The sequence below is a fragment of the Erwinia sp. AC075 genome (genome assembly GCF_979253995.1).
In genome coordinates, this window is the sequence record NZ_CEEDEU010000001.1 from 2,507,973 (window position 1) to 2,563,592 (window position 55,620).

Consider the following 55,620-nt stretch of genomic DNA (forward strand, 5'->3'; position numbering starts at 1 on the left):
CGCGGCTGAATTCGTACTGGTTGAATTCGGGGATCGCACCAGGCAGCAAAGGATGCTGGGTGACGCGTTTGCCCTCTTCTTCGGTATATCCCGCCATAAACAGGCCGTTTGGTCCGGCGGTACACAACACCAAATCCACCCAGTCCAGCGCCATATTCGACGCCATCAGCGGATCGCTGAGCCCGGTCAGCGCTTCCGCTTCCTCTTCATTCATCGCCAGAATCGAAACGTGTTCACGCAGGAACGCCTGCCAGAACTCGGGCTTATCGCCAATGACATATTTGGTGCCCAGCGTTAACACCACCGGCACGTTATGCTTTTTGGCAAAGCCGATCGCTTCCATCGTGGCTTCCGGCATCGGCTCGCCCGGCGCGCAGCGCACCAGATACGAGGTTAAAACCAGCGCGGAGGCACCGGCAATCACCTCTTCCGGGATGCTTTCTTTTTTCAGCTGATTCATCAGGCCGGGGCTGATGGCGAAGGTACGTTCGCCGTTTTCCCCAATCAGGGTAAAGCAGCGACCGATGGCCCCGTCGACGCCCTGCAGGTAGTTCAGGTCAGTGCGGCTGGAGGTGTTGCACAGATAGCGATAGGCATAGCTGCCAATCTGCACGTTGCGGCACATCACGCCCAGCAGCACCGAACGGTCATCCGCCAGCACCGAATAGTTGTGCAGCGTATTGCCGATGGTGCCACCCGCAAACTGATGGGTGATCAGGTTTTCCCGGGTTAACTCTGCATAGAGCGCTTCCGCCACGTCATCGGCGATGACCAGCGAGTGACCGCTGCTCAGGCCATAACGCGCCACAAAGTCATCATCGACGTTGGCTTCAATGTCCACCAGCGTCTGATCGATGCCGACGATCCAGCTGCCGGAGACCTCCTGTTCAGGCTGCGCGATTTGCAGCAGAGGATCGCGCGCGCTGACCGGGAAGTAGTGTTTAGATTTACGCTTGCCGGGAAATTTCATTCGGCTATCTCCGCCCGTTGACCAACTCAACCATCATATCGATATGCAATTCATCATCGTTCAGGGCTGGAATGTATTCAAATTTAGTGCCGCCCGCGTGGATAAAGAACTCCTTGTTCTCCTCACTGATCTCTTCCAGCGTCTCAAGGCAGTCTGAAGAGAAGCCCGGGCTCATGATCTGTACATGCTTAATGCCTTTTGCCGGCAGCGACTTCATCGTCTCATCGGTGTAAGGCATCAGCCAGGGTTCACGACCAAAGCGGGACTGGAAGGTGAGCATCGCATTCTGATCGGTCAGACCCAGCGAGGCGGTCAGCGCATCATAGGTGTCATGGCAACGTTTAGGGTAGTCATCGCCTTCATCGGCAAAGCGCTGCGGAATACCATGGAAAGACATCACCAGCAGATCGGGTTTGCCGTGGGTGGCAAAAGAGCGCTCAACGGAGGCTTTCAGCGCCGCAATATAGGCCGGATGTTCGGCATAATCGCGAATAAAGTCCACGGATGGCAAGCTGCGATAACCAGCGAAGACGCTGGTAATGCCATCCCAAACCGCGGCAACGGTTGAACAGGAGAACTGTGGATAGAGCGGCAGGACGATCAGGCGGTTAATGCCCTGCGCCATCAGGCTGTCCAGCGCGCTTTTCAGGCTGGGGTTGCCGTAACTCATGCCCAGTTCAACCGGCATATCCAGTCGGGCTGCCAGCGCAGCACGCTGCCGCTTGCTGTAAACCATCAGTGGGGAGCCTTCGTCCATCCATACCGAGGCATACAGTTTGGAGACGCGCGGAGAGCGGATCGGCAGGATCGCACCGTTAAGGATCGGCCACCACAACCAACGCGGCGTATCGACCACGCGCGGATCGCTGAGGAATTGTTTCAGGTAGCGCTTTACAGCAGGCGTGGTGGGTGCATCAGGTGTGCCTAAGTTCACCAACAGCACGCCGGGTTTATCTTGCCGCATTATTATTCCTTATCTGGGCATCTTGGGTGATGTAAACGAGACTTATTCTAGCGGAAAATGGCGGGGGGAAAACCAATTGCTGTAGTAGGAGCCAGACAAGGCCTGGCCCCTGAGAAATTAACCGAGGATTTTAGCCAGCTCTGCGCTGACTTCAGACACTTTACGGGTGCCGTCGATTTTGTGATACGCGGTGTGGCCTTCTGCGGCTTCTTTGCTGTAATAAGCAATCAGCGGAGCGGTCATCTGATGGTATTCAACCAGACGCTTACGCACGGTCTCTTCCTGATCGTCTTTACGCGTGGTCAGCTCTTCGCCGGTCACGTCATCTTTGCCTTCCACTTTTGGTGGATTGAAGTTGACGTGATAGACGCGGCCAGAAGGCGCATGAACGCGACGCCCCACAATGCGTTCAACAATCAGTTCGTCTGGTACAGCAAATTCCAGCACGTTGTCGACTTTGATACCCGCGTCCTTCATGGCATCAGCCTGAGGAATGGTGCGAGGGAAGCCGTCTAACAGGAAACCGTTGCGGCAGTCTTCCTGAGCGATACGCTCTTTGACCAGCGCAATAACCAGTTCGTCGGTGACCAGTTTACCGGCGTCCATGATCTCTTTGGCTTGTTTACCCAGTTCGCTGCCTGCTTTCACTGCTGCACGCAACATGTCACCCGTGGAGATTTGCGGAATACCGTATTTCTCCATAATGAACTGAGCCTGAGTCCCCTTACCTGCACCCGGTGCACCGAGCAGAATAATACGCATTGCGTAAATCCCCTTGCGAATCGCTTAAATGATCTATTTATCCAAGCCTAGAACCATACCATTATGGCCCTTTATCCACAAGGAACGCAGCGTCTAACCTGCGTCCGCGTAACGGGCATCCGCAACATGACGACGCGCCCAGATAGTTTGCGAAATCACCGCCGTCACGATCACGGCGCCACCAACAACTGCCTGAATTGTCGGCATTTCCCCGAGGAATACCGCCATCCATAACGGCGCCAGCGCCGTTTCCAGCAGCAGGAACAGTCCGGCATTTGCCGGGGAAACATATCGGGTGGATAAGGTGATCAAACCCATAGCCAACGGCATGATCAGCGCGCCTTCGGCCAGCGACCAGCCATATTGCGCAAAAGTCAGCGTTTTCAGACTAGCACTCAGTTCCGGGCCCATCCAAAGTGCAATCAGCAATGACGCCAGTAAGCCACCGAGAGACGGCAGTCCCACCGTGCCGCCTTTCACCCGCGACGTGAAGATAAAGGCCAGCGCCATCGACACCGCCGTAGCCAGCGCGTAGACGTTGGCGATCGCGTGATCGCCTGCCGCACGGCCAGACATCACGATGATCACCCCGACAATGCCCGCCAGCGCGGCGATCATTACGCTGCGATCGCTTTTGATCTTAAAGAACAGCCGACAGATCAACGCGGAAATAAACGGCGTCGAGGAAATAATCACCAGCACCGTCGCCACATTTCCCCGGTTCAGCGCATTAACGAAGCAGGCTGACGAGATACAGAAAAACAGCGTTGATAAGACGTTATCTTTGGTTAACCAGGGCTGGCCAAGCGTGCTGCGACTTTTCCCCCACAGCGACCACACCAGCAGACAGATCCCCCACATAAAAACGCCACGCAGCGCGACAATCGTCCATGAGTCTTCGATATTCATCAGGCGGATAAACACCGAGTCGGTGCTGAGGATAATCCCGCCCAGGATGCCGATCATATTGCCGTTCAGCGGCAGAGTCTGTTTCATTCAGGGTTGCTCCCAAAGCTGAGTCAGATCCCGTTCGACCTGGCGGCTCATATCGACGGCCTTTTTGCCGTCTCCCCTTTCCCAGCAAGAAAGCCGCAGGGTTTTCGAGTGGGCAAAGTAACTGGCACCGGCGGCTTTCACCTGCTTTTGCAGCGCGTCGCTTAACGGTGGCACGTTAAAGCAGGCAAACGGCAACGCCGGATGGCTAATCGAGGTGAAATCCATCCCGGCGATGTCTTTCAGCGCTATCTTCATCACTTTCGCCACGTTATACGGCTGCCAGCTGGCGCTGCGAATATTGCCGATCGCTTCTTCCAGCGGTTTTGCTGAGGCGGTAGATTCTTCAAACAGACGCAGTTCGCTGCGCATCAGCGTACTGAAATGCTCCGGGCGCAGGGCAATGATCGCCAAACCAACGGTCAGCGAAGCATGCTTGTGCATCGGCGCGACAAAAATCGAACTCTTTTCAATCAGCTCGCTGTGCAGGTTAGTGGCGAAACTGTGGGAGGCATCCACCACGCCTTTGCCTTTACTGTCGTCGAGGCTGTTTACCGCGCCGGTGTAAGGATTGACGTGCGTGATAATCGGCACGTTGCCCGGCCCGGTAAATTGCGACGCCGGATGATGGAACAGTTCGCTCACCGGCTGGTAATGCGCATGCTTTGCCAGGCACAGCGTGGTCTCCTGCTTATGGAACAGGTGCGACAGGATCACCAGCCCAACCCGCACGGACTGGACGAAGAAAATATCGTACTCCTGCAGCTTATACAGGCGGGAAAGCTCTTCTCTTAATTCATCTCGTTGCATACGCGCTCGCTTAAAAAATTGCTCGCCGTGAACCGTCTGTAAATGGGGTGATAAGGAGGATGCATCCATTAGTTAATCAACTCTTGCTGATAAAGCAGTGGCATAACGTTATCGCGGAAGATCGAACCCACCGCGATTTCACAAGGTGGCCTGCGGTAGTTAACCCAGGCAATTTCTTCAATTTCCGATCCGGCGCGCGGCTGGCCGGCGATCTCCACGTGATAAACGTGGTTCTCAATGGCCGTGGCCTCAAACTCCGCCAGGCCGTGAAACAGGCCAAAAGGCCGGAACGCTTTCACCTGCACACCCAGCTCTTCCTGCAGTTCGCGCTTCAGGCAGGCCAGATGATCTTCCCCGGCCAGCGGCTTGCCGCCAGGCGAGATAAAGGTGCTGGTCCCCCGCTTGCGGGTCAGCAACAAGGAACGCTGCCAGATGATAATGGCCGCACATTTCACGATAATTTTCATATCAGGCTCCGAAAAAGGACGTAACCCGAAGGTTACGTCGCATAAAGAGACCGTATCAGGCAGCGGCACTGGTCGTTTTACCCAGCAGCTGGGTGGTCAGGGTTTCGCCTGACAGGAAACGCACAATGTTGAGGGCCAGCGGGGTTTTGTCTTTCAGATATGCGAGGATCACTTCATCGCTTGGGGTGGAGAAGCTGTCAGCAAAGATGCTGATGCCTTCCAGCGATTTGGTGGAAATCCCGAGCTGCAGCAGGCGATATTTCACGTCATCCGCTGACTGTGCGAATTCATAGATCGGCGACTGATAGTTGATATCAAACTGCGCCATCATCTCCATCAGGAACGATTTCGCCACCTGCCGCTGCTCCGGGAACTCCATCTGATAATGGGTGATGCCATCGTTAATGGTGTTGATGTCGTTACGTCGACAGAAATCCACCAGATGGGCATGGATTGCCAGTTTCTCGCCCAATAACACCAGGTTTTTCCGGTATTTGAGGATATCGTCTTCCAGGTGTTCAATGGCGATGGAGCGGAATGCCCCGCTGATATCCGCCACCGTATGGTCAACCACCAAATCGCCAAAGCGGTTTTTCAGCTCATCAACCCGGTGCGATAAAATGCCACGATGCAGTGAACATCCACTGTTTCCTGACCAAAGATGCACAGGGATACCCTGTAACATCAGATAACACGCTGCCAGTGTGCTATCACGTCCACCGGTAAACATTACAAGCTGTGTTTTTACGGAATGCTGTGTTGTCATTTTCCTTTCCTTCACGTCGCTGTTGTATGTAATCGTGGGTTAATCCGGGGAGAGATGGCCGCCTCATGCGCTGCAGTTAAGAGCCTGCAGCTTTGTTTTCGGGCAGACCTCCCTGTCTGCGAAATCAGATTAGGTAAAACCGACTGGACTTTAAAATGATATAAACAGACACTTGCTGTTAGTTTTTCTCACAGAGCACTCTTATGTCAGGACTCCCCTCACTGCGCGCCCTGCGCTATTTTCATCAGGCCGCACTGCATCAGAATTTCAGTCTGGCGGCGCAGTCGCTGAGCGTGACCCACAGTGCGGTCAGCCATCAGATAAAACTGCTGGAAGAGTGGTTAGGGAAGCCGTTGTTTTTGCGGGCGAATGGTCGGGTACAGCTGACCTCTGACGGCGAGCGGCTGAAAGTTTGCTGTATGCACACCTTCCGTGAGATCGAAACCACCTGTGAGAAGATCCGCGCCAGAAACCTGAACAGCCTTACCGTCTCCTGCGCACCCAGCTTCCTCGCGCAGTGGCTGATCCCGAGGATTAGCCGGTTTACCGAGCGTCACAAAGATATTGCGCTGACGTTCCAGACCCATGTGGATATTGAGCGGGTGCGCAACGAGCAGTCCGACCTGCTGATCCTCAGCCATGAACAGCTGGTGCAGGACGATATTGCCGCCACGCTTATCACCGTCGATTATATCGGCCCGGTCTGCGCGCCCTCGTTCAGCAACCGCTTTACCTATGAAACGGACTTCTCTACCCTGCCGCTGCTGCACGCGGATACCAAGCTGCACGCCTGGGCTGAATGGGCGAAGAAAACCGGCGCACGGGGCGATTTCTGGGCAGGAAAGCACTTTGATAATCTGACGCTGGCGATCCAGGCAGCCCGCAACGGGTTGGGGATTATTATGACGCCGCAGATCTTGGTGAAAAAAGAGATCCGTGAGGGATCGCTGATCGCGCCGCTGGGCTTTGCCGAGGTCGACAGGGCAACCTGGATGATGGTTAAGGCGTCACGCAAGGAAGAGCGGGAGATCGAACTGTTTCGCCGCTGGCTGTTAGAAGAAGCGGCCATGGTGGGATAGAACGGCAGAAAAGAAAAAGGGGCGAATCGCTTCGCCCCCTGGTGATGACAGTGCCAGTAGGATGCCTTACGCCAGCAGCAGCTGGTTCATGCGGCGGATAAACTGGTTGGGATCTTCCAGCGTGCCGCGTTCAGCCAGCATCGCCTGATCGAGCAGCAGCTCAACCCACTCCGCAAAGTGCGTATCGTCCTGCGTCTCCGCCGTGCGTTTCACCAGCGCATGGTCCGGGTTCAGCTCAAACAGATACTTCACTTCCGGCACGGCCTGGCCCGCAGCGGCAAACAGCTTCGCCATCTGGGTGCTCATGTCGTTGGCTTCAGTGGTAACGATAGCCGGCGTGTCGGTCAGACGGTGCGTCAGACGCACTTCCTTCACGCGATCGCCCAGCAGCGTTTTCACGCGCTCAACAAACGGCTCTAGCGCCTTTTCGGCTTCTTTCTGCTCTTCGCTCTCTTCGTCGGCCAGCTTGCTCAGATCCTGATCGTCTTTGCTGACGGACTGGAACTGTTTGCCATCGAACTCGGTGAGGTAGCTCATCATCCACTCATCGATACGATCGGAGAGCAACAGCACTTCGATACCTTTTTTGCGGAACAGCTCCAGGTGCGGGCTGCTCTTCGCGGCGGCATAGCTGTCGGCCGTGATGTAGTAAATCTTGTCCTGACCTTCGACCATGCGGCTGACGTAATCTTCCAGCGACACCTTCTGCGCAGAACCTTCGCTGCTGGTGCTGGCGAAACGCAGCAGTTTAGCGATGGTTTCGCCATTGGCGCTGTCTTCAGCCGGGCCTTCTTTCAACACCAGACCGAATTGCTGCCAGAACTGCTGATATTTCTCTTCGTCGTCCTTCGCCACTTTCTCCAGCATCTGCAGCGCACGCTTGCTCAGCGCGTTGCGCAGGTTTTGGGTAATGCGGCTGTCCTGCAGGATCTCACGGGAGACGTTCAGCGGCAGATCGCTGGAATCTATCAGGCCGCGCACAAAGCGCAGATAGTTCGGCATAAACTGCTCGGCGTCATCCATGATGAATACGCGCTGCACGTACAGTTTCAGGCCGTGCTTGTGGTCGCGATTCCACATATCAAACGGCGCCTGGGTTGGGATATACAGCAGGCTGGTATATTCCTGCTTCCCTTCCACGCGGTTGTGGCTCCAGGTCAGGGGATCGGCGTAGTCATGAGAAACGTGCTTGTAAAACTCTTTGTATTCGTCTTCGCTGACTTCCGACTTGTTACGCGTCCACAGCGCCTGGGCTTTGTTGATCTTTTCCCAGCTGGTGGTGTCGTCTTCTTCGTTGTGGCTTTCGATTTCTACCGGCAACGCGATGTGGTCAGAATATTTGCTGATGATGCTGCGCACACGCCAGGCATCAAGGAACTCGTCTTCACCTTCACGCAGATGCAGGGTGATTTCCGTGCCACGGTCTTCTTTAGTGATATCGGCCAGGGTGTATTCGCCCTCACCGGCCGATTCCCAGAACACGCCCTCGTCAGCGGTTGCACCAGCCGCACGCGTGCGCACGGTGACCTTGTCCGCCACGATAAATGCCGAGTAGAAACCAACACCGAACTGACCGATCAGCTGGCTGTCTTTCGCCTGGTCGGAACCCATCGATTCAAGGAAAGATTTGGTGCCTGATTTGGCAATGGTGCCCAGGTTTTCAATGACTTCGTCACGCGTCATACCGATGCCGTTATCGCTCAGCGTCAGCGTGCGGTTGTCCTTATCAACGGAAACCCGTACGCGCAAGTCGCCATCGCCCTGATAGAGATCCGGCGTGGATAGCGCGCGGAAACGCAGCTTGTCAGCGGCATCAGATGCGTTGGAGATCAGCTCGCGCAGGAAGATTTCTTTGTTTGAATAGAGGGAATGGATCATCAGGTGCAGAAGCTGTTTTACCTCTGACTGGAAGCCACGCGTCTCTTGTCCTTTCATGGTCATTGCTACCTCAACTAATACGGATGGATATACGTTGAGAAGTAGAGTGGGGGCAAACAACAGGATTTCAAGCAGGCACGACGGATCGTGCCGTTGAATGGTTAGAATCTAATCTTGTGGCGTCCGGCCAGAGAGTGCGACAGCGTGGTGCCATCGACCATTTCCAGCTCACCACCGACCGGCACGCCGTGGGCGATGCGGCTGGCGTCAACGCCATACTGCCCGCACATTTCAGCGATGTAGTTGGCGGTTGCCTCCCCTTCCACAGTGGGGTTGGTGGCGAGGATAACTTCCTGAATAGACTCTTTTTCCAGCCGTTGCTCCAGCCGATCCAGACCAATGTCATTGGGACCAATGCCATCGAGCGGTGAAAGGTGGCCCATCAGCACAAAGTAGCGGCCGGCAAATTGCCCGGTCTGCTCAATGGCATGAATATCGGCCGGGCTTTCCACGATGCAAATCAGACCATTTTGCTGACGACGTGGATTAGCGCAGATGGTGCAGATTTCCTGCTCGGTAAAGGTCCGGCAGTCGGAACAATGACCAATTTCAGACATCGCACGCGTCAACGCCTGAGCCAGACGCATACCGCCACTGCGATCGCGCTGCAAAAGCTGAAAAGCCATACGCTGGGCCGATTTCGGCCCAACGCCTGGCAGGCAGCGCAGCGACTCCATCAAACTTTCAAGGAGCGGGCTGGTCTGCATCAGAACGGCATCTTGAAGCCAGGTGGCAACTGCATACCGTTAGACACACCGGCCATTTTCTCTTTCTGCACTTCCGCAATGCGACGTGCCGCATCGTTGAAGGCTGCAGCAACCAGATCTTCCAGCATGTCTTTGTCATCGTCGAACAGGCTTGGATCGACTTCAACACGACGGCAGTTATGTGCACCGTTGATGGTGACTTTCACCAGGCCTGCGCCTGATTCACCGGTGACTTCCATTGCCGCGATCTCTTCCTGAACCTGGCCCATCTTGTCTTGCATTTGCTGGGCCTGTTTCATCAGGTTACCCAGTCCGCCTTTTCCAAACATAGTTTTTCTCTCTCAGATCGGGCCGCATACCGCCAAAGCGATAATGCAGCGTTTCAAAGGGGGCGAATGCTCTCTTCATCCACGTCTGCATCGAAGAACCGACGCAGCGTCTGAATATGATTATCCGCAATAATCGACTGACGCGCCTGCGCCAGTTTCTCTTCGTAAATCGCCTGACGCCATTCCAGCGGCGTTAACACCGCGGGATTATCATCTTCTACCAGTGTCAGTTCAACCGGCTGACCGGAGACGGCACTTAATGCTTCCGTCAGCACCTTCTGCGCTGAGGGGGAATTCAGGTGGCGCTGGCTGGAGCGAAGGTGCAGGCAAATGCCGCTCTCCGTCTGCTCTTTCCAGGCGTTCAGCGCCATTTGCTGCACCAGCTTCGGTAACGTCAACTGCGCAATCTCTGCCGCCCAGGCGTCCCGCAACAGCGATTCTGCGGCCAGTTTGGCCATCAGCTCCGGGGTTTTCTCATGCTCCAGTGCGGTGCGCAACGCTTTTGGCGTGGCAACCGGCTCGGGGATCGCGTCTTCCTGCGTCTGCGCCTTCCAGCGATACGCCTCTTCTTTTACCGGCGCGGCGGGTTCAGCGGCAAGCTGCCGCTTCTGGCCGCGCTCGGTAACTGAAGCCAACCGCTCCAGTGCCGAACTTGCCGGCCGCGCACGTTGCGCTGCCGGCTCATCCTTTTTTGGTTTGGTCGCTCCCTGTTGGCGCATCAACTGTGTTCGCGCCAGCAGCAGCTGGTTGGTCGTATCGGGCATGTTCCCCGGCGCTTCCGCGTCCTGCACGGTATGGGCAGGCGTGGTGGCCGCCGGTGGCGTTGGCGTTGCCGCCTGTGGTGCCACAGGTTGGGCCTGCGGCATCATGGACGGACGCGCGACCGGCTCCGCAATCACCTGTTTAGGGTGAAAAGCCAGCGCACGCAGCAGCGTCATTTCCACGCCCATGCGGCGATCCGGGGCCAGCGGCAGCTCTTTGCGGCCCACCAGCAGCGTCTGATAATAGAGCTGCACATCGGGCGGTGGCAGCACGCGGGCCAGTTCACGCAGGCGCTGTTCAACGGCGGCGTAATCATCACCCAGCGCCGAAGGCAGCAGCTGGATCATCGCCACGCGGTGCAGCAAGGTCAGCATTTCAACCAGCAGCGCTTCCCACTCCACGCCACGGGAAGCCGCCTGATTCAGCAGCGACATCACCTGCTCGCCTTCCGCATTGACCAGCGCTTCGATCAGCGCCAGCGGCTGTTCATCATCCAGCGTGCCGAGCATGGCGTTGACCGTCACGGTGGTGACCTGTCCCTGCCCCATGGCAATCGCCTGATCGGCCAGGCTCAGCGCATCACGCATGCTGCCATCAGCCGCACGGGCTAATAGCTGGAGCGAACGCGGCTCAGCCTCAATTTTTTCTTCCTGCAGCACATGCTGAAGCTGACCGCGGATCTGTTCGACATCCAGTGCTTTCAGATGGAACTGCAGGCAGCGCGACAGAATCGTCACCGGCAGCTTTTGCGGATCGGTGGTCGCCAGCAGGAATTTGACGTGCTCAGGCGGCTCTTCCAGCGTCTTTAACAGCGCATTGAAGCTGTGACGGGAAAGCATGTGCACTTCATCAATCAGGTAAACTTTGAAGCGGCCACGCGCAGGGGCGTACTGGACGTTATCCAGCAGGTCTCGCGTGTCTTCAACTTTGGTACGTGAGGCGGCATCAATCTCAATCAGATCAACGAAACGCCCCTGTTCGATTTCACGACAGTTATCACACTGACCACACGGGGTCGCCGTAATGCCGGTTTCGCAATTCAGTCCTTTCGCCAACAGGCGGGCAATAGTGGTCTTTCCCACACCTCGGGTGCCGGAAAACAGATAAGCGTGATGGATGCGGCCGAGCGACAGGCCATTAGCCAGCGCTGTCAGGACATGCTCCTGACCGACGACATCAGTAAACGCTTGTGGACGCCACTTGCGGGCCAGTACCTGATAGCTCATTAATTCGCGGGATGTGTTGAGTGAACCGGAGGGTAATGCTAACACAGCCCCACCTTTACGGCGAGGCTGAAGGTTGCGGGATCAGTGCCCGGGGAAGTTAACGAGGCTGAAGGAGTCGATCCCCATCGCCTTCAGGCGGGCTTCACCGCTCAGGTCGAACAGATTGATAATGAAAGCGGCATCTTTCACTTCGCCACCGGCACGGCGGATCAGTTTCACCGTTGCTTCGATGGTGCCACCGGTCGCCAGCAAATCGTCGACCATCAGCACGGTATCGCCAGGGCCGATGGCATCGCAATGCAGTTCCAGCTGGTCGGTGCCGTATTCCAGCTCATAGCTTTCGGCGAAAGTTTTACGGGGCAGTTTGCCCGGCTTACGCACGGGAACAAAGCCCACACCCAGACCTAACGCCACCGGCGCGCCGAACAGGAAGCCACGGGCTTCAGTGCCGACCACTTTGGTGATCCCCTTGTCACGATAGCGTTCAACCAACAGTTCAATACTGAGTGCAAACGCGGTGGGATCTTCCAGCAGGCTGGTCACGTCACGAAACAGAATGCCCGGCTTAGGGTAATCCGGGATGCTTTTGATACTGTTTTTAAGGAATTCAAGCTGCTGAGCAGTCGCGGTCATAGTGTTATGCCTGGTAAATACAAATCTGACTCGCGCAGCTTCATCTGCACTGACACTCTGTCACAGGGCAAAAAGAGAACGTCAGGGGAAGCTACGCACGAAAACGACCAAATCTATGCAAACCGTCGGGCAATTGCAACCATACACCGCAAAATCACGGCTTTTCTTGCGGATCCTCAACAACCGGGAGCCTGAGCATAAAGAGGATCAGGATGCAGAGCAGACAGACTAACAATAGCCGCACCCAGAGAATGTTGACCAGCCACAGAGAAACCGCAAAGGTGATGACGGTAAACACCACCATGCGCCCTTTCGCTTTGGGCGGCAGCGCCCGGTGCTTCTGCCAGTGGCGTAAGTAAGGGCCAAACAGCGAACGGTGCAGCAACCAGTGGTGGAAGCGTGGAGAGGATCGGGCAAAGCACCAGGCCGCCAGTAACAGAAAGGGCGTAGTCGGTAATAACGGTAAAATTACGCCAAGTGTCGCCAGCGCCATCGCTAACCAGCCAATAATCAGTAGAATGATCCGCTTCATTGCTCTACATCCCTCCCTCACACGAGGTGAGACTAGCATAATCAGGGCAATGCCTGGAGATCGAAGATGAAAAGTGCCCTTATGCTGGAGCAGTTAGCCTCCCGGCTGGAGCAGCTGGCTGAAGCCGTCGAGCCTCACCGCAATAAACGGACGCCCAAAGCGCGTTTTGATGCCCAGTTATTTCATTCTCACAGCACCCGGTTGGGAGATTATTTGCTGGAGATCAGGGAGAGCCTGAAAATGCTCAACCAGAGCGTTGCCGACCAGCGCACCGAGCGTGTGGCCTGGCTGGCCGAGCGCGTGGTGCTGCAAATCAGCGCCTTGCAACGGGAGCTGGCCACGCAGACCTTGCGTAAAGGCGAAGCCGTTGCTGAACCGGTCAGTGAGAACCTCTACGAAAAGTTGGCGAAACATCAGGATTACGAACGGCGGCTGCGGGATATGATTACCGATCGCGAAAGTCAGCTGGCGAAATGCGAAACGCTGGTCCAACAGCAAAACCTGCAGCGGGAAATTGCGGCGCAGGAAGGACGTCTGCAACGTTGCCTGCAAGCCACTAAGCGTATCGAGCGCGCCATTGAAAAGCGTGAACACTAGCTATACTTGGATAAAATTTCATTCTGGGTAGAAAAGATGGGACTTCTTTCGTGGATTATCATCGGCTTGCTGGTCGGTTTTTTAACCCGGCGCTTTTTCCCCGGCCGGCCAGGCGGGCTGATCCCAACGCTGGTGCTGGCGGTGGTTGGTGCGCTGATCGGCGGCTACGTCGGGGTGTTCTTTAACTACGGCACGCTGTCAGAAATCGAGCCACGCGCGCTGCTGATCGCCATCGCTGGCGCGCTGTTGATGGTTCTGTTGGTAAAAAAACTGCGTATTTAATGCCTTATTCGGCTATCAGAGGAAATTGCTATGTCACTGGAAAATGCGCCTGCAGAAGTTAAGCTGGCGGTGGATCTGATCATGCTGCTGGAAGAGAATGCTATCGCGCCGCAAACGGTATTGGCCGCGCTGGCGATGGTGCAGAAAGATTTTGAAGCCAAATTAGCGACTGAACAGCCGGCTGAAAAAGGTTAATGCGCCCGGGTCCGCAGCGCTGGACTGTGCAGAAGCATGTCGATCAATACCTCCACCAGCTGTGGCGCATCGGCTGCTAAATCAAAGCTTTCCGGCATAAATAGCCAGTTTTCCATAATCCCGGTGATGTAAGCTCGCATCACGACCGCGGTGCGTCGGGTGTCGAGTTCAACAGGAAGTTGCCCAGCTTCAATGCACTGACGGAGGACCTCTTCAATCTTCTCGTAACACTCAAGATACAGAGTTTGTTGCATCATCTGTAAAGTGGTCATTTCACCCACAAACTCACATTTATGAAAAATAATTTCCAGAAGTGAGCGTCTGCGCTGGTCCCTTGCCGTGGCTTCAAGGACATAGGTAATCATTGCACGCATAACGGAGAGTGGATCGGAAGGGTATTTTAATTGATACTCAAGCTCTAAGTCTTCCAGTCCTGATTCGGACTGTGCCCAGATTTCATTTAGCAAGTCAGCTTTGTTTTTGAAATGCCAGTAAATTGCACCACGCGTCACGCCAGCCGCAGTCGCGATATCGGCCAGTGATGTTTTGGATACGCCATGCTCGGAAAATCTGCCAATTGCCGCATCAATGATGTGATTTCGCGTTTCTAACGCCTGTTGTTTGGTTTTTCGTGCCATAGGGTGACTTTTACAAAAGGGTGCACTTACATACATTTGCGAATGTATGTAACATACCACGACCATAATTTAAACGCAGCAATGGGTTTATGGGTTTGTGATCCATTGAACAATCGAAATCGGATACTCGAGGTTTATTTATGAACAAAAACAGAGGGTTAACGCCTCTGGCGGCCGTTCTGATGCTTTCAGGCAGCATTATGCTGACAGGATGTGATAACAAAGAAGCGCAGCAGGCCGGACAGCAAAAACCACCCGAAGTGGGTGTTGTAACGCTTAAAAACGCGCCATTGCAGATCACCACCGACCTTCCAGGTCGCACCTCATCATTCCGTATTGCAGAAGTTCGCCCACAGGTTTCGGGCATTATTTTGAAACGTAATTTCGTGGAAGGGAGCGACATTAAGGCAGGACAATCTCTTTACCAGATCGATCCCGCAACCTATCAGGCGGCGTATGACAGTGCCAAAGGCGATTTAGCGCAGGCTGTGGCCAACGCGCAAATTGCTGCGGTGACCGTTAAACGTTATCAGCCGCTGCTGGGTACCAAGTACATCAGTCAGCAGGATTACGACACGGCGAAAGCCACCGAAAGTCAGACGGCAGCTGCCGTTCAGGCTGCGAAAGCCAACGTTGAAACCGCGCGTATTAATCTGGCCTACACCAAAGTGACCTCCCCTATCAGTGGTCGCATTGGGAAATCTTCCGTCACGGAAGGTGCACTGGTTCAGAGCGCGCAAACCACCGCACTGGCTACCGTGCAACAGCTTGATCCTATCTATGTAGACGTCACACAGTCGAGTGAAGACTTTATGCGCCTGCGTGATGAACTGAACTCCGGCAAGCTGCAGCAGGCTAACGGCAAGGCTCAGGTCAAACTTCTTCTGCAAAATGGTAGCGAATACGCTCAGGGCGGAACATTAGAATTCTCTGATGTCACCGTTGATGAGACAACGGGCTCCATCACGCTGCGTGCCGTGTTCCCTAACCCGGACCACTCACTGCTGCCAGGAATGTTTGTTCGTGCCCGTCTGGAAGAGGGAACCAACCCAAGCGCGCTGTTAGTGCCTCAGCAGGCGGTTACTCGTACGCCAACGGGCCAGGCATCGGCGATGGTGATTGGTGCAGATAATAAAGTAGAAGTCCGCACTCTGACGGCTGAGCAGGCTATCGGCGATAAATGGCTGGTGACCAGTGGTCTGAAAGAAGGCGATAAGGTGATTACCGTTGGATTGCAGAGAGCCAAACCTGGCGCTCAGGTTACTCCACAGGAAGTCACTGCAGATGAAGCCAAACAGGCTGGATCTGAACAACCTAAGTCTTAAACAGGAGCCGCTGATACATGGCTAAGTTCTTTATCGATCGCCCCATTTTTGCGTGGGTAATCGCCATCATCATCATGCTGATGGGCGTGCTGTCGATTCTAAAACTGCCGATTGAGCAATATCCTAATGTTGCTCCGCCGGCCGTTCAGATTCGCGCTGTTTACCCTGGTGCCGATGCGAAAACACTGCAGGACTCCGTCACGCAGGTTATTGAACAAAACATGAATGGTATCGATGGCCTGATGTACATGTCATCGAACAGTGATTCTTCCGGTACGTTGCAGTTAACTCTGACCTTCCAGTCAGGGACCGACCCGGATATCGCGCAGGTTCAGGTGCAGAACAAACTGCAGCTGGCGACACCATTACTGCCACAAGAAGTGCAGCAGCAGGGGATCCAGGTTCAGAAATCCTCCAGCAGCTTCCTGATGGTGGCCGGTTTTGTGAGTAAAGATGGCAGCATGAATCAGAATGATATTTCTGACTATGTGGCCTCTAACATCAAGGATCCAATCAGTCGTACGCTGGGTGTCGGCGATACGCAGATCTTCGGTGCGCAGTATGCGATGCGTATCTGGATGGATCCGCACAAGCTGAATAACTATCAGCTGACCCCGGTAGATGTGATTAGCGCCATTGACTCACAGAACTCCCAGGTCGCTGCAGGTCAGCTCGGCGGCTCTCCACCGGTGCCAGGCCAGCAGCTGAACGCCTCGATCATTGCTCAGACCCGTCTGACCTCGACCGATGAGTTCGGCAAGATCCTGCTGAAAGTGAATGCGGATGGTTCGCGTGTTCTGCTGAAAGATGTGGCACGCATTGAGCTCGGCGGTGAAAACTACGAGATCATTGCGCGCTATAACGGCAAGCCTGCGTCCGGTATCGGTATCAAACTGGCGACCGGCGCTAACGCCCTGGACACCGCGGCAGCCGTTAAGGATGAGCTGAAAAAGCTGGAACCGTTCTTCCCGTCAGGGATGGAAACCGTCTATCCGTACGACACCACGCCGTTTGTTAAAATCTCCATCATTGAAGTGGTGAAAACCCTGATTGAGGCGATTGTGCTGGTGTTTATCGTGATGTATCTGTTCCTGCAGAACTTCCGTGCCACGCTGATCCCGACTATCGCCGTTCCGGTGGTTCTGTTGGGAACTTTCGCCATTATTAGTGCTTTCGGTTATTCGATAAACACCCTAACGATGTTCGGGATGGTGTTGGCGATAGGCCTGTTGGTAGATGATGCCATCGTCGTGGTCGAGAACGTCGAACGCGTGATGGTTGAAGAGGGCCTACCGCCGAAAGAAGCGACCAAGAAGTCAATGGAGCAGATCCAGGGTGCCCTGGTGGGTATCGCGCTGGTGCTGTCTGCGGTATTTATCCCGATGGCCTTCTTTGGCGGCTCGACCGGGGTTATCTACCGTCAGTTCTCGATCACTATCGTCTCGGCAATGGTGCTGTCGGTAATTGTTGCCCTGGTGCTGACGCCAGCACTGTGCGCAACGATGCTGAAGCCGGTTAAGAAAGGCGACCACGGTAAAACCACCGGATTCTTCGGCTGGTTCAACCGTATGTTCGATAAGAGCACCAACCACTATACCAACAGCGTGGGTCATATCATCCGTAGCACAGGTCGCTATCTGGTGATTTACCTGCTGATCGTGGTGGGCATGGCGTACCTGTTCATTCAGCTTCCGACCTCCTTCCTGCCGGAAGAAGACCAGGGCCTGCTGTTGGCACAGGCACAGTTACCTGCGGGCGCGACTCAGGAACGTACTGAGAAAGTTCTCGACCAGGTGACTGACTACTTCCTGACCAAGGAAAAAGACAACGTTAAATCCGTCTTTACCGTTAACGGCTTTGGTTTTGCGGGACGTGGTCAGAACACCGGTATCGCCTTCGTCAGCCTTAAACCGTGGGACGAGCGTTCAGGTGCAGCGAACAAAGTTGACGGGATTGCCGGACGTGCCATGAAGGCGTTCAGCGAAATCAAAGATGCCATGGTTATTCCGTTTAACCTGCCGGCGATTATCGAATTGGGTAACGCCACCGGCTTCGACTTTGAACTGATTGACCAGGGTAACCTGGGGCACGATGCGCTGACTCAGGCCCGTAATCAGCTGTTGGGCATGGTTGCCAAGCATCCTGATGTGTTGGTTGGCGTGCGCCCGAACGGACTGGAAGATACACCACAGTACAAGCTGATGATTGATCAGGAGAAAGCAGAAGCCCTCGGCGTCTCAATCTCTGACATCAACACCACGCTGGGTGCATCGTGGGGCGGATCTTACGTCAACGACTTCATCGACCGCGGTCGTGTGAAGAAAGTGTACGTAATGGGTGAAGCGGATTCCCGTATGTTACCGGACGACATCAACAAATGGTTCGTCCGTAACTCTAGTGGAACCATGGTGCCGTTCTCCGCCTTCGCATCTGCCAAATGGCAGTATGGTTCGCCACGACTGGAACGCTACAACGGTCTGCCTTCAATGGAGATCCTGGGGCAACCGGCACCGGGCAAGAGCTCGGGTGAAGCGATGGGCCTGATGGAGCAAATCGCTTCTCAGCTCCCTTCAGGGATCGGCTATGACTGGACGGGAATGTCGTATCAGGAACGTTTGTCTGGTAACCAGGCACCGGCTCTGTACGCCATCTCGTTAATTGTGGTCTTCCTCTGTCTGGCGGCCTTGTACGAGAGCTGGTCGATTCCATTCTCGGTGATGCTGGTGGTCCCGCTTGGGGTTATTGGGGCACTGATCTTTACCACCGTTCGCGGACTCAGTAATGACGTCTACTTCGTGGTAGGCCTGCTGACAACCATTGGGCTGTCGGCGAAGAATGCGATATTAATCGTAGAATTCGCCAAGGACCTTATGGAGAAGGAAGGCAAAGGTCTGGTCGAATCGACGCTTGAAGCCGTTCGTATGCGTCTGCGTCCAGATCCTGATGACCTCGCTGGCCTTTATCCTCGGCGTATTGCCACTGACGATCAGTACCGGTGCAGGTTCCGGTGCGCAGAATGCGGTGGGTACCGGGGTAATGGGCGGCATGGTGACCGCAACGCTGTTCGCTATCTTCTTCGTGCCGGTCTTCTTTGTGGTGGTTCGCCGCCGCTTCGGCAAGAACAAAGAAGAGCTGGAACAGGGTCATCCTGTAGAGCACAACCCGCACTAATCAGCATTTGATTGCTGTACTGAGAGGCCGCTAATGCGGCCTCTTTTTTTTGCCCTTCTCCCCTGCCTCTCTTTTCCAGTTGCAATTCGCTCAGCGCACGCGCATAATTATTGTTATGTTATAACATTACTTATTTGAGTGAGGATTTATGAAACAAGGTATTCATCCGGCTTACCGCACCGTGGCGTTCCACGATACCAGCGCAGACACCTACTTCGTGGTCGGTTCAACCATCAAAACCGATCGCACTATCGAGCTGGAGGGCAAAGTGCTGCCTTACGTCCCGCTGGACGTCTCTTCAGCGTCTCATGCTTATTACACCGGTAAGCAGAAAGACTTTGCCAAAGAAGGCAGCGCGCATCGCTTTAATCAGCGCTTTGGTCGCTTCTTTACTTCATCTTTAGATAAATAAGGCGTCATCATGCAGGTATTAAGCTCGCTGGCGTCGGCCAAGAAACGCCATAAAGACTGCAAAGTTGTCCGCCGTCATGGTCGTGTCTACGTTATCTGTAAAAGTAACCCGCGCTTTAAAGCGGTTCAGGGTGGCAAGAAAAAGCGCTGATCTGTTCAGCACTGAAAAAGCGGGCCGCAATCATTGTGGCCCGCTTTTTTTATCGCTGAAACGGACGGCCAGCATGCTGACCGTCAGCATCACTATTTCATACTGGCAACCATCGCGTTGACGTTATGCTTAAAGGCAGCGACATAGGTATCTGCCGCGCCACCTTTTTTAGTCAACGCTTCCGGGTAAAGTTCACCACCCGACTGCGCACCGGAGGCAGAAGCAATCTGCTTCACCAGGCGGGGATCGGTCTGGTTCTCGATAAAGTAGCTGCGAATATGCTCGGTTTTAAGCTGGGTGATCAGTTTTGCCACGTCTGATGCACTGGCTTCAGACTCGGTAGAGAAGCCCACCGGTGACAGGAAACTGACGCCATAACGCTGACCAAAATAGCCAAATGCATCATGGCTGGTCAGCACTTTGCGTTTAGCCTGCGGGATTGCCGCAAAGCTTTTCGCCGCCCAACTGTCCAGTTTGGTTAACTGGGCAATATAGGCCGATCCCTGCTGACGGAAATAGGCCGCATCCTCTGGATCGGCGGCTATCAACGCGTTCATCACATTGTTGGCGTACACCACGCCATTCTTCATGCTGTTCCAGGCATGCGGATCGGTAATGGTTTTACCGTCTTCTTCCATTGAGCGGGTCTCAATCCCCTCAGAGGAGACGATCACCTTACCTTTATATTCCGACGCGCTAATCAGGCGATCCATCCACCCTTCCAGCCCGAGGCCACTGACGAAAACCACATCTGCTTTTGCCAGCGCCTGGCTGTCCTGAGGCGTCGGTTCAAAGCTGTGCGGGTCGCCATCCGGCCCGACCAGACTTTTCACCTTAACGTGTTCGCCGCCCACTTCTTTCACGATGTCTGCCAGAACCGAGAAACTGGCAACGGTGTTGACCGTTTTAGCCATCACCATTGGGGTGAGTAAAATCCCCGCCACTGCCAGCGCTACAGGTAACTTCTTCATACTTTCTCCTTACCAACTGAAAACGGGCGCTGACGGAAAATTCCGCCGCACGGCCCCACTAAAATCGAGATAAAAAACAGGATCGCGGCACTTAACACCACCGCCGGACCGGCAGGCAGTGACAGGTAGAAGGAGGCAATGAGCCCGCTGAAGCTGGCTATCAGCGCGAGGATCATCGCTGACACCATCATGCCCGGCAGTCCTTTGCCCCAGAAACGGGCCGCGGCTGCCGGTAGCATCATCAGGCCGACGCACATCAGGGTGCCCAACACCTGGAAACCCGCCACCAGATTGGTGACGACCAGCATCAGAAACAGACTGTGGACCAGCGGCGCCGTCCAGCGGTTCTGCGCGCGCAGAAAACCAGGGTCAAAGGCGTCGATTACCAGCGGGCGGTAAATCAGCGCCAGCACTAATAAAGAAACAGCCGAAATGACGCAGACCAGCAGGATTGAGGGGTTATCTACCGCTAACAGCGATCCGAACAGCACATGCAACAGATCCACGCTGGAGCCGCGCAAGGAGACCAACGTCACCCCCAGCGCCAGCGAGCCAAGGTAAAAGCCGGCAAAGCTGGCATCTTCTTTTAGCGGCGTATAGCGGCTGACCGCGCCAGACAACAACGCAACAGAAAGCCCGGCAATCACGCCTCCGGTTCCCATCGCCACCAGAGACAAGCCCGATATCAGATAGCCAATCGCCGCGCCCGGTAAGACGGCGTGTGACAGTGCGTCACCCACCAGGCTCATTCTGCGCAGCAGCAAAAAGACGCCTAAGGGCGTGGCGCTGAGGGAAAGCGCAATGCAGGCCACCAGAGCACGGCGCATAAAGCCGAATTCAATAAAAGGATGGAACATCGCCAGCATCATGATGCTCCCAGGCTGCGGTTAAAATTCAGCTGGGTAACGGCTGAGCCGGAACCGGACCATTCAGCGTGGCTGCTTTTAAGCCGCAGCGTTTGCGGGAAGTATTTTTCAACGGTGGCCATATCGTGCAGCACGACAATCAGCGTACAGCCAGCCTGATGCCGTTCCTGAAGCAGCTGCAATAATAGCGCGGTAGTCTGGCTGTCGACGCCAGCGAAAGGCTCATCCAGCATCAGCAGGTCCGCATCCTGCACCAGCAGACGGGCAAACAGCACGCGCTGCAACTGCCCACCCGATAAGGTACCGGGTTGGGCGGTGGCAAACTGCAGCATTCCTACCCGGTCCAGCGCGGTCATCACCTGATTGCGCATCGTGCGATTAATCGCGCCGAACCAGCCACACTTTTGCCAGCAGCCCATCGCCACCAAATCAAATACGTGGAGTGGAAAGGTCTTCTCAATTTCTGATTGCTGTGGCATCCAGGCGAGACTTGTCCGCGGCGCTGGCAAGCTCAACGATCCGCTTACCGGACGCAACAGACCGGCCAGGGTTTTCAGCAGCGTGGATTTGCCAGAGCCATTGGCCCCCACCAGCGCGGTCATCGAACCGCGAGCAAACTCCCCTTGCAGAGCCGGCGTCACCGCGCGCCCCTGATAACCTACCGTCAGTTGATTAAGGGTAATCATCAGGCAACAGCCCAATAAGTTAACGCAGCCAGTAACACGACCACCGCAGCAGACAACAGCAGGCGCACCAGCGCTGAGTGGGTAAGTAAGGTGCCGTAGCGAAGAAAGACAGGAAGAGAGGACATCGATTGCGACCTTCATTATGTTATAACATAACAATATCATACAATCTCTGGCTCTGGCGGGTTCAGACAAAGTGTATCTAATTATTACTTAAATAATGCCTTCCATTACCCAGGGTTATATAAACTTTTTTCAACTTCTTTAGTTTTACTGTCGCGGGACATGACATTATCTACTAAGATAATTAATAGCCAAATCATTAAGATAGTTTAGAAGACACTAAAGGCACTTGCTTATTTTCACAGGCAGACCAATTATCTCTATAAGCGCTAATTAACACTGTGGGGGAAAAATGCGCAAAACTATTCCCTTTTCTTACTCAGGCAATGAAGACGATCTGTTAACGTTATCAGATAACCTTCAACGGATTATTCCCAAAATAGAAGTAGAGTTAACGGGTTCGCTGTTATGGTATTCACAGAATGCGCAATATGTTCCCGAAAGTATGAAAATTATTTCTATAGAATATTCAGGTGAATCGCGTTATAAGATGACTTACAGCTTCCGCTGGAACGTATTCAACGCCTGTCTCGATATAGATGCAGACCAGACCACAACTGAAACAGTCAATTTTGAATGGCAATCAGGCCTGCTGACCTTTGATTTCATCGATAATCAACAGACCAGTACCGCTGACGAATTGTAATATTGCGTAATAGCATTACAAATACAGCTTTATTACGTTATATTTATTAATAGATTTAGGTTAACGTTAATTATCGCTCCTGGCATACCAATCGCTGAAAGCCCGCGCTGACGGCATCTTTCACTCGCTATGGAGGGGAAAAAGATGGACGAATACTCACCAAAAAGGCATGATATCGCCCAGCTGAAATTTGTGTGTGAAAATTTGTACGATGAAAGCCTGGCGACGTTAGGCGATAGTCATCACGGCTGGGTTAACGATCCTACTGCTGCAGTCAATTTACAGCTCAATGATCTGATTGAGCATATTGCTGCCTTCACCATGAATTACAAAATTAAACATCTCGAAGATAGTGACCTGATTAGTCAGATTGATGAATATCTCGATGATACGTTTATGCTCTTTAGTAATTACGGCATTAATGTTCAGGATTTGCAGCGCTGGCAAAAATCAGCAAAACGCTTGTTTAACATTTTCGCCGAGGAATGCGCTCTCGTGCCCGTACAGACGAGCCATTCATTTTAGCAACCCATTATTTTTTCTACGGTTTAACAATGACAGATAAACTTCTTACTAAAACTGATTATCTGATGCGTTTAAGACGGTGTCGGTCAATCGACACCCTCGAGCGCGTAATCGAAAAAAACAAATACGAATTATCCGATAATGAACTGGCTGTGTTTTATTCTGCGGCTGATCATCGTCTGGCCGAACTGACGATGAATAAACTCTACGATAAAATCCCGGTAGCAGTTTGGAAGTTCGTTCGATAAGTTTGAGTTTGATTGCAGGATGGACTGGCTGGCATACGAGGGCAGAATTGGGTGGGGGCCCTGCCAGCTACATCCCGGCACACGCGTCATCTGCTACGGCTGCTTCCTTCCGGATCTGACCGAGTTCACAAATTAGCATTGCGGGAGAACCAACCGGGCCCCCATTGAGTGCTCCATCAGATGGAGCGAGGGCATTATCAATGAAGCCCCAGGCAATTGCAAGCCTGCTCCTGATGACCGTTGCTTTCTTGTTCAACTCCGTTAAAAAATTCCTATCTGATTGTTTTCAAAGCCGATACGGGTTAAGCCGTAGGCTCTCTTATAACATCATGAAATCGCTTCAGATGTTCCGCACTTTCGATTACTGTTGACGTCGACAGAGGGAGAACAGATGGAACACTTTGACAGCTTTCAACAACGCATCTACCAAATCCTTGCCGCTATTCCCTATGGCAAAGTCACCACCTACGGTGATATTGCACGGCTGGCAGGCTCGCCGCGTGCCGCGCGTCAGGTCGGCGGCGTATTAAAGCGCCTTCCCGAGGGCAGCAAACTTCCCTGGCATCGGGTGATTAACCGGTTGGGTGAAATCTCGCTGACTGGGGATGATCTGGATCGACAGCGTTATGCATTACTGGAAGAAGGGATTGAGGTCAGTGCGGAAGGAAAAATCGCGTTGAAGCAGTACCGTTGGGAAGGATAACCGCCCCAGAAGGGGCGGCTGTAACTACATTGAACTTGGGGCGGGAACGGACGACGAAGGATTGACCTGCGTCGGCGACGTTGATGGCACGGTAGTGGCAGCACCCGGTAGCGTTGGCATCGCCATTGATGGCACCGGCACTAATAACAACTCCTGCTTGTTGCCACCATTGTTGATCACCGGTTTGACACTGTCGGTGATGAACATCATTTTGCCGTCAACCGTAATGGCCGCACTCAACAGAATGCGCGCATTAGGCTGAATCTCTGAAGGGTTGTACGGCAGAATAAAGTTGAACGGTGCCTGTTTGCCATCGGTTCTCACCACGCGCTGGGAGATGACCTTAGAAGGTGCATCTGCCATGGAGGCATCCGATAACGTCACGGTCAGCACGGCGTCAGGCGGCAGCGCCACTTTCTGACGAATGTAGATAGAACCACTGACATTAGGCTGACGCAGCGTCGCCTGCTCGCCGGCGACCTGTGAAGCCAGCGTTGCCGTCGGCACATCTTTTCCTTTATCGGCACATCCTGAGAGTGCCACCGCCAGTGCGGCGCCAGTTAACATTGGCCAGACTTTCATTGATGTAATCTCCTTAAGATCAATGGTGAAATTGAGGTCTCAGTTAGCCTGTAAACAGTGAATCACTGTTCCGTTAGCTTTAATTCTGGCACAACTTACTGATTTCTGCCTGGAAGCGCACCCTTCTCTCTTCTTCTTAAAAGATAATTGCCCTGCCCCGTTGACGGTAACTGGTCGGATCTCGCAAACTATCCTCCAGTCGTTTACTGAGGATCCACGCTATGAGCCAGGCCCTGCAAAATCTGTTAAACCTGTTGGATTTGGAAAAGCTTGAAGAGGGCCTTTTTCGTGGCCAGAGTGAGGATCTGGGATTACGCCAGGTCTTTGGTGGCCAGGTTGTCGGCCAGGCGCTGTATGCCGCCAAACAGACCGTTCCGGCAGACCGCATCATTCACTCTTTCCACAGCTATTTTTTACGCCCGGGCGATAGCCAGAAGGCGATTATTTATGATGTGGAAACGCTGCGTGACGGGCAGAGTTTCAGCGCCAGAAGGGTGAAAGCCGTTCAGAACGGACAGCCTATTTTCTATATGACCGCCTCATTCCAGGGGCCAGAAAGCGGCTTTGAGCATCAAAAATCGATGCCTGAGGTGCCGGGTCCTGATAACCTGCCCAGCGAAGCCGACTATGCAAAGCAGCTTGCCAACTATATCCCCGAGAAAGCGCGTGACAAGTTTCTCTCCGAGAAGCCTTTTGAAATCCGGCCGGTTAAGTTTCATAACCCGCTTAAAGGCCACGTGGATGAACCGACCCGTCACGTCTGGCTGCGGGCAAACGGCGTGATGCCTGAAGACCGGCGCATCCATCAGTATCTGTTGGGGTATGCTTCCGACTTCAACTTCCTGCCGGTAGCACTGCAACCGCACGGTAAAGGATTCCTCGAACCGGGTATGCAGGTCGCTACCATCGATCACTCAATGTGGTTCCACCGTCCGTTCGATCTCAATCAATGGCTGCTGTACAGCGTGGAGAGCACCTCTGCGTCGAGTGCGCGTGGTTTTGTTCGTGGTGAGTTTTACACTCAGGACGGTACGCTGGTCGCGTCTACGGTTCAGGAAGGCGTGATGCGGGTGCGCGAAGTGAAATAACGTCACCTGAAGAGCGGAAAAACGAACGGCTCCCGAAGGAGCCGTTTTTTTATTCTACTTTTAGCGCACTGCTTTTCTTGATACGGGCTTACTGGTTGTAAGCATTCTCGCCATGGCTGTTGACGTCCAGACCTTCGCGTTCCTGATCTTCCGGAACACGCAGACCCACAATCATGTCAGCAATTTTGAAGGCCACGAAGGCGACCACACCGGTCCAGACGATGGTCACACCGACGCTGAAGATCTGGATCCAGACCTGATGGCCCATGGTCACGCCAGGTGCATAGCCTACGCCACCCAGTGAAGAAGAGGCGAAGACGCCGGTCAGGATACAGCCTACGATGCCGCAGACGCCGTGAACGCCGAACACGTCACATGGGTCATCCACACGCAGCCATTTCTTCAGGATGGTAACACCCCACAGACCTGCCAGACCGCCGACGATGCCGATAATCAGCGCACCACCCACACCAACATAACCACAGGCAGGAGTAATCGCGACCAGACCGGCAATCACACCAGAGCAGACGCCCAGCAGTGAAGGTTTGCCACGCAGAGCCCACTCACCGAAGGTCCAGCTCAGCATCGCGCCAGCTGTTGCCATAACGGTGTTCAGGAACGCCAGACCGGCAATTTCGTTAGCTGCACTGGCTGAGCCAGCGTTGAAGCCAAACCAGCCCACATACAGAATCGCCGAACCCATAAAGACCATTGGCAGATTGTGAGGCTTAAAGGCTTCTTTGCCGAAACCAGCACGTTTACCCACCAGGTAAGCACCCACCAGACCAGCAACTGCGGCGTTAATGTGCACAACGGTACCGCCTGCGAAGTCCAGCGCACCGTCCTGGGCCAGCAAACCGCCTGACCAGACCATGTGTGCAATAGGCAGATACGAGAAGGTCAGCCAGATAGCAACGAAGATCAGTACCGCTGAGAAGCGAACGCGCTCAGCAATCGATCCAACAATCAGGCCCACGGTGATACAGGCGAACGAAGCCTGGAAGGAGACGTGGATATATTGGTAGAAGGTGCCTACCAGTGAGGTCAGCTGGATGTTTTTCAACATCGCCATGCTGAAGCCACCGAAGAAGGCGTTACCTTCACTGAAGGCCAGTGAATAACCGTAAAGCATCCACAATACGCACACCATCGCGAAGGTCACAGAGACCTGAGTCATCATGGAAAGCACGTTTTTAGCGCGGAGCAGACCGCCGTAAAACAGGGCAATACCCGGCAACGTCATGAACAGCACCAGCGCGGTGCAGATCATCATAAAGGCGTTGTCAGCTTTATCAGCCACTGCCGGTGCTGCAGCCATCGCAAGCGACGGTAACAGAGCCAGACTGGCGAGGCCGAACAGAGCAATTTTTTTATTCATTTTATCCCATCCCATCAACATTCTTAGCCCCGAGATTACAGTGCTGCTTCGTCAGTTTCGCCAGTGCGAATACGGATAACTCGCTGCAGTTCCGCAACAAAAATCTTACCGTCACCGATTTTGCCGGTGTAGGCAGCCTTGCTGATCACATCAACCACTTCATCCAGCTGGTCGTCTGCAATCGCAATGTCTATTTTTACTTTTGGCAGGAAGTTCACGCTGTATTCTGCACCGCGATAAAGTTCTGCATGCCCTTTCTGGCGACCAAAGCCTTTCACTTCGGTCACGGTCAGCCCTTGAATACCGATAGAGGAAAGTGCTTCACGCACGTCTTCCAACTTAAACGGTTTAATTACCACGGTAACCAGCTTCATATGATCCCCCTCCAGATATTGAATACGGTTGTTTCGCCCAACACGGATTGATTAAAGCAAAGGCTGTGCCATAAATTAAAAATTGGCATTTTTCAGACGATTAGTCAGTCTGGCTCAGTGTTGCTGAGCAAAGCAGAGAAAAACAGAAGGAGGTGAAGCAGAATGTAGCCAACAAAAAACGCACCATTACGGTGCGTCGCGCGTTAATTATGTGCAAAAGCGGGAATTCGGCCGGTTATGCGCCTGTTCCTGGTGCAGCGAAGCGGCAGTCTTTACACCGCCTCGCCCGCTTCCAGTTCATCGCCGACCTGCTGCAATTGGTACATTTGCCAGTAACGGCCCTGTTTTTCCAGCAGCGTCTGATGATTCCCCTGTTCGACAGCACGACCACGGTGCAGAACCAGGATGGTATCGGCGTCGATAATCGTTGAAAGCCGGTGTGCAATGACCACCAGCGTGGTTTTTTCGCGCACGGCTTTCAGCGCCTTCTGGATGTCTTGTTCAGTGCCAGAATCGATATTGGCCGTTGCTTCATCGAGGATCAAAATCTGCGGCGAAGCCACCAGCACCCGAGCCATCGCCAGCAACTGCTTTTGCCCGACGGAAAGGTTATTCCCCTGCTCGCCAAGACGAGTATGGATGCCCTCAGACAGGCCGCGCGCCAGTTCAGCCAGCTGCACCGTCTCCAGCGCTTGCCACACCGCCTCTTCAGAGATATCGCGCCCAAGGGTCACGTTAGCAAAGAAGGTATCCGCCAGGACCACCGGATCCTGTTGAACCATCGCCACCGACTGACGTAAAACGCTGTGGCTGAGCGTACTTAACGGTCGACCATCCAGACAAATTTCACCGTGCTGAATCGGGTAGTAACCCATCATCAGATTGGCCAGCGTGCTTTTACCGCTGCCGGTATGGCCGACCAGCGCCACGAAGTTACGCGACGGGACGTCAAGGCAGATATCGCTCAGCACATTGCGATCGTCGCGGTAAGCGAAAGTCAGATCCCTGACCGAGATGGACCCCGAGGTCAGTGGCCGGGTATCCGTGCCGTAATCCTGGCGCGGGGCATCGATCAGTTCAAAGATGCGCTCTCCTGCCACCACCGCCTGCTGCAGCATAGACTGCTGCGTAGTGAGTTCGATCAGCGGTTCATTGAGCCTGCCGAGGTAGTTGATAAAGGCATACAGAACGCCGACCTCAATGCTGCCCGCAGACGAGAAGCCAAACAGCAGCATCAGTCCACAAAGGATCAGGGCAGAGAACAGGCTGAGCAGCGGACGCAGAAGGAAACCATCAAGCTTCAGCGTTTCCATACGCGCCAGATAATGCGAGCGGCTGGCTTCACCCATACGCTCACCAAAGCGCGCCTGCTGGCGGAACTGCTGGATCACGCTCATGCCGTTAATCACTTCATTGAAGCCATTATTGATATCAGCCAGATAGCTGCGCATGCGACGGACAATCGGCGTGCTGTAACGCTGATAAATCAGCATCACCGTCAGCACGGCCGGGAAGATGGTGATCGCCACCAGCGCCATGCGCCAGTCAAGACTGAACATCGCCACCAGCATCGCCCCAATCAGCGCGGCACTGCGTAAGACGGTGGCAACCACCGTGACGTACAGATCGCGCACCACTTCGGTGTCATTGGTAACGCGGGAAATGATTTGCCCTACCGGTTGGGTATCAAACGCACTCAGCGGCTGTCTTAAGGCCGCATCCATCACGTCCATACGCAGTTGCTGAACCACGCCCACTGCGGCCTGGTTAAACAGCAGCGCCTGCCAGTAATGCAGCGAGGCCGCGAGAATTTGCAGCAGGATAAAACTGGTCGCCAGCCCGGAGACTAACGCCAACGGCATATTATGTTTGGCGACCATATTATCAATAAAGTAGCTGATAAGGATGGGCCCCATCACCTCGGCGGCGGCGGCAATCCACAGCAGTAATACCGCCAGGCCGAGCGATTTACGCCACGGCGATCCGTATTTCAATAACCGCTTAAGGGTCGGCCAGAGGTGGGCAAGATTAGCCATGTGGCACTCCCTTTTCGGTCTCTTCTTCGTCCAGTGCCGCTTCCAGCTGCTGATAACGGTACATATCCTGATACCAGCCGGGTTCAGCGGCGAGTTGTTCGTGCTCTCCACGCTGGGTCACCGCGCCTTTCTGCATCACCAGAATTTCGCTGGCTTCGGTCAGGGCAGATAAGCGGTGCGCGCTGATAATCACCGTTCTTCCCTGCCCCCAGCGCCGGAGGTTGTGAAGGATCTGATGTTCAGTACGACCATCGACCGCCGAGAGTGCATCATCGAGGATCAGGATCTCAGCATCCAGCAACAGTGCCCGCGCGATTGAAATACGCTGTTTCTGTCCGCCGGACAGCATCACGCCACGCTCGCCCACTTCAGTGTCATAGCCTTTCGGCAGACGCAAAATGTCGTCGTGAACGTTCGCCAGCCTGGCCGCCTGCTCAATATCCGCCGGCTTGGCGGTTGGCCGTCCCAGCGCGATATTGTTGGCGATGGTATCGGAAAACAGGAAAGGAGTCTGACTGACCACGGCCAGACGCCCCCGCCAGCTATCAAGCCGCAGCTGCGGTAAGGGAATGCCGTGGAAACGAATGTCGCCCTGGGAAATATCAAAATGGCGCTGGATAAGGCTGAGCAAGGTGCTTTTCCCGGACCCCGTTGGCCCACACAGCCCGAGCATTTGTCCCGGTTTCAGGTGGACATTGACGTGCCGGAGCGAGGGATTTTGCGCGCCAGGGTAGCAGAATTCGCGAATGGCGATCTGCAGCGATCCGCGCTCTTCTGGCAGGGTTTTGCTGCCGTCTTCCACCGCAGGCGCTTCAGACAGCAACGAGCGGATGCGGCTCCAGGCAGCGCTGCCGCGCTCAACAATGTTAAACATCCAGGCCAGCGCCAGCATCGGCCAGATCATTAAGCCCAGGTACATGACAAAACTGGTCAGTTGCCCCAAGGTCATCTGATCGTGCCAGACCAGCCAGCTGCCACCGCCAATGGCCAGCAGGTTAGACATGCCAATCGCGATATAAATGGTCGGATCAAAGCGGGCATCGACGCGCGCTACCCGCAAATTCTTGCGGCCGGTGTCTTTGGCAATATCCGCGAACTGACCGGACTGATGATCTTCCAGACCAAATGCCTTGATCATGCGGATGCTGGTTAAGCTTTCCTGCGTCTGATCATTCAGCGAAGAGAACGCGGCCTGAGCCAGCTTAAAGCGGTTGTGCAACTGGTCGCCGTAGCGCTTGATCACTATCGCCATGATCGGCATCGGCAACAGCGCCAGCAGGGTCAACTGCCAGCTGATTTGGGTACTCATCACAAACAGTACCACCAGCCCCATCACCAGTGAGTCCACCAGCGTCAGCACCCCTTCGCCAGCGGCAAACACCACGCGATCGACATCATTAGTGGCCCGCGCGATCAGGTCGCCCGTGCGATGGCGCAGATAAAATTCGGGATGCTGGCGGCTCAGCTGGCGGTAGAAGTCCTGACGCAGTTCGACCGCCAGTTGGTAAGAGGCCCCGAACAACAATACGCGCCAGACATAGCGCAGCAGATAAACCACCACGGCGGTGATCAGCATCACGCCGATCCACATCATCAACTGAGAGGTGCTCATCTGCTGATGAGAAACGCCGTCGACAACCATGCCGACCACTTTTGGCGGCAACAATTGCAGAATGGCAATCACAATCAGTAACGCAACGGCCCCAAGGTAGCGGCGCCACTCACGAATAAAATACCAGCTTAATTGGCTAAACAGTCGCACAGAAAACGTCCTGGTTAAGATTGAGCAGGGTTAACGCCGGCGCCTGCTCATTTTAATGGCAGCGCGGTAGTGTATTTTATCTCTTCCATCGCAAAGCTCGAAGTCACATCCAGCAATCCTGGAACCCCGTTCACTAAACGTTTATAGAAGGCATCATAGGTTTTCATATCGGCCACCTGAATGCGCAGCAGATAATCGTATTCTCCGGCCATACGATAACAGCCCATCACCTCGGGCATCGCCTGCACCACCTCAACAAATTGCTGATACCAGCTGCTGCTGTGCTGCTGGGTTTTGATCAGCATAAAGGCGGTCAATGACAGATCGAGTTTATCGGCATCAAGCAACGCGACCCGGCCGCGAATATAGCCTTCATCTTCCAGCCTTTTCAACCGTTTCCAGCAGGGCGTGGTGGTCAAATGCACCGCATCAGCCAGCGCCTGCAGCGATAACGTGCAGTCCTGCTGCAGCAGCGCCAGCAGCTTAAGGTCAGTTTTATCTGTCATTGCCGATTTCCGGAGAATAATTTTCTCTTAAGGGGCCATTTTACAGGAAAGAGAGTAAACCTTTTTTCCGATTAATGCCGTACTCTTTAACAAATTTTGCCGGGGAAAGAACATGTCAGATTTATGGGTATCGCACGCTATTAAAGAGATCAATGCCGACATTCAACGTTCAGCCGATACGCATTTGATCCGCCTGCCGCTGGCAGCCTATCCAGGCATCTGGCTGTATCTGAAAGACGAGAGCACGCATCCCAGCGGCAGCCTTAAGCACCGCCTGGCGCGTTCGCTGTTTTTGTATGGCTTGTGCAACGGCTGGATAAAAGAAGGTACGCCAATTATCGAGGCTTCTTCGGGCAGCACTGCGGTTTCTGAAGCCTACTTCGCGCGGTTGTTGGGCCTGCCTTTTATTGCCGTTATGCCCGCCACCACGGCAAAACGTAAGGTTGAGCAGATTACCTTCTACGGCGGCCGTTGCCATTTCGTCAGCGATCCCTGCCAGATGTATGCTGAATCCGAGCAGCTGGCCCGTGAGCTGAACGGCCACTTTATGGATCAGTTTACCTATGCCGAACGGGCCACTGACTGGCGCGGTAATAACAATATTGCAGACAGCATTTTCCAGCAGATGCAGAACGAACCCTTCCCGGTGCCGGAAAGCATCGTGATGAGCGCTGGCACCGGCGGCACCTCGGCAACCATTGGCCGCTATTTGCGCTATCAGGGACACGCTACCCGGCTGACGGTGGTCGATCCTGAAAATTCGGTGTTTTACGATTACTGGCATCAGCGGGATAAAACCCTGCGCAACACCACCGGCGGGAAGATTGAGGGGATCGGTCGCCCGCGCGTCGAACCTTCATTTATTGCTGACGTGGTGGATGAGATGATCCGCGTGCCGGATGCCGCGAGTATTGCCACTATGCTCTGGCTGGAAAAACAGCTCGGCCGTAAGCCTGGCGCGTCAACCGGCACCAACGTGTGGGGAGCGTTGCAGATAGCCAGCAGAATGGCGGAAGAGCAGCGTACAGGCGCCATCGTCACGCTGTTGTGTGACAGCGGTGAACGCTATCTGGACAGCTATTACAATGCGGAGTGGGTCGCGGAAAACATCGGCGATATTACGCCATGGCAGAACATGCTTAACTAAAACGCCGGGCTTTCCCGCCCGGCAAACATCAGCGTTAAGCGCCGGACCACCCTGTCCGGCATAATGACCTCAATATTCGGGGGAATAAGCGAGGTTTGGGGTGGAAAGCCAGTGATTGAGGTAATGCGACACGCCCTGCGTTTCACAATGTCCGATAACCGGTAAATGCGGCAGTAAGGTTTTCAGCTGACTCATCGCGTTACCCATAATGAATCCGCGACCGACCGTTTCCAGCATCTCACGATCGTTCATGGCATCGCCAAACGCCATACAATCTGCCAGCGTAAAACCCAGCGAAGACGAGAGAGAATCCAACGCAGTACCTTTGTTGCAGCCTGGCGGCAGGACTTCAAGACAATCCCGCGCAGAGAAACAGATGTGAGCACGATCGCCCAGCGCATCTTCCAACTGTCCCTTGAGCTGACAAAGCTCGTCGTGATTGCCGATGAAACAGGTTTTCGTGATCATATGTGCCGGCAGGCGTTTCAGATCGGCAAGCTGATAGCGGAAACCGCTCATCTGATGCGCGTGGAGAATGTGCGGCACGTCGAACTCGGTTAACCAGCCATCATCATTAAAAACATGCAGGCTGGCGCTGGTGTCCCAGTGCGTATGAATGACCTCTTCCGCCACATCAGGCGACAGATCGCAGGCGGAAAGTAAGTTGCCGTTCTGATCGTGTACTCGCGTGCCATTGCCGGTGATCAGGTAGGCCTTCAATTTGAAATCCGCGATTAGCGGCTGCATTTCCAGCCAGTGGCGACCGGTAGCAAAGGTCAGTAATACGCCCTTTTTATCCAGCGCACGCAGCGCCGTCAGAGTTCGTTCTCCCAGCTGATGGTCAGGCATCAGCAAGGTACCATCCATATCAAACGCCGCCAGACGAGCCATTATTTCTCCAGTGCCTGTTTTTTCATCGAGTGCTGAGTATCACCTGGTATTTACGGAACTAATAGTGAATACTTCGGAAAAAGTGTTCCGGGTTTATTTCGATGCGCCAGTTAAACCGACTCAATCAATATCAACGCCTGTGGCAGGCCAGCCTGGGCGAGCCTCAGTTAACCAGCGTGGCGGAGATCGCCGGGCGCTGTATTTGCAGCGAGCGCCATGTGCGCACGCTCTTGGGCCAGTGGCAGTCGGCCGGCTGGTTGCGCTGGCAGGCTCAGTCCGGGCGCGGTAAACGCGGTCAGCTAGAATTTTTTCAGTCTCCGACTCAGCTCAGAACAATCCTTTTTCAGCAGCAGCTCGATCAGGGCTTGTCACATCAGGCACTGGGACTGGTGCAGATCGCACCGGAACAGCTTAATCAGTTGCTCAAACCCTTTATGGGCGGTCAGTGGCTGGACGATCGCCCCACGTTACGTATTCCTTATTACCGTCCGTTGGATCCCCTCAATCCACTGGATATGCCTGGGCGCGCTGAACAACATCTTGCCGGGCAGATTTTTTCCGGCCTGACGCGCTTTCAGGACGATCGCGTTGTCGCCGATCTGGCTCACCACTGGCAATGCAGTGAGGATGGCTTGAGCTGGTTCTTCTTTCTGCGTCCGCAGCTTTACTGGCACAGCGGCGAGCGAGTGACATCGCTGCAGATCATGCAGCACCTGCAAAGGGTCATCGACAGCCCGGCTGGGGCAAAGCAGTTAGCCAGCGTAAAATCTCTCTCTCTTCCTCAATCGATGTGCCTGCAAATCGATCTGCATCGCCCCGATTACTGGCTCACCTGGCGCCTGGCCACCGTGCTCTGCCTGCTGACGCATCCGGACGATCCTGCTATTGGATCCGGTCCGTGGAAATTGAGCCACTGGTCACCGGAGCTGGTCAGAATCGAAAATCACGAGCGTTATTATGGCAATCAGCCACTCATGCAGATGGTGGAGTACTGGATCACGCCGCAGCTTTTCGACAAAACCCTCGGGACCAGCTGCCGCCATCCGGTGCAGATAGCAATTGGTGAGCAACATGAACTGTCGCTTTTACGCCCGGTCAGCCGTCGGATTAGCCTGGGATTTTGTTACCTGGCGTTGAAGCAGAACGGCGCCCTTTCCCCCGCTCAGGCACAAAAAATACTGGCGCTGATCCGCAGTAAGAAGGTGATTGAAGAACTGCCTCTGGAGGAAGGTCTGATTACCCCGAGTCTGGAGATGCTGCCCGGCTGGCCGGTGCCAGAGATTAGCGCTCAGGAAGAAACGGAATTGCCCGCCACGCTGAAACTGCACTATCACCTGCCGGTGGAACTGCATGCGATGGCCGAAAAGCTGCAACAGGTGCTGGCGGAGGAGGGTTGCCAGTTAAGACTGCACTTTCATCCAGCGAAAAACTGGCAGGGGTATAGCGGTCTGGAAACGGCTGACATTATTATGGGCGATCGCCTGATTGGTGAAGCGCCGGCGTTCACCCTGGAGAGCTGGCTAAAACTGGATCCTCTCTGGCCGACGCTGCTGGGTGAGGTAACTCATCAGCAACTGCTGAACACGCTCGAACGGATCCAGTGCAATAACGTCGAAGCCGAGCGGCTGACCGGACTGCAACAGGCCTTTCATCAGCTGATGGCGCAGTCGGTAATTACGCCGCTGTTCAACTATCGTTATCAGGTGAGTGCCCCACCGGACGTGGAAGATATCGCCTTAAATGCCTGGGGATGGTTTGATTTTTCCCGCGCGTGGATCCCACCGCCGGTCGCCATTCCCTGAGCAAAACTACCCTTCTGCCGCCACAGGCAGTACCATACGGCCTAACAGATGACTAAGGTGATTAAAATGAGACGTGCAGTGGTGGTTTTCAGCGGTGGACAGGATTCAACAACCTGTCTGATTCAGGCTCTGCAACAGTATGATGAGGTGCATTGCATCACCTTCGATTACGGCCAGCGCCATCGTGCGGAAATCGATATTGCCCGCGAGCTTTCACTTTCTTTGGGCGCACGCGCGCACAAAGTCCTCGATGTAACCATGTTAAATGAATTGGCGGTCAGCAGCCTGACGCGTGAAAGCATCCCGGTACCGGCTTACGATCCCGATGCCAGCGGCTTGCCGAGCACCTTTGTGCCGGGCCGCAATATCCTGTTCCTGACCCTCGCCTCCATTTATGCTTATCAGGTTGAGGCGGAAGCAGTGATCACGGGCGTCTGTGAGACCGATTTCTCCGGCTACCCAGACTGCCGCGATGAGTTTGTTAAGGCGCTGAACCATGCGATTGAACTCGGCATGGCAAGGTCTGTGCGCTTTGAAACACCGCTGATGTGGCTGAACAAAGCTGAAACCTGGGCGCTGGCCGACTACTGGCAGCAACTGCCGCTGGTACGCAATGAGACGCTGACCTGCTACAACGGCGTGAAAGGTGACGGCTGTGGCGAATGCGCTGCGTGCCATCTTCGCGCGAAGGGTTTGAACGAGTATCAGGCCAACGGGCACGCGGTGATGGCCGAAATGAAACGCAAAACCGGCCTACGCTGACAGCATCTCTTCCATTCTTCTTTTCAGTTCTCCTTCCATCGGCTGCGCCTTTTGTGTGCGCAGATCGATGCAGACAAACGTCAGCGCGGCGTCGGCCACCACTTCACCCGCTGGGGCCAGCGTCACGGTCTGACCAATCACGCCACTTTTCCCGCCCAGCTGGAGCAACTTACTGTGGATGTCTAACACATCGCCCATCACCGCTGGCCGGCGATAATTAATGTTGATGTTGACCACCACAAACGCCAGTTGGTTCTCCTGCAGCCAGTTGAACGACTCCAGGCGTTCCAGCCACTCCCAACGGGCTTCCTCAAGGAACTCCAGATAGCGGGCATTATTGACGTGCTGGTAAACATCCAGATGATAGCCACGGACTTTGATGGTGGTGTGCATAGTTACGCTGCCCTTATAAAAAAGTAGAAGTCACCCAACTGGTATGACCTCTACAGGTTAGCAGCCGTTTACGGCCTTCAGCAGATAATGCGTTAAAGTCGCGAGTTATGTCACAATTTCAGCCGTGACAAATTTCTCTCCACCAGCGCATTGCCCATGCCGGGCACTTCTTTCAGTTGTTCAATATCGGTAAACGCGCCGTACTGCTCGCGGTAACTGATAATGGCTTCGGCTTTTTTGAGCCCGACGCCATTCAATGCCGCGGCCAGTTGCTGGGCGGTAGCCTGATTCAGGCTTACTTTGTCGCTTGCAGTGGCCGTACTTTCCGTGGCGACCTGAGCAGACGCCGTTGGTGTAGTTTCTGCCGCTTTTACCGGTATTGCAGTCAGGATGCCTGCGCTCATTGCGGTAAAAAAACATAACGCGATAAGTGGGTGTTTCATGCTGTATTCCTCCATGTGTGTGACAGCAACGCCACGGTACAGCGGAAGAATTCGGTAAACAAATGGCGGATTAGAGAAATGGAAAAGGCCGCGAAAGCGGCCTTTGGTATTGCATGTCGTTGCAGGAAATTTGCGAGGCTTATTGGGCCTGCGCGGCTGCACCGTATTTGATTTTGGCTTCTTTACGCAGGTTGCTCAGCATAGCTTCGAAGGTGATCTGCGCGTTGTTCTGCGTGATCCCCTGAACCATTGCCTTCTTCTGCGCGTCCGGCATTGAACCGCTACGCACCTGATCCAGCGCCACTAACAGCACGTTGCCTTCACCATCTTCACTGGTCGCGTAAGACGGTTTGTCCTTCGCTGGCAGACTCATGGTGAATGCGGCCTGGGTTACGGCATCCTGACCGTTGCGGGTCAGCGTTTTCTGGCTGCCGAAGCTCAGGTTAGCGGCTTTCATCGCCTCATCACCCTTGCCTGCTTTCAGATCGGCCAACAGTTTATCCGCCTGCGCTTTCGCCTGAGCCTGCGCCTTCTGCGTTTTCAGCGTATCGGTGATCTGGGCCGTGACCTGATCCAGTGGTTTCACCGCTTCAGGCTTGTGCTCGCTAACACGCAGCACGAACGCACGATCACCATCGACAGTGATGATGTCCGAGTTACTGCCAGGTGCGCCGTTCTCGCCGACTAAGCCGCCATTGAAGATGGCCTGCTCAACCTGCTTGAAGTTCAGCTCAGCAGGCGGATTATCATGGCTGAACCAGCCCGTTTCCACCGCCTTCACACCAGCAGCCTGCTCTGCACCCGCCAGTGACTCATTGTCATTGGTGGCCGCATCGCTCACTTTCTGCTGCAGTTTGTAATAAGCATCAATCGCTTTTTCCTGCTTCACTTTTGCAGCGATGTCGTCATGGACGGCAGCCAGCGCCTTGATCTGCTGTGGCTGAACATCCGTCAGACGGGCAACGATGAAGCCGACAGACGACTTGATCACCCCTGACAGCTGACCTTTCTCTTTCAGGCCGGCACTTTTCAGTTCATCCGGCGTGGTGTCTGGCTCAAGCCAGCCCATGTCGCCACCGTTACGGGCAGAAATTGGGTCAGCAGATTTTTCTTTAGCCAGCGCGGCAAAGTCACCGCCTTTTTTCAGTGCATCCAGAGCCGACTGCGCTTCCGCTTCGGTTTTGGTCTGGATAATGCTGTAACGGCTACGCTGCGGCTGAGTGTAATCAGCCTGATGCTGATCGTACCAACTCTGGATATCAGCCTCGCTGGCGGTTTCCTGCATCGAAGCCGCATCTAACTTGATGTAGCTAACGCGGAACTGCTCAGGAGACATGAAGTTGTTCTTGTTCTGCTCGTAATAGTTTTTGATCTCTTCCGCGCTGACGGTCTGTTTAGCGGCCAGTGCCGCCACATTGATCGTCGCCTCGCGAACCAGACGCTCCTGAGAAACCAGCGCAGCCAGTGCGTAAGTTTCACCGGTCAGCATGAAGTCGGTGTTGGTCACCGCAGCAATCAGCTGTTGGGTGGTCAACTGCTTACGCAGCGCTTCAGCGTATTGATCGGCGGTGAAGCCCATCTGATTGATCAGGCCCAGGTATTTTGTATTATCAAACTTGCCGTTGGTCTGGAAAGCCGACTGGTTGAAAATAGCCTGTTTGATTTGATCATCGCTGATGGCCAGGCCGAGATCTTTGGCATAGCCGGTCAGAAGCGATTCATCGACCAGCTGAGACAGCGCCTGCTGGCGGATCTGCTGAATGTAGGCAGGGTTTCCGGCGAGCTGGGAGAACTGTTCGCCCAACTGCTGCTGCTGACGTGAACGTTCATTTGAGAAGGCGTTCTCGAGCTGTGCACGGCTGATTTCCTGTCCGTTAACCTTGGCGGCGTAATCTCCGTTACCGCCGATCAGGTAGTTGCCCACCCCGGTCAAAACGAAAGACAGAATGATCAATGCCAATATAATTTTGAGCACGACATGGTTCGACGCCGCGCGTAAATTGTCCATCATGGTGTGACAACACTCCGCTGTAGTGTGAATGTAAACCCTTGCGCTTTCGTCCCGTCTTCCCGGGGACGCTCCACGCCGCTGCGTAGCAAACCGCACGCCACTATGACAACCGCAATTCGCAAATGTCATTGAAACATAAAAAAAGGCACATCAGTTTTTTTGATGTGCCCCGTATGGTACATGAGAACGCGAACACAATCCTCACTCTCCACCGAAGAAATTGCCTCAGTGGAAACATACCGCCATTAGTTAACGGCGTCTTTCAGCGCTTTACCGGCACGGAAGCCTGGTACTTTACCCGCTGGGATGGTGATTTCTTTACCGGTCTGTGGGTTACGGCCGGTACGCTCTGAGCGCTCACGCACGGAGAACGTGCCGAAGCCTACCAGTGCAACTTCATCGCCTTCTTTCAGTGAATCTGACACTGAGCCCATGAAAGCATCTAAAACACGTCCCGCTGCCGCTTTAGAAATGTCGGCGCTTGCAGCAATTTTGTCGATCAACTGTGACTTATTCACTCAATAATCCCCTCTTTTATTATTCACTTCGCAGTCGGGCTTCCCACCCGCGACGAACGCGCATCAATTATTTGGATTCAGTATTCCTGTCATGCCGAAAACGGCAACAGCCGTCATTGGCCTAGCAGCCCTCTAAATTAGCGGCACAAAAAAAAGCTGGCAAGTCCCAATTTGCTTGCCAGCCCGGCTTTTGGCCTGTTTTTGCCTTAAATCACTATTTTGCGGTCGCAACCTGCATGCCATAAGGGGCATTGACCAGCGCAAGTGTCAGGACTTCTTCGATGCGCTTCACCGGATGGATGTCCAGATCGGCGATAACGTTGTCCGGGATCTCTTCCAGATCGCGCTTGTTTTCATCCGGGATCAACACCGTTTTGATACCACCACGGTGTGCAGCCAGCAGTTTCTCTTTCAGTCCACCAATTGGCAGAACCTGACCACGCAGAGTGATCTCACCGGTCATCGCCACATTGGCACGCACCGGGTTACCGGTCAGACAGGACACCAGCGCGGTACACATTGCAATACCCGCACTTGGACCATCTTTCGGCGTCGCGCCTTCCGGGACGTGAACGTGAATATCACGCTTCTCGTAGAAGTCACCGTTGATACCCAGCTTCTCAGCGCGGGCACGCACCACGGTCAACGCCGCCTGGATAGATTCCTGCATCACTTCGCCCAGTGAACCGGTATAGGTCAATTTACCTTTACCCGGTACGCAAGCCGTTTCGATGGTGAGCAGATCGCCACCCACTTCCGTCCACGCCAGACCGGTTACCTGACCGACGCGGTTTTCGTTGTCCGCACGACCGTAGTCATAACGTTGAACGCCGAGGTAGTCTTTCAGGTTGTCAGCATTGATCAGAATATGCTTGATGGTTTTGTCCATCAGCAAGGTCTTCACCGCTTTACGGCACAGTTTGGACAGCTCGCGCTCAAGGCTACGCACACCCGCTTCACGCGTGTAGTAACGAATGATGCTGACGATGGCGCTGTCATCGACGGTGATTTCACTGTCTTTCAGGGCGTTACGCTCGATCTGCTTGGACAGCAAATGCTGCTTAGCAATATTCAGCTTCTCGTCTTCGGTGTAACCCGACAGACGAATAACTTCCATACGGTCCAGCAGCGGCGCAGGAATGTTCATCGAGTTGGACGTTGCCACGAACATCACGTCGGAGAGATCGTAATCCACTTCCAGGTAATGGTCGTTAAAGGCAATGTTCTGTTCCGGATCCAGCACTTCAAGCAGCGCTGAAGCCGGGTCGCCGCGCATGTCCGAGGACATTTTGTCGATTTCATCCAGCAGGAACAGCGGGTTTTTAACGCCCACTTTGGCCATTTTCTGGATTAATTTGCCCGGCATAGAACCAATATAGGTACGACGGTGACCGCGAATTTCCGCTTCATCACGCACGCCGCCCAGCGCCATACGAACATACTTACGGCCCGTCGCCTTGGCGATAGACTGGCCCAGTGAGGTTTTACCCACACCCGGAGGCCCAACCAGACAGAGGATTGGCCCTTTAATTTTGCTGACGCGGCTCTGTACTGCCAAATATTCCAGGATGCGATCTTTCACGCGTTCCAGACCGAAGTGGTCGGTATCCAGCGTTTCCTGCGCCTTCACCAGGTCTTTTTTGACCTTGCTACGGGCATTCCACGGCACCTGAACCATCCAGTCGATATAACCGCGTACCACGGTCGCTTCCGCTGACATCGGAGACATCATTTTCAGCTTCTGCAGTTCGGCTTCGGTTTTATCACGCGCTTCTTTCGGCATTTTTGCCGCGTCGATTTTGCGTTTCAGCGCTTCATTTTCGTCAGGCGCATCGTCCATTTCGCCCAGTTCTTTCTGAATAGCCTTCATCTGCTCGTTCAGATAGTACTCGCGCTGGCTTTTTTCCATCTGCTTTTTGACGCGATTGCGGATACGTTTTTCCACCTGGAGCAGATCGATTTCTGACTCCATCATCGCCATCAGATACTCCAGACGCTCATTGACGTCTGACATCTCAAGCACGGACTGTTTGTCGGCCAGTTTCAACGGCATATGTGCCGCAACGGTATCAGCCAGACGTGCAGCATCTTCAATGCTGTTCAACGAGGTCAGCACTTCAGGAGGGATTTTTTTATTCAGTTTGATATAGCCTTCAAACTGATTAATTGCGGTGCGCACCAGCACTTCCTGCTCGCGCTCATCGATTTCAGGGGACGCCAGGTATTCAGCCTGCGCGGTGAAATGGTCACCATTATCCGCAAGCGTTGTGATATGCGCACGCTGCAGGCCTTCTACCAGCACTTTAACCGTACCGTCTGGCAGCTTGAGCATTTGCAGAATAGAGGCGACGGTCCCTACAGAAAAGAGATCGTTAATGCCAGGTTCATCCGTTGAAGCTTCTTTCTGGGCGACCAGCATGATTTTTTTATCATGATCCATGGCGGCTTCAAGGCAGCGAATCGATTTCTCACGACCGACAAACAACGGAATTACCATGTGCGGATAAACCACTACGTCACGCAACGGCAACACAGGGATTTCAATGCGTTCAGAACGCTCAGGATTCATAGAGCTCTCTCTTAGTTTAATTTCCGCCAGGGTGATGGGAACCGCAACAGACCACTAAAGTGCAGTTTTACCCACAGGTAGTTGAGTATATGGGGATGAATGTAAGACATTCAATGTTATCCGCGAGAGAAAAGCAAAAGGGGGAATAAATTCCCCCTTTTTATGATAACTGACTGGAAAGATGTGGTTATTTATTCACCAGAAGCTTGTTGAGCTTCCTGTTTTCCGTAGATCAGCATTGGCTCAGACTGGCCATCGATCACTGAATCGTCAATCACCACTTTTTCAACATCGTCCATTGAAGGGAGGTCATACATGGTATTCAGCAGCGCGCCTTCCACAATGGAACGCAGGCCACGGGCACCGGTTTTGCGTGACATGGCTTTTTTGGCGATCGCCGTCAGCGCTTCTTCACGGAATTCCAGGTCCACACCTTCAAGATTAAACAACGCCTGATACTGCTTGGTCAGGGCATTTTTCGGCTCACGCAGGATCTGAATCAGCGCTTCTTCACTCAGCTCGCTCAGGGTTGCCACGACTGGCAGACGACCTATGAACTCTGGGATCAGACCGAATTTGATCAAATCTTCTGGCTCAACCTGCTCCAGCAGCTGACCTTCAGTGGCTTTCTCTGCCGTGCCCTTCACGGTGGCACCAAAGCCAATCCCCGTACCGGTGTCTACGCGCTGAGAAATCACCTTGTCCAGCCCGGCGAACGCACCGCCACAGATAAACAGGATCTTGGAGGTATCAACCTGCAGGAACTCTTGCTGTGGATGCTTGCGTCCGCCCTGAGGTGGCACCGCCGCCACAGTGCCTTCAATCAGCTTCAACAGCGCCTGCTGAACACCTTCGCCCGAAACATCACGGGTAATGGAAGGGTTGTCAGATTTACGGGAAATCTTATCAATTTCATCGATGTAAACAATGCCGCGCTGTGCTTTCTGCACGTCATAGTCACATTTCTGCAGCAGTTTCTGAATGATGTTTTCGACGTCTTCACCAACATAACCGGCTTCGGTCAGCGTGGTGGCATCCGCCATTGTGAAAGGCACATCCAGCAGGCGAGCCAGGGTTTCCGCCAGCAGCGTTTTACCGCTACCGGTAGGCCCGATCAGCAAAATGTTACTTTTGCCAAGCTCAATGCCATTACTGGTGTCACCGTTGCGCAGGCGTTTGTAGTGGTTATAGACCGCTACGGCCAGCACTTTTTTCGCCCGTTCCTGGCCGATAACGTAATCGTCGAGGTGATGGCGGATTTCATGCGGCGTCGGCAGTGCGCTACGTTCACGATGCGGCGCAACTTCTTTAATCTCTTCGCGAATGATGTCATTGCATAGATCGACACACTCATCGCAGACATACACTGACGGGCCGGCAATCAGCTTGCGCACTTCATGCTGGCTTTTGCCGCAGAAAGAGCAGTACAGCAGCTTTCCTGAACCGTCTTTGCGCTTCTCAGTCATCAGTTAACCTCTTCTGTTATCTTCGTCCGCACTGTGTTGCGGCGATGATGCCGCCTTGCGGCACCCTCATTCGTTGCTCTAGCCCATCCATAACTATAGACGACAGATGGGCATCAGGCTTACGTGCGATGCGTCAGAACGGAATCTACCAACCCATACTCTACAGCTTCGCTCGCTGACAGGAAACGGTCACGTTCCGTGTCTCTCTCGATTTCTTCAAGAGTTTTGCCCGTATGTTCTGCCATCAGCTCGTTCATACGCGCTTTCACTTTCAGAATTTCGCGCGCGTGGATTTCAATGTCAGTTGCCTGACCCTGATATCCGCCCAGCGGCTGGTGGATCATCACGCGAGAGTTAGGCAGCGCATAACGCTTGCCTTTGGTCCCTGCGGTCAGCAGGAACGCGCCCATTGAACAGGCCTGGCCCATACAAATGGTGCTGACGTCTGGCTTGATGAACTTCATGGTGTCGTAGATCGACATCCCTGCAGTGATCACACCGCCAGGAGAGTTGATATAAAGGTGGATGTCTTTTTCCGGGTTCTCAGCTTCCAGAAACAGCATCTGAGCGACGATCAGGTTCGCCATATGATCTTCAACCTGTCCGGTCAGGAAAATAATACGTTCCTTGAGCAGGCGGGAAAAGATGTCGTAAGAACGCTCTCCGCGAGAGGTTTGTTCGACCACCATCGGCACTAAAGCCATATGAGGTGCAGTTTGTTCACGTTCGCCACTGTATGACATTACCGTCTCCTGGATAAATTTCATTTGGCAACACTCCGTACCGATTCTACTTGAGAGCGATCCGGAACACTATGTTTCCATTACATTCCCCACACTGACCGGGGACAATCAAGACAGGACTCAGTACGCCATAATAGTCTATTTGGGGATGTTGCCCCGCTGATTCAAGCATAACAACGTTTTTATCAACTGCTAACCAGGAAAAACAGCTTAGTTGATATTTTGCCGGTTTAATGAGCGAATAAGCGCACTAAGGCACGTCCGGGCAACGGATAAAAGCAAAAAGCCCGCAGTCATCATAACTGCGGGCTTTTATTTAGCTTACAGAATCAGTGGATCAGGCTGGTTGCGCCTGGTTCATCAGTTCCTGGAAGTTAGTGGCCTTCTCGGTCACTTTGGCTTTCTCCAGCACAGCTTCCACTGCCTGTTCTTCCAACGCAACGTTACGCATGTTGTTCATCAGCTCGTTATTCTTGCTGTAGAACTCAACCACTTCTGATGGATCTTCGTAAGCAGAAGCCATCTCTTCGATCAGCTCTTTCACACGGTCTTCATCAGCTTTCAGCTCGTGGGTACGAATCACTTCGCCCAGCAGCAAGCCAACAACTACGCGGCGTTTAGCCTGCTCTTCAAACAGTTCACGAGGCAGCTCGAAAGCTTGCTTCTCGTTACCGCCAAAGCGCTGTGCAGCCTGGCGACGCAGCACGTCGATTTCGCCATCGATCAGTACAACTGGCACGTCGATGTCGTTCGCGCTGACCAGACCGTCGATAGCCTGAGTCTTCACACGGTTACGCACGGCGCCTTTCAGCTCGCGCTCCATGTTTTTACGCACTTCAGCACGCAGACCGTCTACTGAACCATCTTCAACGCCGAAACGTTTGATGAACTCAGCAGTGAATTCTGGCAGCTCACGCTCTTCCACTTTCTTCAGGACGATTTCAAACTTCGCTGCTTTCCCTTTCAGGTTTTCAGCGTGGTAATCTTCCGGGAAGTTTACGTCGATAGTGAAGGTTTCGCCCGCTTTGTGGCCAACAACGCCTTCTTCGAAGCCTGGGATCATGCGACCCTGGCCCATTGCCAGTACGAAGTCAGACGCTTTGCCGCCTTCGAACTCTTCGCCGTCTACTGAACCGCTGAAGTCTACAGTGGCACGGTCTTCAGCTTCTGCTGCGCGGTCAGTTTCTTTCCAGGTGGCCTGCTGCTTGCGCAGGGTGTCCAGCATGGTGTCAACGTCAGCGTCAGTCACTTCAACAACCGGTTTTTCAACTTCGATTGCGTCCAGACCTTTCAGCTCAACTTCCGGGTACACTTCAAACTCAACGGCGAAAGTGAAGTCTTCACCTTCTTTGTATTCGCCTGGCACGTATTTAGGTGCGCCAGCCGGATTGATCTTCTCTTTGATGATGGCGTCAACGAAGTTGCGCTGCATCAGTTCGCCCAGAACGTCCTGGCGAACAGAGGCACCGTAGCGCTGTGCTACGACAGTCATCGGCACTTTCCCTTTGCGGAAACCGTCGATACGTACCTTTTTAGATACGCTGACCAGCTCACTTTTCACCGCGTTTTCGATCACATCTTTAGCAACGGTAATCGTAACGCGACGGCCCAGGCCCTGAGTTGTTTCTACTGAAGCTTGCATCTTATTACCTCAAAAAATCACGTGCTCGGTCAACTTCAGACCCTCTCTGCTCCGCAAGAAACAGAGTGAGACTAAGAACCGGGATGGCCTCTGGTGTCAGAATCGTAGTCGCTGTACCAAAAGGGTCCCGAAGATATTCCGGAAAAAAATAGACGCAGCATTATAGCGACAACGTTTAAGCGAGTCGAGGCTGCTCAACCCTGACATTTCGCTAACTTCGTTGCTTTTCTCTCATAAATGGCAGAAAACGGGGGTGCGCTGGGGATTTAACGTCAGAAATGACAAAGCGGCCCGCAGGCCGCCTTGGTTGAAAAGTGCACTATCAGGCAAGCGTTCCCGCTCCGCGACAGTTGGGTGAGGATGGAACGGTGTCCTGTAACCCCTCCCACTCCTTAACGGTATAGGTATGTAGAGCCAGCGCGTGAACGCTTCCAGCCAGTTCTGCTGCCAGCGCACTATAAATAGTACGGTGACGCATTAAAAAGCGCTGGTTGATAAAATGGTCGCTTACAATAACCACTTTAAAATGACTCTCTGCACCCGCTGGGACGTTATGACGATAGCTTTCGTCATGAACTTCCAGATGAACAGGCGCTAACGCCGTTCTTAACTTTTCTTCTATTTCTTCGCGGATCATACCTGGACTCCTCTGAGACGGTGGCCCCATCTCTTTAAATATTAGCTGGTTTTTTACCAAACCCTGCTGGGTTCGCGAAAAATATCCGCCGTTTAATGCCCGCTACTGTGCATTTTCATCTTTGCTGCTGCAACCACTCCGTTATTAAACGGTCGAAGTTCCCGTGCCTGGCGTCAGCCTTAAAAGTGCAAGGCGATGAATTTACGCGCTATCGGGGCTTCCCCTTGTTACAGGCAATGCTATGATGACCGCAGTTTTGTCAGCACTACAACCTTCGTCATTGAGAAAATAAGCATGTTAAAAAAATTATTATTCCCTCTGCTGGCCGTGTTAATTCTGGCTGGCTGTGCAAGCAACAGCAACACACTCACCGTTTCGCCAAAAATTCAGCTGCCTCAGCAGGATCCCAGCCTGACCGGCATCACTGTTAGCATCAACGGCGCCGATCAGCGTAGCGATCAGGCACTGGCGAAAGTTAACCGCGACGGACAGCTGGTTACCCTGACGCCTTCACGCGATCTGCGCTTCCTGCTACAGGAAACGCTGGAGAAGCAGATGGGTGCTCGTGGTTACATGATCGGTCCTAATGGCGCCGTTGACCTGCAGATCATCGTGAATAACCTGTATGCCGACGTTACCGAAGGTAATGTGCGCTACAGCATCACCACGAAAGCCGATATTTCGATTGTTGCCACCGCGAAAAACGGCAACAAGCAAGTGAAGAACTACCGCCAGACCTACAGTGTTGAAGGCGCCTTCTCAGCCACCAACGCTAAAATCACTAACGCGGTTAACTCCACGCTGAGCGACGTGATTTCTGATATGGCTCAGGACACCAGCATCCACGAGTTTATCAAGCAAAACGCCCGTTAATTGGCCAGTGCCCGTCGGGATCCCGGCGGGCTTTGTTTTAAGGTTCGTATGCCCAGCCATTACCTCCAGATTTTTACCCAACGAAATGCCGCCCTTCTTCTGCTCCTTGGCTTTGCCTCCGGTCTGCCGCTCGCGCTGACATCGGGAACGCTGCAAGCCTGGATGGCCGTCGAAAACGTCGATATCAAAACGATAGGCTTCTTCTCTCTGGTCGGGCAGGCCTACGTGTTCAAATTCCTCTGGTCTCCGTTGATGGACCGCTACACGCCGCCGTTTTTAGGCCGTCGTCGTGGCTGGTTACTGGTGACGCAGATCCTGTTGATTGTCGGGATTGCCCTGATGGGATTTATGGATCCCTCACGCAATCTGACCCTGCTGGCGGCTCTCGCGGTGTTGGTTGCCTTCTGTTCCGCCTCGCAGGATATTGTCTTTGATGCCTGGAAGACCGATGTGCTGCCCGCCGAAGAACGCGGTAGCGGTGCGGCGATCAGCGTCCTTGGTTATCGTCTGGCGATGTTGGTGTCAGGCGGACTGGCGCTATGGCTTGCAGACCGATATCTCGGATGGCAGGCGATCTGGTGGCTGATGGCGGCGATGATGGTGCCTGGGGTAATCGCCACGCTGTTAGCGAAAGAGCCCAGCGATCCGGTTGCCCGCCCTCACAGCCTTGAAGAAGCGGTCATTGCCCCGCTGCGCGACTTTTTCAACCGCAACAATGCCTGGCTGATCCTCTCTCTGATTGTCCTTTATAAGCTGGGTGATGCGTTTGCTGCCAGCCTGACCACCATTTTCCTGATCCGTGGCGTTGGCTTTGATGCCGGCGACGTGGGGCTGGTGAATAAAACCCTTGGGTTGATTGCCACGATAATTGGCGCGCTTTACGGCGGCGTACTGATGCAGCGCCTGAGCCTGTTCCGGGCGCTGATGCTGTTTGGCATCCTGCAGGCGGTATCAAACCTGGCGTACTGGATTCTGGCCGTCACCGACAAACATCTTTACAGCATGGCAGCGGCCGTGTTTGTCGAGAATCTGTGTGGCGGTATGGGCACCGCCGCCTTTGTGGCGCTGCTGATGACGCTGTGCAATAAGTCATTCTCCGCCACGCAATTTGCCCTGCTCTCCGCGTTGTCCGCCGTTGGCCGGGTGTATGTTGGACCGGTGGCAGGATGGTTTGTTGAAAGCTGGGGCTGGCCGACGTTTTATGCCTTCTCTGTGGTGGCTGCCCTGCCCGGTTTGCTATTGCTGGCGGGATGCCGAACCACGCTGGAACATGCGCAAACCCATCAGACATTTTTACCGCGAACCCGCTTCGCTTCCGGATATAAATGGGCATTACGCGCCTTGAAGTTGGGTTCAGCGTTGGTAGTGGCAGGACTGATTTTGCTGGCATTACGCGCAACAAACCTGCTGGATGCGGGCTCAATCATTAGCGTTCTGTTTGAATCAGGGGCCATTCTGGCGCTGTTGGGCATCGTCACCGGCAGTTTGTTAGACTTCGTCGCTCAGCGCCCGGCAACACAGTAAAAGTAAAGTTATGTAGGCTCTGGCAAAAAAATAACGCCTCGGCCCGGCACAAACATTTAACAATACCGCCCTTTTTAGCGGGCGAAAAAACGGCGGTACCGTTCGAAAAGCCGCCTTTTTTTAACAATTAGTGCATTGTCACATTTTCCCGCCTTCCGTTATTTCCTAAAAGGTTTTCACCTTTACATTTCTCTGCCACAGACTATTAAAACCCGGTGCGTTATTATTATTGTATAAACTAAATCACACAAATGATGCGGGTATGTTAAATAATTGAGTGCCAATTTCGCTGTTTATAGCAGAGACCTGTTAAAAAACGCGGTTATCATTGGTTTTTGTTATATTAGAGGCAAACCCTTGCTGGCATTCATATTTTGTCACCTTCGGCAACATCTGTGACTGTGTTTGCAAAAGGTGTCAACACGGCGCTGACACAAGATGTTGCTGGTTTACAGTACTGAAACGTTCCCGTAAAATGCCGCCACACTTAAACGACAATAGAGCCCTTGTCATTGAGGTCGTTAAATGAGACTCAGGAAATACAATAAAAGTTTGGGGATTTTGTCATTAATTGCAGGCACTTTATTGTTAAGTGGCTGTGATAGTGCATTGTTGAATCCCAAAGGACAGGTTGCACTGGAGCAACGTTCGCTGATACTGACAGCCTTCGGCTTGATGATGATCGTCGTTATTCCCGCAGTCTTGATGGCAGTGGTGTTCGCCTGGAAATATCGGGCATCCAATACCAATGCAAAATACAGCCCTAACTGGTCACACTCTAATAAAGTGGAAGCCGTGGTGTGGACTGTTCCCATTTTGATCATTATCTTCCTTGCGATCCTGACGTGGAAATCTACCCACGCGCTTGATCCAAGCAAGCCTTTGGTTTCCGATGTGAAGCCGATTGAGATTGATGTGGTTGCATTGGACTGGAAATGGCTGTTCATTTACCCGGAACAGGGTATTGCAACAGTTAACCAAATCGCATTCCCTGCGAATACGCCGGTCAGCTTCAAGATCACGTCTAACTCCGTTATGAACTCCTTCTTTATTCCTACCCTCGGTAGCCAGATTTACGCTATGGCGGGCATGCAGACTAAACTGCATCTGATTGCGAATGAACCAGGCACGTTTGACGGTATCTCCTCCAACTTCAGTGGTCGCGGCTTCTCTGGTATGAAGTTCAAAGCGATTGCCACTCCTGATAATGCGTCATTCGATCAGTGGGTAGCAAAAGTGAAAGACTCATCCAATACGCTGACAACCATGGATGACTTCGAGAAACTGGCAGCGCCAAGCGAAAACCATCCGGTTGAGTTCTTCTCTACCGCAAATCCTGAATTGTTCAAGCAAGTGATTGGCAAATTCAAGATGAGCCACGGGAAAATGGACATGTCAGGACACGAAGGCATGGACATGAACGAAGCCCCTAAAGCGGGAGCCGAGGAATAATACGATGTTGGGAAAATTAACCCTTGATGCAGTACCGTATCACGAACCGATTATCGTGATTACGGTCGCCGCCATCATTCTTGGTGGTCTGGCAGTCGCTGGAGCAATCACTTATTTCGGTAAGTGGCAATACCTGTGGTCTGAGTGGCTGACGTCTGTCGACCATAAAAAACTCGGTATCATGTATATCATCGTGGCCTTCGTCATGCTGCTGCGCGGTTTTGCCGATGCGGTGATGATGCGTAGCCAGCAGGTACTGGCTTCGGCCGGCGAGGCAGGATTCTTACCGCCTCATCACTACGACCAGATCTTCACCGCTCACGGCGTGATCATGATCTTCTTCGTAGCGATGCCATTTGTTATCGGTCTGATGAACATTGCTGTTCCTCTGCAGATCGGTGCGCGCGATGTGGCCTTCCCGTTCCTGAACAACCTGAGCTTCTGGTTCACGGCTGTCGGTGTGGTGCTGGTTAACCTGTCACTGGGTGTGGGCGAGTTTGCTCAGACCGGTTGGCTGGCTTATCCACCGCTTTCCGGCGCTGAGTACAGTCCGGGGGTCGGGGTTGACTACTGGATATGGAGTCTTCAGCTGTCGGGGATCGGTACGACATTAACAGGTATTAACTTCTTCGTTACTATCCTGAAAATGCGTGCACCTGGCATGACCATGTTCAAGATGCCTGTCTTCACCTGGGCGTCGCTGTGTACTAACGTTCTGATTATCGCTTCCTTCCCGGTTCTGACCGTGACGCTGGCGTTGCTGACCCTGGATCGTTATCTGGGCTTCCATTTCTTCACCAATGAAATGGGCGGCAACATGATGATGTACGTAAACCTGATTTGGGTTTGGGGACATCCGGAAGTGTATATTCTGGTTCTGCCGGTCTTCGGTGTGTTCTCCGAAGTGGTAGCAACCTTCTCTAAAAAGCGCCTGTTTGGTTACACCTCACTGGTTTGGGCAACGATTGTAATTACCATCCTGTCCTTCATCGTGTGGCTGCACCACTTCTTCACCATGGGCGCGGGCGCGAACGTTAACGCCTTCTTCGGTATTATGACGATGATTATCGCCATTCCTACCGGCGTTAAAATCTTCAACTGGCTGTTCACCATGTACCAGGGCCGCATTCAGATGCACTCTGCGATGTTGTGGACCGTAGGCTTCCTGGTCACCTTCTCTGTCGGTGGTATGACCGGTGTTCTGCTGGCGTTGCCAGGTGCTGACTTCGTGCTGCACAACAGTCTGTTCCTGATTGCTCACTTCCATAACGTGATTATCGGTGGTGTGGTATTCGGTTGCTTCGCTGGTGTGACTTACTGGTTCCCTAAAGCGTTCGGCTTCTGCCTGAACGAAAAATGGGGCATCCGCGCCTTCTGGTTCTGGATCATTGGTTTCTTCGTTGCCTTTATGCCGCTGTACGTATTGGGCTTCATGGGGATGACCCGTCGCCTGAGCCAGGATATCGATCCACAGTTCCACCCACTGCTGGTTGTAGCAGCGTTTGGTGCTGCGCTGATCGCGTGTGGTGTGCTGTGCCAAATCACTCAGTTCTGGGTCTCGGTACGTGACCGTGAGCAGCTGCGTGATGTGACCGGCGATCCATGGGGCGGCCGTACGCTGGAGTGGGCAACCTCTTCACCACCACCGTTCTACAACTTTGCTGAAGTGCCTGTTATCCACGAGCGCGATGCGTTCTGGGAAATGAAGGAAAAAGGCGAAGCGTACAAACAGCCTGCGCACTACGAAGAGATCCACATGCCGAAGAACAGCGGCGCTGGTGTGGTGATCGGTGCATTCAGCCTGGTGTTTGGTTTCGCAGCTATCTGGCACATCTGGTGGCTGGTAGGTCTGTCGTTCCTCGGTATGATCTTAACCTGGATCATCAAGAGCTTTGACGAAGACGTTGATTATTACGTTCCCGTTGCCGAGATCGAAAAAATCGAGAATCAGCACTTTGACGAAATTAGCAAAGCAGGTCTGAAAAATGTCGACTGAAACTCTGACTAAGCACCACGACGCCCATGCGGAGCATGGGCATCACGATGCAGGAGCCAATAAAGTCTTTGGCTTCTGGATCTACCTGATGAGCGACTGCATCATCTTTGCCACCCTGTTTGCAACCTTTGGTGTGATGGTTAACAGCACCGCGGGTGGCCCGGCTGGTAAAGATATTTTCGAACTGCCGTTCGTTCTCGGTGAAACCGCCCTGCTTCTGTTGAGCTCCATTACCTATGGTTTTGCAGTTATCAGCATGAACAAAGGCAGCAAAGGCTCAGTGATTAGCTGGCTGATGCTGACTTTCCTGTTCGGTGCCGGTTTCATCGCGATGGAAATCTATGAATTCCATCACCTGATTATGGAAGGGTTTGGTCCGCAGCGCAGTGGCTTCCTGTCAGCGTTCTTCACGCTGGTTGGGACGCACGGTCTGCACGTAACCTCTGGCCTGATCTGGATGGCGGTACTGATGTACCAAGTCTCCAAACGTGGTCTGACGCCGACTAACCGTACCCGTATCCTGTGTCTGAGCCTGTTCTGGCACTTCCTGGATGTGGTATGGATTTGTGTATTCACCATTGTCTACCTGATGGGAGCCATGTAATGAGTCATTCTACGAACGAACATGGTGCCTCACACGGTAGCGTGAAGTCTTATATGATCGGCTTTATCCTGTCGATCATTCTGACGGCAATCCCTTTCTGGATGGTGATGGACGGCGGCGCTTCAAAAGCGACCATCCTGGGTGTGGTGATTGTGTGTGCGATTGTCCAGGTGCTGGTGCATCTGGTCTACTTCCTGCACTTAAACACTTCCTCTGAAGAAAGATGGAACCTGGTGGCAATTGTGTTCTCTGCAATTATCATCTTGATAGTAGTTGTTGGCTCGCTGTGGATCATGTGGAACCTCAACTACAACATGATGGCCAACTAACCGAGTTACCCGTGATGATTAAGCAATACCTGCAAGTAACGAAACCAGGAATTATTTTCGGAAATTTAATTTCTGTGATTGGGGGGTTCCTGCTGGCCTCGAAAGGCAGCATCGACTATCCCCTGTTTCTCTCCACCTTAGTCGGCGTTTCGCTGGTGGTCGCATCAGGTTGTGTTTATAACAACTTTATCGACCGTGACATCGACGTAAAAATGGAGAGGACCAGAAATCGAGTGCTGGTTAAAGGCCTCATTTCTCCGACAGTCTCTCTGGTTTATGCAACCGTTCTGGGTATTGCTGGATTCGCGTTGTTGTATTTCGGAGCAAACCCGCTGGCCATGTGGCTGGCGGTGATGGGCTTTGTGGTTTATGTCGGCGTTTACAGCCTGTACATGAAGCGCAATTCTGTGTACGGCACGTTGATTGGTAGTCTTTCTGGCGCTGCGCCGCCGGTAATTGGCTACTGTGCCGTCACCAGCCATTTCGATGCGGGTGCCTTGATCCTGCTGGCTATCTTTAGCCTGTGGCAGATGCCGCATTCTTATGCGATTGCGATCTTCCGCTTTAAAGATTACCAGGCAGCGAATATCCCGGTTCTGCCGGTGGTAAAAGGCATCTCCGTGGCAAAAAACCATATTACGATGTACATCATCGCCTTTATGGTTGCCACCCTGATGCTAACGCTGGGCGGTTATGCCGGCTACAAATATCTGGTGGTTGCTGCGGCAGTCAGCGTGTGGTGGTTGGGGATGGCGCTTTCAGGTTACAAAACGCAGAACGATCGCGTTTGGGCCCGTAAGCTGTTTGTCTTCTCTATCGTCGCCATTACCGCACTGAGCGTTATGATGTCGGTCGATTTCATGGCTCCGGCCTCGAAAGACCTGCTGACGATGGTCAGGTAACACAGACCTCATCATAAAGGGCGCGATTATCGCGCCCTTTCTTTTTGTTACCACTTCGCGACAAGTATTATTTTACCCACCCTCCCCCGCCGCCTAAAATACGTCGACCAGATAAACTGAGGTAGTAATGAACGATAATAAAATGACTCCAGTCGAGTTGCGTGCGACATGGGGTTTGGGGACGGTATTTTCCCTGCGTATGTTGGGAATGTTTATGGTATTGCCCGTCCTGACCACTTACGGCATGGCATTGCAGGGAGCAAGTGAAGCACTGATTGGACTCGCCATTGGCATCTACGGTTTAGCGCAAGCCGTTTTCCAAATCCCCTTCGGATTATTGTCGGACCGTATTGGCCGCAAACCGTTAATCGTCGGTGGACTCCTGATTTTCGTTCTCGGCAGCGTCATTGCCGCGAGCACCACTTCCATCTGGGGCGTGATCCTGGGCCGTGCGTTGCAGGGTTCCGGCGCGATTGCCGCCGCGGTGATGGCGTTGCTTTCCGATTTAACCCGTGAACAGAACCGTACCAAAGCGATGGCCTTTATTGGTATCAGCTTCGGCGTGACCTTTGCCATTGCGATGGTGCTGGGTCCGATCATTACCCATGCCCTTGGCCTGCATGCGCTGTTCTGGATGATTGCCTGTCTGGCGACCTTAGGCATTGCGATCACCCTGTGGGTGGTGCCGTCGACGCCGAACCATATTCTGAACCG

General features: G+C 53.6%; 57 protein-coding genes, 1 other RNA gene, 1 pseudogene and 1 other annotated feature (2 of these 60 running past the window's edge). Of the genes and pseudogenes, 24 read left to right on the top strand and 35 right to left on the bottom strand.

The features are described from left to right. The 7 genes from AC0IXH_RS11945 to AC0IXH_RS11975 form a co-directional block, all read right to left on the bottom strand. Positions 1 to 970, bottom strand: partial view of an inosine/guanosine kinase gene (locus tag AC0IXH_RS11945; protein ID WP_013201083.1) — the 5' portion only. The gene continues 335 nt to the left of window position 1, outside the view; only the first 970 of its 1,305 coding nucleotides appear in the window; its start codon is at positions 968 to 970; its stop codon lies off the left edge, out of view. 4 nt (positions 971 to 974) lie between these two features. Continuing rightward, positions 975 to 1,934 carry a ferrochelatase gene (gene hemH / locus AC0IXH_RS11950; RefSeq protein ID WP_013201082.1) on the bottom strand — a complete coding sequence of 320 codons (960 nt, stop codon included), beginning with the start codon at positions 1,932 to 1,934 and terminating at the stop codon, positions 975 to 977. 117 nt (positions 1,935 to 2,051) lie between these two features. After that, a complete protein-coding gene (adk, locus tag AC0IXH_RS11955) occupies positions 2,052 to 2,696 on the bottom strand; it encodes an adenylate kinase (RefSeq protein ID WP_013201081.1) in 645 nt (214 codons plus the stop codon). A gap of 93 nt (positions 2,697 to 2,789) precedes the next feature. Next, positions 2,790 to 3,692: a DMT family transporter gene (locus AC0IXH_RS11960; protein ID WP_471720486.1), complete on the bottom strand. Its 903-nt coding sequence runs from the start codon at positions 3,690 to 3,692 to the stop codon at positions 2,790 to 2,792. Continuing rightward, on the bottom strand, positions 3,693 to 4,568 hold the full coding sequence (locus tag AC0IXH_RS11965) for a DUF6024 family protein (protein WP_013201079.1): 876 nt from the start codon (positions 4,566 to 4,568) through the stop codon (positions 3,693 to 3,695). It lies immediately after the preceding gene. Continuing rightward, a complete protein-coding gene (locus AC0IXH_RS11970) occupies positions 4,568 to 4,966 on the bottom strand; it encodes an NUDIX hydrolase (RefSeq protein ID WP_013201078.1) in 399 nt (132 codons plus the stop codon). The genes AC0IXH_RS11965 and AC0IXH_RS11970 overlap by 1 nt, the downstream gene beginning before the upstream one ends. 55 nt (positions 4,967 to 5,021) lie before the next feature. After that, positions 5,022 to 5,732, bottom strand: coding sequence for a hypothetical protein (locus AC0IXH_RS11975; protein WP_041691927.1), 711 nt, complete (start codon positions 5,730 to 5,732; stop codon positions 5,022 to 5,024). A gap of 203 nt (positions 5,733 to 5,935) precedes the next feature. Between AC0IXH_RS11975 and AC0IXH_RS11980 the strand changes: the two genes are divergently transcribed. Further along, entirely contained in the window at positions 5,936 to 6,811 is an 876-nt protein-coding gene (locus tag AC0IXH_RS11980; protein ID WP_013201076.1) for a LysR substrate-binding domain-containing protein, read from the top strand. Between the two features lie 66 nt (positions 6,812 to 6,877). Here AC0IXH_RS11980 and htpG read toward each other — a convergent pair whose 3' ends face one another. The 6 genes from htpG to AC0IXH_RS12010 form a co-directional block, all read right to left on the bottom strand. Continuing rightward, positions 6,878 to 8,752 (bottom strand): molecular chaperone HtpG, encoded by a 1,875-nt coding sequence (htpG, locus tag AC0IXH_RS11985; RefSeq protein ID WP_053141880.1) that lies wholly within the window; start codon positions 8,750 to 8,752, stop codon positions 6,878 to 6,880. Between the two features lie 98 nt (positions 8,753 to 8,850). Further along, positions 8,851 to 9,456 (bottom strand): recombination mediator RecR, encoded by a 606-nt coding sequence (gene recR, locus AC0IXH_RS11990; protein ID WP_013201074.1) that lies wholly within the window; start codon positions 9,454 to 9,456, stop codon positions 8,851 to 8,853. After that, a complete protein-coding gene (locus AC0IXH_RS11995; protein WP_013201073.1) occupies positions 9,456 to 9,785 on the bottom strand; it encodes a YbaB/EbfC family nucleoid-associated protein in 330 nt (109 codons plus the stop codon). The genes recR and AC0IXH_RS11995 overlap by 1 nt, the downstream gene beginning before the upstream one ends. 53 nt (positions 9,786 to 9,838) lie before the next feature. Next, positions 9,839 to 11,773, bottom strand: coding sequence for a DNA polymerase III subunit gamma/tau (gene dnaX, locus AC0IXH_RS12000; protein ID WP_346566224.1), 1,935 nt, complete (start codon positions 11,771 to 11,773; stop codon positions 9,839 to 9,841). Beyond that, positions 10,436 to 10,497, bottom strand: a sequence feature (DnaX frameshifting element). (Overlaps the previous gene by 62 nt.) 81 nt (positions 11,774 to 11,854) lie before the next feature. Continuing rightward, complete coding sequence (apt, locus tag AC0IXH_RS12005; protein ID WP_013201071.1) at positions 11,855 to 12,406, bottom strand: adenine phosphoribosyltransferase; 552 nt, start codon at positions 12,404 to 12,406, stop codon at positions 11,855 to 11,857. 154 nt (positions 12,407 to 12,560) lie between these two features. Further along, positions 12,561 to 12,938: a DUF454 family protein gene (locus AC0IXH_RS12010; RefSeq protein WP_013201070.1), complete on the bottom strand. Its 378-nt coding sequence runs from the start codon at positions 12,936 to 12,938 to the stop codon at positions 12,561 to 12,563. Positions 12,939 to 13,004: 66 nt separating this feature from the next. Here AC0IXH_RS12010 and priC point away from each other — a divergent pair, with 66 nt between their 5' ends. The 3 genes from priC to rsmS are packed head-to-tail and all read left to right on the top strand — an operon-like array spanning position 13,005 to position 14,012. Next, a complete protein-coding gene (gene priC, locus AC0IXH_RS12015) occupies positions 13,005 to 13,535 on the top strand; it encodes a primosomal replication protein PriC (protein WP_013201069.1) in 531 nt (176 codons plus the stop codon). 36 nt (positions 13,536 to 13,571) lie between these two features. After that, positions 13,572 to 13,817: a GlsB/YeaQ/YmgE family stress response membrane protein gene (locus AC0IXH_RS12020; RefSeq protein WP_053141873.1), complete on the top strand. Its 246-nt coding sequence runs from the start codon at positions 13,572 to 13,574 to the stop codon at positions 13,815 to 13,817. Positions 13,818 to 13,847: 30 nt separating this feature from the next. Next, a complete protein-coding gene (gene rsmS / locus AC0IXH_RS12025; RefSeq protein WP_013201067.1) occupies positions 13,848 to 14,012 on the top strand; it encodes a pleiotropic regulatory protein RsmS in 165 nt (54 codons plus the stop codon). On the opposite strand, the gene acrR is transcribed toward rsmS, so the two are convergent. After that, entirely contained in the window at positions 14,009 to 14,650 is a 642-nt protein-coding gene (acrR, locus tag AC0IXH_RS12030) for a multidrug efflux transporter transcriptional repressor AcrR (RefSeq protein WP_013201066.1), read from the bottom strand. The genes rsmS and acrR overlap by 4 nt on opposite strands. Before the next feature lie 140 nt (positions 14,651 to 14,790). On the opposite strand from acrR, the gene AC0IXH_RS12035 reads away from it, so the two are divergent. The 4 genes and pseudogenes from AC0IXH_RS12035 (at position 14,791) to ykgO (ending at position 19,708) form a co-directional block, all read left to right on the top strand. After that, positions 14,791 to 15,975 (top strand): efflux RND transporter periplasmic adaptor subunit, encoded by a 1,185-nt coding sequence (locus AC0IXH_RS12035; RefSeq protein ID WP_013201065.1) that lies wholly within the window; start codon positions 14,791 to 14,793, stop codon positions 15,973 to 15,975. A 17-nt stretch (positions 15,976 to 15,992) separates the two neighbouring features. After that, positions 15,993 to 19,146, top strand: a pseudogene (locus AC0IXH_RS12040) (efflux RND transporter permease subunit). Between the two features lie 148 nt (positions 19,147 to 19,294). Continuing rightward, positions 19,295 to 19,558 (top strand): type B 50S ribosomal protein L31, encoded by a 264-nt coding sequence (locus tag AC0IXH_RS12045; protein ID WP_013201063.1) that lies wholly within the window; start codon positions 19,295 to 19,297, stop codon positions 19,556 to 19,558. 9 nt (positions 19,559 to 19,567) lie between these two features. Beyond that, entirely contained in the window at positions 19,568 to 19,708 is a 141-nt protein-coding gene (gene ykgO / locus AC0IXH_RS12050) for a type B 50S ribosomal protein L36 (protein WP_013201062.1), read from the top strand. A gap of 92 nt (positions 19,709 to 19,800) precedes the next feature. Here the strand turns inward: ykgO and AC0IXH_RS12055 are convergent, their stop codons facing one another. From AC0IXH_RS12055 to AC0IXH_RS12070, 4 genes are read right to left on the bottom strand one after another with little or no spacing between them, the layout of a single operon-like run. Continuing rightward, positions 19,801 to 20,679, bottom strand: a complete 879-nt coding sequence (locus tag AC0IXH_RS12055) for a metal ABC transporter substrate-binding protein (protein WP_346565711.1) — start codon at positions 20,677 to 20,679, stop codon at positions 19,801 to 19,803. Then, on the bottom strand, positions 20,676 to 21,545 hold the full coding sequence (locus tag AC0IXH_RS12060) for a metal ABC transporter permease (protein ID WP_013201061.1): 870 nt from the start codon (positions 21,543 to 21,545) through the stop codon (positions 20,676 to 20,678). Before AC0IXH_RS12060 ends, AC0IXH_RS12055 begins: the two co-directional genes overlap by 4 nt. After that, positions 21,545 to 22,231: a metal ABC transporter ATP-binding protein gene (locus AC0IXH_RS12065; RefSeq protein WP_013201060.1), complete on the bottom strand. Its 687-nt coding sequence runs from the start codon at positions 22,229 to 22,231 to the stop codon at positions 21,545 to 21,547. Before AC0IXH_RS12065 ends, AC0IXH_RS12060 begins: the two co-directional genes overlap by 1 nt. Next, complete coding sequence (locus AC0IXH_RS12070) at positions 22,231 to 22,356, bottom strand: hypothetical protein (RefSeq protein ID WP_258166976.1); 126 nt, start codon at positions 22,354 to 22,356, stop codon at positions 22,231 to 22,233. The genes AC0IXH_RS12065 and AC0IXH_RS12070 overlap by 1 nt, the downstream gene beginning before the upstream one ends. Before the next feature lie 290 nt (positions 22,357 to 22,646). Between AC0IXH_RS12070 and AC0IXH_RS12075 the strand changes: the two genes are divergently transcribed. The 3 genes from AC0IXH_RS12075 (at position 22,647) to AC0IXH_RS12085 (ending at position 23,773) form a co-directional block, all read left to right on the top strand. Further along, the gene (locus AC0IXH_RS12075) at positions 22,647 to 23,000 is read left to right on the top strand and encodes a hypothetical protein (protein WP_013201059.1); all 354 of its coding nucleotides are present in this window, start codon (positions 22,647 to 22,649) and stop codon (positions 22,998 to 23,000) included. A 144-nt stretch (positions 23,001 to 23,144) separates the two neighbouring features. Beyond that, positions 23,145 to 23,525: an Hha toxicity modulator TomB gene (gene tomB / locus AC0IXH_RS12080; RefSeq protein ID WP_013201058.1), complete on the top strand. Its 381-nt coding sequence runs from the start codon at positions 23,145 to 23,147 to the stop codon at positions 23,523 to 23,525. Positions 23,526 to 23,554: 29 nt separating this feature from the next. Beyond that, on the top strand, positions 23,555 to 23,773 hold the full coding sequence (locus tag AC0IXH_RS12085) for an HHA domain-containing protein (protein WP_013201057.1): 219 nt from the start codon (positions 23,555 to 23,557) through the stop codon (positions 23,771 to 23,773). A gap of 58 nt (positions 23,774 to 23,831) precedes the next feature. Here AC0IXH_RS12085 and ffs read toward each other — a convergent pair. Next, an RNA gene (gene ffs, locus AC0IXH_RS12090) (signal recognition particle sRNA small type) lies at positions 23,832 to 23,928 on the bottom strand. A 236-nt stretch (positions 23,929 to 24,164) separates the two neighbouring features. On the opposite strand from ffs, the gene AC0IXH_RS12095 reads away from it, so the two are divergent. Then, positions 24,165 to 24,476, top strand: coding sequence for an MGMT family protein (locus AC0IXH_RS12095; protein ID WP_013201056.1), 312 nt, complete (start codon positions 24,165 to 24,167; stop codon positions 24,474 to 24,476). 24 nt (positions 24,477 to 24,500) lie between these two features. On the opposite strand, the gene AC0IXH_RS12100 is transcribed toward AC0IXH_RS12095, so the two are convergent. Further along, a complete protein-coding gene (locus tag AC0IXH_RS12100) occupies positions 24,501 to 25,058 on the bottom strand; it encodes a YbaY family lipoprotein (protein ID WP_134823600.1) in 558 nt (185 codons plus the stop codon). A gap of 221 nt (positions 25,059 to 25,279) precedes the next feature. Between AC0IXH_RS12100 and tesB the strand changes: the two genes are divergently transcribed. Beyond that, complete coding sequence (gene tesB, locus AC0IXH_RS12105) at positions 25,280 to 26,146, top strand: acyl-CoA thioesterase II (RefSeq protein WP_346595137.1); 867 nt, start codon at positions 25,280 to 25,282, stop codon at positions 26,144 to 26,146. 88 nt (positions 26,147 to 26,234) lie between these two features. Here tesB and amtB read toward each other — a convergent pair whose 3' ends face one another. The 5 genes from amtB to AC0IXH_RS12130 form a co-directional block, all read right to left on the bottom strand. After that, entirely contained in the window at positions 26,235 to 27,539 is a 1,305-nt protein-coding gene (gene amtB, locus AC0IXH_RS12110) for an ammonium transporter AmtB (RefSeq protein WP_471721149.1), read from the bottom strand. A 20-nt stretch (positions 27,540 to 27,559) separates the two neighbouring features. Beyond that, positions 27,560 to 27,898, bottom strand: coding sequence for a P-II family nitrogen regulator (gene glnK / locus AC0IXH_RS12115; RefSeq protein ID WP_007886947.1), 339 nt, complete (start codon positions 27,896 to 27,898; stop codon positions 27,560 to 27,562). A gap of 272 nt (positions 27,899 to 28,170) precedes the next feature. Continuing rightward, positions 28,171 to 29,934: a SmdB family multidrug efflux ABC transporter permease/ATP-binding protein gene (locus AC0IXH_RS12120; protein ID WP_471720487.1), complete on the bottom strand. Its 1,764-nt coding sequence runs from the start codon at positions 29,932 to 29,934 to the stop codon at positions 28,171 to 28,173. Beyond that, on the bottom strand, positions 29,927 to 31,696 hold the full coding sequence (locus AC0IXH_RS12125; protein ID WP_471720488.1) for a SmdA family multidrug ABC transporter permease/ATP-binding protein: 1,770 nt from the start codon (positions 31,694 to 31,696) through the stop codon (positions 29,927 to 29,929). The genes AC0IXH_RS12120 and AC0IXH_RS12125 overlap by 8 nt, the downstream gene beginning before the upstream one ends. Before the next feature lie 47 nt (positions 31,697 to 31,743). After that, positions 31,744 to 32,202, bottom strand: coding sequence for an Lrp/AsnC family transcriptional regulator (locus AC0IXH_RS12130; protein ID WP_013201050.1), 459 nt, complete (start codon positions 32,200 to 32,202; stop codon positions 31,744 to 31,746). 112 nt (positions 32,203 to 32,314) lie between these two features. Here AC0IXH_RS12130 and AC0IXH_RS12135 point away from each other — a divergent pair, with 112 nt between their 5' ends. Further along, a complete protein-coding gene (locus AC0IXH_RS12135) occupies positions 32,315 to 33,349 on the top strand; it encodes a PLP-dependent cysteine synthase family protein (RefSeq protein WP_013201049.1) in 1,035 nt (344 codons plus the stop codon). Between the two features lie 69 nt (positions 33,350 to 33,418). Here AC0IXH_RS12135 and cof read toward each other — a convergent pair whose 3' ends face one another. Continuing rightward, positions 33,419 to 34,240 carry an HMP-PP phosphatase gene (gene cof, locus AC0IXH_RS12140; RefSeq protein ID WP_471720489.1) on the bottom strand — a complete coding sequence of 274 codons (822 nt, stop codon included), beginning with the start codon at positions 34,238 to 34,240 and terminating at the stop codon, positions 33,419 to 33,421. Between the two features lie 101 nt (positions 34,241 to 34,341). On the opposite strand from cof, the gene AC0IXH_RS12145 reads away from it, so the two are divergent. Together AC0IXH_RS12145 and queC are read left to right on the top strand one after the other, a co-directional pair. Continuing rightward, on the top strand, positions 34,342 to 36,042 hold the full coding sequence (locus AC0IXH_RS12145) for an SgrR family transcriptional regulator (RefSeq protein ID WP_471720490.1): 1,701 nt from the start codon (positions 34,342 to 34,344) through the stop codon (positions 36,040 to 36,042). Between the two features lie 66 nt (positions 36,043 to 36,108). Further along, on the top strand, positions 36,109 to 36,804 hold the full coding sequence (queC, locus tag AC0IXH_RS12150) for a 7-cyano-7-deazaguanine synthase QueC (protein WP_134823595.1): 696 nt from the start codon (positions 36,109 to 36,111) through the stop codon (positions 36,802 to 36,804). Here queC and AC0IXH_RS12155 read toward each other — a convergent pair. The 9 genes from AC0IXH_RS12155 to bolA all read right to left on the bottom strand — a co-directional run bounded on the left by AC0IXH_RS12155 (position 36,796) and on the right by bolA (position 47,226). Continuing rightward, positions 36,796 to 37,197, bottom strand: a complete 402-nt coding sequence (locus AC0IXH_RS12155; protein WP_013201045.1) for an acyl-CoA thioesterase — start codon at positions 37,195 to 37,197, stop codon at positions 36,796 to 36,798. The two genes, queC and AC0IXH_RS12155, sit on opposite strands and share 9 nt — an antisense overlap. Before the next feature lie 110 nt (positions 37,198 to 37,307). Further along, entirely contained in the window at positions 37,308 to 37,640 is a 333-nt protein-coding gene (locus AC0IXH_RS12160; RefSeq protein WP_167738399.1) for a helix-hairpin-helix domain-containing protein, read from the bottom strand. 139 nt (positions 37,641 to 37,779) lie between these two features. Then, positions 37,780 to 39,651, bottom strand: a complete 1,872-nt coding sequence (ppiD, locus tag AC0IXH_RS12165; protein WP_471720491.1) for a peptidylprolyl isomerase — start codon at positions 39,649 to 39,651, stop codon at positions 37,780 to 37,782. A 245-nt stretch (positions 39,652 to 39,896) separates the two neighbouring features. Beyond that, the gene (gene hupB, locus AC0IXH_RS12170; RefSeq protein ID WP_013201042.1) at positions 39,897 to 40,169 is read right to left on the bottom strand and encodes a nucleoid-associated protein HU-beta; all 273 of its coding nucleotides are present in this window, start codon (positions 40,167 to 40,169) and stop codon (positions 39,897 to 39,899) included. 214 nt (positions 40,170 to 40,383) lie between these two features. Next, entirely contained in the window at positions 40,384 to 42,738 is a 2,355-nt protein-coding gene (gene lon, locus AC0IXH_RS12175; RefSeq protein WP_013201041.1) for an endopeptidase La, read from the bottom strand. A 191-nt stretch (positions 42,739 to 42,929) separates the two neighbouring features. Beyond that, a complete protein-coding gene (clpX, locus tag AC0IXH_RS12180) occupies positions 42,930 to 44,204 on the bottom strand; it encodes an ATP-dependent protease ATP-binding subunit ClpX (protein WP_013201040.1) in 1,275 nt (424 codons plus the stop codon). Between the two features lie 119 nt (positions 44,205 to 44,323). Further along, the gene (gene clpP, locus AC0IXH_RS12185; protein WP_041691925.1) at positions 44,324 to 44,947 is read right to left on the bottom strand and encodes an ATP-dependent Clp endopeptidase proteolytic subunit ClpP; all 624 of its coding nucleotides are present in this window, start codon (positions 44,945 to 44,947) and stop codon (positions 44,324 to 44,326) included. Between the two features lie 337 nt (positions 44,948 to 45,284). Next, positions 45,285 to 46,589, bottom strand: a complete 1,305-nt coding sequence (gene tig, locus AC0IXH_RS12190; RefSeq protein ID WP_471720492.1) for a trigger factor — start codon at positions 46,587 to 46,589, stop codon at positions 45,285 to 45,287. 322 nt (positions 46,590 to 46,911) lie between these two features. After that, a complete protein-coding gene (bolA, locus tag AC0IXH_RS12195) occupies positions 46,912 to 47,226 on the bottom strand; it encodes a transcriptional regulator BolA (RefSeq protein ID WP_013201037.1) in 315 nt (104 codons plus the stop codon). A 294-nt stretch (positions 47,227 to 47,520) separates the two neighbouring features. Between bolA and AC0IXH_RS12200 the strand changes: the two genes are divergently transcribed. From AC0IXH_RS12200 to AC0IXH_RS12235, 8 genes are all read left to right on the top strand, one after another. Continuing rightward, entirely contained in the window at positions 47,521 to 48,099 is a 579-nt protein-coding gene (locus AC0IXH_RS12200; protein ID WP_013201036.1) for a lipoprotein, read from the top strand. A gap of 48 nt (positions 48,100 to 48,147) precedes the next feature. After that, a complete protein-coding gene (gene ampG / locus AC0IXH_RS12205) occupies positions 48,148 to 49,623 on the top strand; it encodes a muropeptide MFS transporter AmpG (protein WP_471720493.1) in 1,476 nt (491 codons plus the stop codon). 525 nt (positions 49,624 to 50,148) lie between these two features. Further along, positions 50,149 to 51,075 (top strand): cytochrome o ubiquinol oxidase subunit II, encoded by a 927-nt coding sequence (gene cyoA, locus AC0IXH_RS12210; protein WP_013201034.1) that lies wholly within the window; start codon positions 50,149 to 50,151, stop codon positions 51,073 to 51,075. 4 nt (positions 51,076 to 51,079) lie between these two features. Further along, entirely contained in the window at positions 51,080 to 53,071 is a 1,992-nt protein-coding gene (cyoB, locus tag AC0IXH_RS12215; RefSeq protein WP_013201033.1) for a cytochrome o ubiquinol oxidase subunit I, read from the top strand. Next, a complete protein-coding gene (locus AC0IXH_RS12220) occupies positions 53,061 to 53,675 on the top strand; it encodes a cytochrome o ubiquinol oxidase subunit III (protein ID WP_013201032.1) in 615 nt (204 codons plus the stop codon). The genes cyoB and AC0IXH_RS12220 overlap by 11 nt, the downstream gene beginning before the upstream one ends. Further along, positions 53,675 to 54,004 (top strand): cytochrome o ubiquinol oxidase subunit IV, encoded by a 330-nt coding sequence (locus AC0IXH_RS12225; protein ID WP_013201031.1) that lies wholly within the window; start codon positions 53,675 to 53,677, stop codon positions 54,002 to 54,004. Before AC0IXH_RS12220 ends, AC0IXH_RS12225 begins: the two co-directional genes overlap by 1 nt. Positions 54,005 to 54,018: 14 nt before the next feature. Continuing rightward, a complete protein-coding gene (gene cyoE, locus AC0IXH_RS12230) occupies positions 54,019 to 54,906 on the top strand; it encodes a heme o synthase (RefSeq protein WP_013201030.1) in 888 nt (295 codons plus the stop codon). Positions 54,907 to 55,033: 127 nt separating this feature from the next. Next, positions 55,034 to 55,620: the 5' end (the start) of an MFS transporter gene (locus AC0IXH_RS12235; RefSeq protein ID WP_346565697.1), read on the top strand. It continues 781 nt past the right edge of the window; 587 of the gene's 1,368 nt are visible here — the first part of the coding sequence; the start codon lies at positions 55,034 to 55,036; its stop codon lies beyond the right edge, outside the window.

What these genes read in the sequence shown, in the direction of transcription:
- hemH (WP_013201082.1), bottom strand. Translation starts at nt 1,934, where the DNA reads ATGCGGCAAGATAAACCCGGCGTGCTGTTGGTGAACTTAGGCACACCT.
- adk (WP_013201081.1), bottom strand. Translation starts at nt 2,696, where the DNA reads ATGCGTATTATTCTGCTCGGTGCACCGGGTGCAGGTAAGGGGACTCAG.
- AC0IXH_RS11960 (WP_471720486.1), bottom strand. Translation starts at nt 3,692, where the DNA reads ATGAAACAGACTCTGCCGCTGAACGGCAATATGATCGGCATCCTGGGC.
- AC0IXH_RS11965 (WP_013201079.1), bottom strand. Translation starts at nt 4,568, where the DNA reads ATGGATGCATCCTCCTTATCACCCCATTTACAGACGGTTCACGGCGAG.
- AC0IXH_RS11970 (WP_013201078.1), bottom strand. Translation starts at nt 4,966, where the DNA reads ATGAAAATTATCGTGAAATGTGCGGCCATTATCATCTGGCAGCGTTCC.
- AC0IXH_RS11975 (WP_041691927.1), bottom strand. Translation starts at nt 5,732, where the DNA reads ATGACAACACAGCATTCCGTAAAAACACAGCTTGTAATGTTTACCGGT.
- AC0IXH_RS11980 (WP_013201076.1), top strand. Translation starts at nt 5,936, where the DNA reads ATGTCAGGACTCCCCTCACTGCGCGCCCTGCGCTATTTTCATCAGGCC.
- htpG (WP_053141880.1), bottom strand. Translation starts at nt 8,752, where the DNA reads ATGACCATGAAAGGACAAGAGACGCGTGGCTTCCAGTCAGAGGTAAAA.
- recR (WP_013201074.1), bottom strand. Translation starts at nt 9,456, where the DNA reads ATGCAGACCAGCCCGCTCCTTGAAAGTTTGATGGAGTCGCTGCGCTGC.
- AC0IXH_RS11995 (WP_013201073.1), bottom strand. Translation starts at nt 9,785, where the DNA reads ATGTTTGGAAAAGGCGGACTGGGTAACCTGATGAAACAGGCCCAGCAA.
- dnaX (WP_346566224.1), bottom strand. Translation starts at nt 11,773, where the DNA reads ATGAGCTATCAGGTACTGGCCCGCAAGTGGCGTCCACAAGCGTTTACT.
- apt (WP_013201071.1), bottom strand. Translation starts at nt 12,406, where the DNA reads ATGACCGCGACTGCTCAGCAGCTTGAATTCCTTAAAAACAGTATCAAA.
- AC0IXH_RS12010 (WP_013201070.1), bottom strand. Translation starts at nt 12,938, where the DNA reads ATGAAGCGGATCATTCTACTGATTATTGGCTGGTTAGCGATGGCGCTG.
- priC (WP_013201069.1), top strand. Translation starts at nt 13,005, where the DNA reads ATGAAAAGTGCCCTTATGCTGGAGCAGTTAGCCTCCCGGCTGGAGCAG.
- AC0IXH_RS12020 (WP_053141873.1), top strand. Translation starts at nt 13,572, where the DNA reads ATGGGACTTCTTTCGTGGATTATCATCGGCTTGCTGGTCGGTTTTTTA.
- rsmS (WP_013201067.1), top strand. Translation starts at nt 13,848, where the DNA reads ATGTCACTGGAAAATGCGCCTGCAGAAGTTAAGCTGGCGGTGGATCTG.
- acrR (WP_013201066.1), bottom strand. Translation starts at nt 14,650, where the DNA reads ATGGCACGAAAAACCAAACAACAGGCGTTAGAAACGCGAAATCACATC.
- AC0IXH_RS12035 (WP_013201065.1), top strand. Translation starts at nt 14,791, where the DNA reads ATGAACAAAAACAGAGGGTTAACGCCTCTGGCGGCCGTTCTGATGCTT.
- AC0IXH_RS12045 (WP_013201063.1), top strand. Translation starts at nt 19,295, where the DNA reads ATGAAACAAGGTATTCATCCGGCTTACCGCACCGTGGCGTTCCACGAT.
- ykgO (WP_013201062.1), top strand. Translation starts at nt 19,568, where the DNA reads ATGCAGGTATTAAGCTCGCTGGCGTCGGCCAAGAAACGCCATAAAGAC.
- AC0IXH_RS12055 (WP_346565711.1), bottom strand. Translation starts at nt 20,679, where the DNA reads ATGAAGAAGTTACCTGTAGCGCTGGCAGTGGCGGGGATTTTACTCACC.
- AC0IXH_RS12060 (WP_013201061.1), bottom strand. Translation starts at nt 21,545, where the DNA reads ATGCTGGCGATGTTCCATCCTTTTATTGAATTCGGCTTTATGCGCCGT.
- AC0IXH_RS12065 (WP_013201060.1), bottom strand. Translation starts at nt 22,231, where the DNA reads ATGATTACCCTTAATCAACTGACGGTAGGTTATCAGGGGCGCGCGGTG.
- AC0IXH_RS12070 (WP_258166976.1), bottom strand. Translation starts at nt 22,356, where the DNA reads ATGTCCTCTCTTCCTGTCTTTCTTCGCTACGGCACCTTACTTACCCAC.
- AC0IXH_RS12075 (WP_013201059.1), top strand. Translation starts at nt 22,647, where the DNA reads ATGCGCAAAACTATTCCCTTTTCTTACTCAGGCAATGAAGACGATCTG.
- tomB (WP_013201058.1), top strand. Translation starts at nt 23,145, where the DNA reads ATGGACGAATACTCACCAAAAAGGCATGATATCGCCCAGCTGAAATTT.
- AC0IXH_RS12085 (WP_013201057.1), top strand. Translation starts at nt 23,555, where the DNA reads ATGACAGATAAACTTCTTACTAAAACTGATTATCTGATGCGTTTAAGA.
- AC0IXH_RS12095 (WP_013201056.1), top strand. Translation starts at nt 24,165, where the DNA reads ATGGAACACTTTGACAGCTTTCAACAACGCATCTACCAAATCCTTGCC.
- AC0IXH_RS12100 (WP_134823600.1), bottom strand. Translation starts at nt 25,058, where the DNA reads ATGAAAGTCTGGCCAATGTTAACTGGCGCCGCACTGGCGGTGGCACTC.
- tesB (WP_346595137.1), top strand. Translation starts at nt 25,280, where the DNA reads ATGAGCCAGGCCCTGCAAAATCTGTTAAACCTGTTGGATTTGGAAAAG.
- amtB (WP_471721149.1), bottom strand. Translation starts at nt 27,539, where the DNA reads ATGGGATGGGATAAAATGAATAAAAAAATTGCTCTGTTCGGCCTCGCC.
- glnK (WP_007886947.1), bottom strand. Translation starts at nt 27,898, where the DNA reads ATGAAGCTGGTTACCGTGGTAATTAAACCGTTTAAGTTGGAAGACGTG.
- AC0IXH_RS12120 (WP_471720487.1), bottom strand. Translation starts at nt 29,934, where the DNA reads ATGGCTAATCTTGCCCACCTCTGGCCGACCCTTAAGCGGTTATTGAAA.
- AC0IXH_RS12130 (WP_013201050.1), bottom strand. Translation starts at nt 32,202, where the DNA reads ATGACAGATAAAACTGACCTTAAGCTGCTGGCGCTGCTGCAGCAGGAC.
- AC0IXH_RS12135 (WP_013201049.1), top strand. Translation starts at nt 32,315, where the DNA reads ATGTCAGATTTATGGGTATCGCACGCTATTAAAGAGATCAATGCCGAC.
- cof (WP_471720489.1), bottom strand. Translation starts at nt 34,240, where the DNA reads ATGGCTCGTCTGGCGGCGTTTGATATGGATGGTACCTTGCTGATGCCT.
- AC0IXH_RS12145 (WP_471720490.1), top strand. Translation starts at nt 34,342, where the DNA reads ATGCGCCAGTTAAACCGACTCAATCAATATCAACGCCTGTGGCAGGCC.
- queC (WP_134823595.1), top strand. Translation starts at nt 36,109, where the DNA reads ATGAGACGTGCAGTGGTGGTTTTCAGCGGTGGACAGGATTCAACAACC.
- AC0IXH_RS12155 (WP_013201045.1), bottom strand. Translation starts at nt 37,197, where the DNA reads ATGCACACCACCATCAAAGTCCGTGGCTATCATCTGGATGTTTACCAG.
- AC0IXH_RS12160 (WP_167738399.1), bottom strand. Translation starts at nt 37,640, where the DNA reads ATGAAACACCCACTTATCGCGTTATGTTTTTTTACCGCAATGAGCGCA.
- ppiD (WP_471720491.1), bottom strand. Translation starts at nt 39,651, where the DNA reads ATGATGGACAATTTACGCGCGGCGTCGAACCATGTCGTGCTCAAAATT.
- lon (WP_013201041.1), bottom strand. Translation starts at nt 42,738, where the DNA reads ATGAATCCTGAGCGTTCTGAACGCATTGAAATCCCTGTGTTGCCGTTG.
- clpX (WP_013201040.1), bottom strand. Translation starts at nt 44,204, where the DNA reads ATGACTGAGAAGCGCAAAGACGGTTCAGGAAAGCTGCTGTACTGCTCT.
- clpP (WP_041691925.1), bottom strand. Translation starts at nt 44,947, where the DNA reads ATGTCATACAGTGGCGAACGTGAACAAACTGCACCTCATATGGCTTTA.
- tig (WP_471720492.1), bottom strand. Translation starts at nt 46,589, where the DNA reads ATGCAAGCTTCAGTAGAAACAACTCAGGGCCTGGGCCGTCGCGTTACG.
- bolA (WP_013201037.1), bottom strand. Translation starts at nt 47,226, where the DNA reads ATGATCCGCGAAGAAATAGAAGAAAAGTTAAGAACGGCGTTAGCGCCT.
- AC0IXH_RS12200 (WP_013201036.1), top strand. Translation starts at nt 47,521, where the DNA reads ATGTTAAAAAAATTATTATTCCCTCTGCTGGCCGTGTTAATTCTGGCT.
- ampG (WP_471720493.1), top strand. Translation starts at nt 48,148, where the DNA reads ATGCCCAGCCATTACCTCCAGATTTTTACCCAACGAAATGCCGCCCTT.
- cyoA (WP_013201034.1), top strand. Translation starts at nt 50,149, where the DNA reads ATGAGACTCAGGAAATACAATAAAAGTTTGGGGATTTTGTCATTAATT.
- cyoB (WP_013201033.1), top strand. Translation starts at nt 51,080, where the DNA reads ATGTTGGGAAAATTAACCCTTGATGCAGTACCGTATCACGAACCGATT.
- AC0IXH_RS12220 (WP_013201032.1), top strand. Translation starts at nt 53,061, where the DNA reads ATGTCGACTGAAACTCTGACTAAGCACCACGACGCCCATGCGGAGCAT.
- AC0IXH_RS12225 (WP_013201031.1), top strand. Translation starts at nt 53,675, where the DNA reads ATGAGTCATTCTACGAACGAACATGGTGCCTCACACGGTAGCGTGAAG.
- cyoE (WP_013201030.1), top strand. Translation starts at nt 54,019, where the DNA reads ATGATTAAGCAATACCTGCAAGTAACGAAACCAGGAATTATTTTCGGA.